Source organism: Sediminibacterium sp. FW305-C-49 (genome assembly GCF_058231085.1).
Window position 1 is genome coordinate 288358 of sequence record NZ_JBIQXS010000003.1, and the last position, 57671, is coordinate 346028.

The following is a 57671-nucleotide window of genomic DNA, read 5'->3' on the forward strand; positions in this document are numbered from 1 at the left end:
TATCCCAATACTGTTGCATGTGCATCACCTGATTGGGATCTTTCTTTTGCTGACTCCATGCATGAGCCACAACAACCAATAAAGCGCTTAACAGCAGTATTTTTTTCATAATAGAAAAATAAAACATTTGTTTTATTCCCACAAGCCTGTTTTGTTAAAACTTTATTAACCAATGGCTTTTGTAAAGCTTCTGTCTTACAGTACCTTTACCGTACAATGGACAATTATTTATTGCTTCAAAGTTTTTTTCAGCGGGTAATTGAGCAGGTACTGGAGTGGGATACATGGTTATTCCTGAAAATCAATACTGTATTTACGAATCCGTTACTTGATGCCATTTTCCCACTTTGGCGCGACTCGGAATTATGGGTGCCATTGTATCTTTTCCTGATTGTTTTGGCATTGATGAATTTTGGTAAACAGGCATGGGCATGGATATTATTTGCCATCATCAATGTAACCCTCACCGATCAGGCCAGCAGTTCGCTCATCAAAAAATGGTTTGAACGTATACGGCCCTGTAATGAAGAAGCACTGGTGGGAAAAATGCGGTTATTGCTGGAGCATTGTTCTGGTGGCTTTAGTTTTACTTCTTCTCATGCTACCAATCATTTTGGTTTTGCCATGTTTGTATTTTTGACCACCCGTCATTTTATGGGTAAATGGAGCAGGTGGTTATTTGTATGGGCAACTACCATCAGTTATGGTCAGGTTTATGTAGGTGTGCATTATCCCGTCGATATTTTTGTGGGAGCATTGCTGGGTATGGGTATTGGCGCACTGACAGCAAAATATTACAACACAAAAATAGGTCTGATCCGTATCGATCAGGCATCCATATCCACTCCTCATGAATAATCGTTTCTTTGCTGTCATCTTATCGGCCTGTGTGGTAGTGTATATCATTTCCATGTGGCAAATACCTGTTATTGATATTGATGCCGCACAATACGCATCCATGAGCAGGGAAATGATGGAGAATGGTTCATACCTCAAACTATACGATTTAGGGTTCGACTATCTCGACAAACCACCCATGCTTTTCTGGTTATCGTCCCTCAGTCTTCAATTGTTTGGTGTATTCGACTGGGCATACCGCATCCCTTCTGTGCTCATGTTATTACTGGGTATTTATTCAACCTATGGTCTTGCTTTACTGTTTTATCACAAAACCATTGCACAACTATCGGCCATTGTGTTAGCCTCTTCACAGGCTGTTTTTCTCATGGTACACGACGTGCGTTGCGATACCATGCTGATGGGATGGGTAATATTTAGTCTCTGGCAACTGGCAAGCTGGTACCAGAACCAGCAATGGAAACATTTTCTGCTTGGTTTTGCAGCCATTGCTGGGGGTATGATGACCAAGGGCCCCATCGCATTAATGATACCCGCATTTGCGTTTGTGCCTCATTTTATATTGCGGAGAGAATGGAAACAGTTTTTCCACTGGGAATACCTTATCGGGTTGTTACTTGTAGCCATATTGCTGATACCCATGAGCGTTGGTCTGTATCAGCAATACGATCTCGAACCCGGTAAAATATTCCATGGAAGGGCCATACAGTCGGGACTGCGTTTTTATTACTGGACACAAAGTTTTGGCAGGTATACCGGTGAAAACGTCTTCAACGAAATGAATCATTTCACGTTTCTGCTGGAGAATATGCTGTGGAGTTTTCTTCCCTGGATCTTTTTTTTCCTGCTGGGATTAGTTTTTACAATCGTCCGGCTGGTGCAGCAAAAATGCAGGATTGGAGCAACAGAAGAGTGGATCAGTACCGGTGGTTTTATCATCACTTATTGTATTCTTGCCAGAAGCCAGGCACAATTGCCACATTATATTTTTGTGGTACTTCCCCTGGCCGCCATTGTTACCGCCAGAACCATATACAGACTGTTATTTGAAGGACAAAAACCCGGATGGACAGGTGTGTTTTTCTGGATACATACCGTGATTTTCTTTTTATTATGGGTGGCGGCTATTATACTGATGGTATGGCCATTTCCTGCCATTCATTTGCTGGTTAAGCTGTTGAGTGTGGCTGGATTGTGTGCCTATATTTTCATATTGTTCAAACCCTTCAACAATATACACAGGCAAATACAAATGGCTTTGCTGACTGTAATCGGCGTAAATCTTTGTCTCTCTCTGGGTTTTTATCCGCACCTGTTGAAATACCAGTTTGGCAATACAGTAGCAAAAGTACTGGATGAAAAGAAGATCAATAAACAACAGGTTATCCTGTATAATATTGATGAAAGCAGGGCACTTCATTTTTATGGGAAACATATTTTTCAGCGTAAAACAGACAGTTTACAGCTTCAGTCAAACGACATACTGATCACCAGAAAAGAAAGTCTTTCTGCTCTTCAACAGCGCTTTCCCAACCTGAATACTATATTTGAGGGAGCGTATTATGGGGTGAGCATGTTAAGCCTGCCCTTTCTTAACCCTGAAACAAGAGCAAAAGAAACGGTGCCATATGTGCTGGTTGACCTTGATGGCCGGCCTTAGAAACTTTATTGATTATGACTGAAACACTCATCATACTGGGTCTGATAATACTGAACGGTTTTTTTTCCATGGCAGAAATAGCCCTGGTATCTGCCCGTAAAGCCAGGCTGGAAGCCCAGGCTGCCAAAGGTGATGTTGATGCCAAACGTGCATTGGATCTGGCCAATCATCCCGATACTTTTTTATCGACCATACAAATTGGTATTACACTGGTGGGTGTGTTAACCGGTATTTATTCGGGCGATACATTTAAAGAACCTTTGAAGGCATGGTTGGAAGGGTATCATGTAAACAGCGATTATGCAGGTACCGTAGCCACCATCATCATAGTGATCATTGTTACTTATTTGTCGCTGGTATTGGGTGAACTGGTACCCAAACGAATTGGTCTCAGTAATCCGGAAGGTATTGCCAAGTCTGTGGCGGGGCCCATGCGTTTTGTTTCATGGATCACTTATCCTTTTATATGGTTGCTGAGTAAATCGTCGCACCTCATTATTCGTTTGCTCAACATGAAGCCGAATGATAACCAGGTAACGGAAGAAGAAATCAAAGCCATCATCAGCGAAGGAACAGAACAGGGCACCATCGAAGAAGCAGAACAGGAAATCATTGAACGGGTGTTTCACCTGAGCGATCGTAATATCACATCATTAATGACACACCGCAGCGATACAGTATGGCTGGAAGTGGAAGATACGGTAGCCGCTGTTCGCAATGAGGTCATGGAAAACATGCATTCGGTATATCCTGTCTGTGAAAAAGATATTGACCATATTAAAGGGGTGGTTTCCTTAAAAGATTTGTTTGCCGCCGAACCGGGTAGTAAAATCAGTGAGCTGATGAAGGATGCCATGTATGTTCCCGAAAACAATACCGCCTACCAGGTGCTGGAAAAATTTAAACAGACCAAAATTCACCATTGTTTTATTGTGGATGAATATGGATCTGTACTGGGATTGATTACGCTGAATGATATCCTGGAAGCCATTGTGGGTGATATACCACAGGAAGAAGACGAGGCTTATGAAATTACTGAAAGAGCCGATGGTAGCTTCCTGGTAGATGCACAAATACCTTTTTACGACTTTCTCACCCATTTCGATAAAACAGAATGGATGATGGAAGGCGACCGCGATTTCGATACACTCGCCGGCTTTATCATTCATGAACTGGAAAAAATACCGGTAACAGGTGATACACTCGACTGGAAAATGTTCAAATTCGAAATCGTCGACATGGACCAGCATCGCATCGACAAAATACTTGTTTCCTTTAGCGAATAACTTAAACTAATCGTTGCCTTCCGTTCTTCCTTTCTCTTTGCTTAAAATGTTTTCACTTTGGAAGGTTAAGTATGCAAGGTTATTTAACAGGGAGAAGGGGAGTGTGATCGAGCTAAAAAGAAAATGAAATATCGCTCTTCGGGTAATCGAGCTTATAGGTTTTCTGTACCCCTTTCGATTTTACGTGTACGATGTTTACCTGTTTGGTTTCATAATCGTATAAGAGACTACAATCTATACTTACCTGGTTCACCACAGGTTGTTTTTCAATTTCAAAATAACACCAGGTGCTTTCCATCTGCTGTTCATAGCCTACAAGTGTAAAACCGGCTGCTTTGCCATTTACAGAAAGTTTCAGGTGTTCTGTCATATAGGCCAGCAATGTCTTTTCAATAAGAGCTTTGTTGGCCGGACTCAGGATATTGATCTTCTGTTTACTGTATTGTTGTAAGGTTTTTTCCAGGTCATCACTAAATACACGAACACTGATTTCCAGTGATGCTTCTTTGGGATTATGGTTGATATCGATTACCGACATAAAAAATGGGTGTGCTAGAGATAGCATACCGGTGAGCATCCATTGAATCAGTATATTTACCATTTTATAATCAGCTTGTTCGGACAACAAATGTCACAATAAATTCGCAATTCAGCTATGGATCAGTTTTTGACTTATTTCAAAGTAGGTTTTGGTCATATTGTAAGCAGGGACATGGGGGTAGATCATATATTATTTATCGTAGCCCTGGCCATCCGTTACCAGTTTGCCGACTGGAAAAAATTATTGATACTGGTTACGGCTTTTACCATCGGGCATTCTGTTACCCTGGCCCTCAGTGTATTTAATATAGTGAACTATTCCATTGCCTGGATAGAGTTTCTCATACCGGTAACCATTGTCATAACAGCACTGAGCAATTTTTTTGTCAAAAAATTTAGTTTCAATACCCGTTTTCCCCTGATTTATTTCTTCGCATTATTTTTCGGATTAATACATGGACTGGGGTTCAGTAATTACCTGAAAAGCATGCTGGGTAAGGATGCATCGGTTATCTGGGAATTACTGGCTTTTAATGTGGGATTGGAAGTAGGACAGCTGGTGATTGTACTGGCAATGTTGATCATTTCATTTATATTCGTCAATCTTTTAAAGTGCAACCGCAGAGAGTTCCTTTTGTATATCAGCGGAGGTGCGTTTGCAGTGGCACTTTTAATGGCATTAGAAAGAGTTCCTCAATAAACAAGAAACAATGAAAAAAATTGCTTTACTGGTCATGGGGTCGGTTTTACTGATAGCTGTTCAGGGACAGAATATCATGAACAATCCGACATCCAATCATGGCAACAAGTTTGAACAGTTGGGTACCATTTTACCCACCCCTAATGAGTATCGTACTGCCAGTGGCGCCCCCGGCCCCAAATATTGGCAGCAGCGCGCCGATTACAATATTAAATGTGAACTGGATGAAGTTAATCTGAAACTCAAAGGCAGTGAAACAGTAACTTACTACAATAACTCTCCCGATGTATTAACCTATATCTGGTTACAATTAGATGAGAACGAGCATAACTCATTAAAGAATTCCGGTTACGAAAATGCTTCATCTCTCCGCCAGGTGTCGGTAAATGCGCTGGATGGTATGGAAGAAAGAAAAACAGATAATGGCTATGGTCATATCATCAGTAAACTCACTGATGCAACCGGTAAAAGCCTGAAGTATACCATCAATCGCACCATGATGCGTATTGACCTGCCCACGGCTTTAAAACCGGGTCAGAAATTTGTATTCAACCTCGACTGGAGCTATAAAATTGCAGACCGTATGACCAAGGGCGGTCGTGGCGGATATGAACTCGTGGATGGTAATCACCTTTTCACCATGGCGCAGTGGTTTCCCCGTCTTTGTGTGTACAGTGATTTCCAGGGATGGCAGAACCAACAGTTTACCGGTACCGGTGAATTTGCATTAACATTTGGTAATTATACCGTGCAAATCACTGTTCCGTCTGATCATGTGGTATTGAGTACAGGAGAGTGCCAGAACTATGCACAGGTATTAACACCAGCACAGCTCAACCGCTGGAACAAAGCGCAAACAGCAACAGAACCCGTAGAAGTGGTTACACTCGAAGAAGCCAAAAAAGCCGAACAGGGAAAGAGTACACAAAAGAAAACCTGGATATACAAAGCAGATAATGTACGCGACTTTGCCTGGACTTCCAGCCGTAAATATGTATGGGATGCCATGCCTGCTTATGTAGAGGGTAAAAAAATCATGTGTATGAGTGGTTATGGTAAAGAAGCTTATGGTTTATACAGGAAATTCTCAACCAAAGCAGTGGCCCATACCATTAAATCGTATTCTAAATTTTCTATTCCATATCCATATCCGGTGGCGCAAAGTATTGAAGCAGCCAATGGAATGGAATACCCGATGATCTGTTTCAACTATGGTCGCACCAATGCTGACGGAACCTACAGCGAAGCCACTAAAAATGGAATGATTGGTGTCATCATTCATGAAGTGGGACATAATTTCTTCCCCATGATTGTGAACAGTGATGAGCGTCAGTGGACATGGATGGATGAGGGGCTGAATACTTTTGTACAATACCTGTCTGAAGAATTATGGGACAATAAATTCCCTTCACGCCGTGGGCCGGCCTGGGCCATCGTGGATTATATGAAATCGCCCAAAGAACAGTTGGAGCCTATCATGACCAATAGTGAAAACATCATTCAGTTTGGCCCAAATGCTTATGCAAAACCAGCCACCGGTTTAAATATCCTGCGTGAAACCATTATGGGAAGAGAACTGTTTGATTTTGCTTTCCGTGAATATTCACGCCGCTGGGCATTTAAGCACCCAACACCTGCCGATCTTTTCCGTACCATGGAAGATGCGAGTGCGGTTGATTTAGACTGGTTCTGGAGAGGATGGTTCTATAGTATTGAAGCCTGCGATATAGCCATTGATACCGTTCGATATGCTGTATTTGACGCTGATGCTGTTCCACAGGCAAGAACCGGTGGTGCACAGAGCTTCCCGATGGATAAGCCATTGGTGAATGCTTTTGAAGACATTTCTAAAATCCGTAACCGCGAAGACAAGAGTATTGTATTCCAGACTGATGCTGACACTTCCTTGCGCGATTTTTACTGGAGATATGCCCGCGGACTGGAGCCATATGATTCAGTTACCAAAGTCCCAATGCCCGCATTTGGTACACCGGAAGTATTATCAGCAGCTGAAAAAGCAAAATACAAAGACATGCATTTGTATGAAGTAACCTTCAGCAACAAAGGCGGTTTGGTGATGCCATTGATTGTTGAATTTACTTTTGAAGATGGTACCAAAGAAACACAGCGTTTGTCGGCGCAGATATGGAGAAAGAATGAAAACAAGGTAACACGTGTTTTCATGACAAAAAAGAAAGCGGTAAGCATTAAGCAGGACCCGATGCGTGAAACAGCTGATATCAATGAAAATAACAACAAATGGCCCTCAGTGGCAGAGCCCAGCAAGTTCCAGTTGTTTAAAATGGGAGGAGCCGCACGTGGACAGTCGCAGGGTGTGAACCCCATGCAGAACGCACAGCAGAAGAAAAATTAATACAAGTTGAAATGCTAAAAGCCGTCCCGACTCAGTCGGGACGGCTTTTTTTATTATTATTGTTACCATGAAAAAGCAATCCATCTTTCAGTTATTATTGACTACCCTGTTTTTCCTGGCTACGGCTGTTGTTTCGCTAGCAGCTTCTGTTGATACAGTAGATGTGCATAGTAAGAGCATGCAAAAAAATATCAAAGCTGTAGTCATTACTCCCCAGGGATATGATGCAAAAGCAGGTAAAAAATACCCGGTTGTGTATCTCCTGCATGGACATAGTGGAAATTATCGTTCATGGGTAAAAGATGTTCCTTCCATCAAAAAATCTGCAGATGAACTGGGACTGATTGTTGTTTGTCCGGATGGTGGCTTTAACAGTTGGTACATCAACAGTCCGGTAGATTCTTTGGTGAAATATGATACTTACATAACGCAGGAACTGGTACCATACATCGATGCGAATTATGCAACCATTACCGATAAAAAAGCAAGAGCTATTTCAGGTTATAGTATGGGTGGTCATGGAGCACTTTATCTCGGTATCAGGCATCCCGATCTGTTTGCCAATATCGGAAGTATTTGCGGAGGTGTTGATCTGCGACCATTTCCCAATAACTGGCAATTGAAAAATATACTGGGCGATATACAATTAAGTCCGGCCAACTGGGATGCTTATTCAGTCATCAATATGGTAGATGTATTGAGTAAAGGGCAACTGAACCTTATGATTGATTGCGGTGTAGATGATTTTTTTCTGGCAGTAAACCGTAAACTGCATGAAAAACTGGTGGCCATGAAAATACCACATGAATATATTGAGAGGGAAGGAGGACATAACCGAAACTACTGGGCCAATAGTGTGGATTATCATTTCTTCTACTTCAAAAGAATGTTTACCCAGGCGGGATATTAAAATCTCTGCGTAAACTTCGTGTCCTCGTTCTCTGCGGTTAATATTCGAGTAAGTTCACCGCAGAGAACGAGAGGACACGAAGTTTACGAAGGAGATAAAAAAAGCAACCCCTTGCCAAGGTTGCTTTAAACTGCATGAATGTTCTACAGTGAGCCCCGTTATCAGTCACTATATTTACCACCTGCAGCAACCCAGTTCGTAATTTTTTGTTTATCGCCGGCAGTGAGCTGACCTCCTTGTGGCATAAAGGAAGGATTGCCATCTACGGCCCTTGCTTTAATACGTGCGGCTGCATTTACAATATTACAATCAGTACCAAAATTTTGTCCGCCCTGTGCTCCTGCGCCTGTATGACAACTTGCACAATTGGCTATAATGATCGCTTTTACATCAGCAAATAATGGACCGCTTGGATTGTTTGCAACGGTTACACTGGCCGATTTTGTGCAACCCTCACCATCTTTGGCAATAACAGTATGGTCACCTGCACTTATATTACTAAAAGTGCCCGAGCTCTGAAAGGCACCTCCGTCAATATTATAAGTGAATCCGGTACTGCCAGCTGCTGAAGCGGTAACAGTACCTCCGGTACAACCTGCTGCATTGGTAGCACTGGCTGTAACAGTAATATTTTTTGTTGCACAGGGATTACCTGGTGTTGGATTGGGTGCGGGCGAGGGAGAGTCTCCTCCCTTGCTACAGGCCACAATAACCATACCTGCTAAGGCTATAGACAGCATTACAACTGCTGATTTGCGTATCTGCTTCATAGATTGATTTTAGAGTTTACAGAGATATACGCTATTTCTTTTTGGATGGTTGCTTTAACTGCAATGAAAAATTTAAACCAAAACTGCTGAGCCTGATACTGCCATATCCTACACCCCCCAATGGCAATGCTGCATAAGGTTCTACCAGTAAGCTGGTTCCGGAGCCAATCGCTTTGCTCCATCCACCCGATAACCTGAGAATGGAAAGTAAATGGGTATTCCCATCGGGATAGTTGTTATTGCGTGTAACTGGTTGTCCGTTCCAGTAATAGGAATAATTATAGTTTTCTCTGGTCATAAAATAGGAAGATATACCGGCACTTAAAAAGAAGTTTCGTTGCCGATTGTTGCCATTAAACTGGTATCGTGCCAGCAAAGGAACTTCCCACATATTACAATATCCATCCACCATACTGAGTTTATAATTTGCTAACCAGCTTCCTTTCGGGGCTGTAAAATCTTCTCCTGCAACTGTATAGTTTTTCTTTGTAAACAATACACCTGTGTGTATCGACCAATGCTCATTGAAATGGTAACCTCCCAGTATGCCAATATTAATACCTGCTTTGTCGCTGTATTTGTATTTAACCGTACTGGCATCCATACCCGCAACAAATGCAAGGCTGAATTTGCTGTTCGTTGTTTTTCCTGTCTTGGTCTTGTCGCTGTCGGTTTGCAAAGAATCGGTTATTACAGGTTGATGATGGGTAGCGGTATCTGTTTTTTCAATGATACTGTTAACAGTGTTGCTGCTGCCTGAATCAACCGTTGGCTGAATGGTATATGCGGGTATGCTGTTTGTTGTATTGTTTTTTGTAACGGGATCGGTTATTTTCTGTTCCTGTTCAGCGGTGGCAGCCAGGTCTTGTTGATTGGGTTGTTTAGTAACCTGTTGTTGGGTATTGCTGGTTACTTGCAGGGGCTGTTTGCGGGGTGATACAGCTACTGTTACCGGCTGAATACCGCTGCCTGTTTTAGAATGGCTGTTAACAGTTGGCTGAGCTTCCCCGTTTTGGATATGGTTGCCATTGGTGATAGTTTCCGGTGAATGCAAAGATTTTTCTGTTGTGGTTGATGGGGTCAGCGTTTCGGTTGTATTAGCAGCCGGGGCAGGAGCAACTGCACTAATGATAGATGAAGATGTGGCAGGTGGAACAGTATCAGGCCATACAAAATAAGCCAACCCTGCTCCAATCATGGTCAGGGGAAATAGCCACCAGAAAATGACACGCCGTTTTCTTTTTTCCTTCACCGGCATTACTTGATCCAAAGCTGCTTCCATTTTCTCCCAGGAAGCATTGCCCGGTGGCGTATATCCACTGGCGGCCTCGCGGCTCAGTTGTTCGAGCCTGTTATCGTTACCTGGATTAGACATATGTTTTTATTCCGCTTCGTTCTGCAATAATTTTTCTCAGGTTGTTTTTGGCTTTTGATAAATTCGATTTCGACGCACCCACACTGATCTGTAAGGCTTTTGAAATTTCATCATGACTTAATCCCTCAATGACAAACAGGTTGAATACTGTTCTGTACACCGGTGTCAATTGCCTGATGGCTTCTATAATTTCATCATAGGCCATTTTATCGAGCCCCGATTCCTGCTGATCTGCATAACCATCATGATCAGACTGGTTGTCCATACTAATGATCTTCAACTGTACTTTTCTCAACTGATCAATACAGGTATTCACAATAATCCGTTTGAACCATCCTTTTAAAAGGGCTTCTGTATCGCCCTCACGGTTCAGTTCAAAACGGCTGATGTTTTTAAAAAGTTTGATGAATGCCTCATGTACCATTTCCTCCGCTTCTTCCTGCTGATGAATATAGCGGTAACTGATTTTCAGGGCATAGTCGTACAATAACTGGTACAGCATACGCTGACAGTTACGGTCGTTATTACTACAACCGTTAATCAGGGTCACTATTTGATCGGTCTCACGGGGCAAAATGCAGCAGTATGTTAATGAAATCCTCTCTGTTAATCTACAATTATTAGGTAGTATACGCAAGATATTGTTGAAGGGTTGCCTGGCAGGGGAAAAAAGCTTTTAGCTTCTAGCTGCTAGCTTCAAGCCGCTAGGGGGAGGTCTTAACCATATATTTGTCTAAAAGCTAGAGGCTAGCAGCTAGAAGCTAAAAGCTAAAAGCCCAAGGTCATCCTCCTGTTCTCCCATCCCTCACCCTGGTCTTTTTCTTGCCTGAGTTCTTTTTCTCGAAGTCCATCACCTCTTTGGGCTTATTCTTTACCGATGCACTATCCTTTTTCACCGATGCGCTGTCCGCTTTTTTGGCCATTTTTTCGGGATTACCCGGTTCTTTTCCTGGTTCCACAAACTGATCGAGAAACCAGTTTTCAGTGCGGATAATCTGGCCGGTAACCGGGTCATAAAAACGCCAGCGACCATGTTTGAGGGCATTGCCACTCACTTTAACAATCACCTGTTCTACTTTGGTGGGGTCATTCACATCCTGTACATCTACGGTGTCAAATTGTTTGGCAGGATTCATCGCGCGCCAGCCTTCTTCCCGCTCTAAGCCTGTCATAGTAAAGTATCTGCTGGTTCCGTCTCTCAAACCCCAACGGTAATTTTCAACAGCAATCATATCGCCCATCAGGTTAAACCGGCGCCAGGTACCTTCTTTTTTTCCATTCACAAAACTGCCTTCTTCCTCATAACCACGTTCACCCCTGATAGGGGGAACATCCACTTTCCAGCGACCCTGTTTCAAACCATTTTTGTCGGTGCAATTGATGGTATCGCGCTTCGAAGTGAGCTTAAAACTCACACACTGGGCACCAGATGCCAGCGAAAAGAAAATGAACAATGGTATTGCTATCAAACGCATAATCGTTTAAATTGGCCATCCCAAATTACCAACTATTTACTTTAGTATGAGAAAATTAACAACTGCTTGCTTCCTGCTATGGTCCGTTATTGGCGTGGCACAGGTGAAGCCAACATCTGCCGATGTTCGTATGAAAGGCATTCAGCAACGAAAACTGCTGCAACAACAGTCGCCGGCCAACAGTACCAGCTTCCGTAATATCGGTCCAACCGTCATGAGCGGACGTGTGGTAGACATGGAAGTAAACCCCGATGACCCGACAGAATTTTATGTGGCTTATGCATCAGGTGGTCTATGGCATACCACCAATAATGGCCAGAGTTTTAATCCCATCTTCGATTCAGAAGATGTAATGACCATTGGCGATATAGCGATCGACTGGAAAACAAGAATCCTCTGGTTAGGCACCGGTGAAGTAAACAGCAGCCGTTCGAGCTATGCCGGTATCGGTGTATTCAAAACCAGCAATAATGGTAAAAGCTGGGAATACCTGGGTTTACCCGAGAGCCATCATATTGGTGAAATTAAACTGCACCCATCTGATCCCAATACTGCCTGGGTAGCTGTTTTAGGTCATCTCTATTCTGCTAACAAGGAGAGAGGTGTATACAAAACAACTGATGGCGGTAAAACATGGAAACTCACATTGGCCATTGATGCCAATACCGGTGCTGCCGATATCGATATCAATCCTAAAAATCCCAATGAATTATATGCAGCCATGTGGTACCGTACCCGTTCTGCTTCCAACTTTGAAGAGGGTGGTAAAACAAGCGGTATCTATAAAAGCACCGATGCTGGCGAAAACTGGCAACTGATGTCAAAAGAAGGATCGGGTTTCCCGGCTGGTGATGGTGTGGGCAGAATTGGTCTGGCCATCTACCCATCCAATCCCAATACCATTTTTGCCGTAGTGGATAATAATTTCCGTCAGCCAGCCAATGCACGCCAGGCTGCAGCCGATACCAGCCGTTATGCGCTGGCCGACTTTAAAGACCTGAGCAAAGAACAGTTTCTTGCATTGAACGATGCTAAACTGAATGCCTTTGTTCGTTCACCCAGAAATGGTATTCCCGCAAAATATACTGCTGCATCACTCAAAGAAGCTGTAAGCAATGGCACATTGGCACCCACAGCTATCTGGGACTTTTTATACGACGCCAACACCGCTTTATTTGAAACACCAATCTATGGAGCACAATTATACCGCAGTGATGATGGTGGTGCTACCTGGAAAATGACCCATAAAGATGGTATACCCAATCTGTACAGCAGTTACGGATACTATTTTGGTAAAGTATGGGTGAGTCCAACCGATGATAAGAAGATCGTACTAACCGGTGTAGGCTTATTGTTGAGCACCGATGGTGGTTCAACTTTCAAACAGATTGGTAAGGAGAATGTACACTCCGATCACCACTATGTATGGATCAACCCTAAACGCGACAGCCACATGATCAATGGTAATGATGGTGGTTGTAATATTACTTACGATAATGGCGACCATTGGTTCAAAGCCAATACGCCGGCAGTTGGTCAGTTCTACAATATTGCGGTAGATATGGCACGTCCATACAATGTATATGGAGGCTTACAGGATAACGGTACCTGGTTTGGTGCCAGCACCACACGCGAAAATTACGACTGGTACGATGGTGGACACAATCCATACACATCGATCGGTGGTGGTGATGGTATGCAGGTACAGGTTGACTGGAGAGACAACAAAACCGTGTACAGCGGTTCACAATTTGGAGCCTACAGCAGACAAACCATTGGTACAAGAGATAGAAGAGGTGTACGTCCGGCACGTGATCTGGGAGAAACGCCATTGCGTTATAACTGGCAAACACCTATTCTGTTAAGCCGTCATAACCAGGATGTATTTTATTATGGAAGTAACAAGTTCCACCGCAGCATGAACCGTGGCGATAGCCTGGTAACCATGAGTGCTGACCTTACTACCAATCCGCAACAGGGCGATGTGCCTTTTGGTACATTAACCACCATGAGTGAGAGCCCGCTGCGTTTCGGATTGATCTATGTGGGGTCTGATGATGGAAATATACAGGTATCAAAAGATGGTGGCTATAGCTGGACACTCATCAACAAAAAATTACCCAAAGGATTGTATGTAAGCCGTGTTACGGCAAGTGCTTTCAGTGAATCGCGCGTTTATGCCTCATTGAATGGTTACCGTAACGATCATTTTGAAGCTTATGTATATGTGAGTGATGATTATGGTACTACCTGGAGACAGATCATGAAAGACCTGCCTGCAGAGCCGGTGAATGTGGTAAAAGAAGATACTGAAAATGCTGATATCCTTTATGTAGGTACCGATGGTGGTTTATATGTAACCATCGATGCTGGTAATACTTCTATGATGTGGAACAAAGGCATGCCCAACAGTATTCCTGTTCATGATGTAGTGGTACACCCGAGAGATGGAGAAATTGTGGTAGGTACACATGGCCGCAGTTTATACATCGCTAAGCTTGATGAAATACGTAAGCTGGCGAAGAAAAAATAATTTTTTGATGTAGGATATAGGATGTCGGATGTCTGATATGTGGGGTTAACCTACATCAGGTATCCGACATTTCATTTTATACCTCCGTGCAACTCTGTGTTCAAACTCCGTGTAACTCTGTGGTTTAAAAACTTCTAAGTAATAAAAACCACAGAGTTACACAGAGTAAGGGGCTGAGTTGCACGGAGTTTTCTGAATAATACAGTAGCTCTTCTTGTCTATATCAGACATCAGACATCCTACATCAGATATTTCTCCTCACGATCCACAGATCCTGCCTTCCTACTTTCTCAGGATAGGTTGCTCCATCGAAATGGGCGATGAGTGTGAATTTATCTTCAAGTAATTTTTTGAATGCTTCGGGTTCATGATAGGTGGTCATCATTCTGTGTCCGGTTAACGGGTAATTAGTATTATAAATACCCTGTTGGCTTGTTTCTTGTTTTCTTATTCCAGATAGTTGTTGAATAAAATAATTGCCATGTGTGGTAAACCATACAACGCCGCCTGGTTGAAGGATGCGGTATAATTCGCTGAGCCAGTCTTGCTGGGCAGATGCGGGAATATGGGTGAGCACAGAGAAACCGATGATCAGGTTAAATTGTTCATTGTGGAAGGGTAGAGGCGCAGTATGTTTTTGTAATACGAAATCTATGCCCTCAATATGTGTATTGTTCCATGCAATAGTTCTGGCGTTGGTATCGGAGCCCGAAATAGTGGCGCCTGGACAAAGCTTTTTCAGGTGTCTGGTAATCCTGGCAGGACCGCAGCCCCAGTCTAAAATTTCTGGGGCAGCAGGTAAGTATTCATTTATACTGTCCAGTATTTCTGCTGCGGTGAGTTCACCATCTTCGATATACTTTTTGTAATTCAATTGGTAAGACTCGTATAATGTATAAGCATCCGGCACTGCTATCTCCGGATGTTGTTTCCTGAACCTTCGGTTAGTACCTGCATACTTAAGCTGCTGCCAGCGAAACAGTAGTTGGTTGAAGAGCTGAGGAAATAAAGATTTGATGGATGCAGTCATATCAGTACGGAAAGATAATACCAAATTCCTCCCGTTCTCCTTTCTCCCTGTTAATCGCTCCCGCAAAACAGGCACTCGAATACTACAGATATTTTAAACACAGAGAAAGTGATGTAGGAGCAAACCTAAAGTGCTAGACATATAAAAATGATAACATTATTGTAGGGTCGGAATGTCATACCTGTAAAATTTCACGTCTACCTGCATAACAGGAAACAGCGCTGGTAATTGTTCCTTTGCCATTTCAATAAACCCGTTTTTCTCATAAAATCTTTGAGCGGCTATAAATTGGGCAGTGGTGCCTAAAAATATTTCTTTGAACTGTCTGTTGGCGGCCCAGTGTAATAAAGTATCTAACAGGCTTTGACCAATATTGAATGATTTGCCACGATAATCTTTGTTGACAAACATTTTCCGCAATGCTGCTTGTTGGTTGCCAATATCAAGTAGGGCAATGGTACCTACCATGTTGTCATCGACAGAAGCTGTCCAGAAGTTTCCATTCTTCGATTGGTAGAAACGGGGGATATCGTTTAAATCGGGCTGGTCCTGTAAAGTAATGGGTATGCCGAATTCATTTTGTTGAATAGATATAACCAGATCGGCTACTTGCTGTTTGTTCTGATCAGTATAAGGTTGTATGACTGGCATAAGATGATGGGTAGACTCATTGCTGAGCAAAACTTCTCCATAAATTATTTTGAACGGTTAAAACCAATATACTTCACTTCACTGATTTGTATCACAGGCTGAATATTGGTATAGTTTTTAAAGTCGTTCACGATGGCATCTCTGTTTTCACCGATCGATTTATTGTAGTCAGCCACATTTTTTATATAAAAATAACCAATGGCCAGATAGGGTACTTTATCGGTGGGTGTTCTGCCGGCAATGCCTTTGTCGATTTCATAGAATTGTAAATTTTTACCTAAAAACCCGGCCACCATGGGCATGTGTTTGCGTTCATAATAATCCATGTCAAAAGTTTTGCCATCACCATTGGGGTATAGGATGGCTACTTTAAACAATTCATTGCCGGCCGATGAAGCGTGTATCAACTGGTTGGTTTTACAACCCAACAGAGTGGTGAGGGCAATGATCAACAGGAGTTTAATTTTCATGGTAATTACTTTACATGATGGTTATAATAGTTGAAGTAAGCATTATTCCTGCGCCCAGTAATCCAATACAGTTACTTTGTCTAATATATCTGGTAATAATGTGGTAAATGCTTTATGTGCCGGGTGTTCTAAATAATCATCCCGATCTTTTTCGCTGGAGAAACTCAGTAAGAAACAATGGGTAAGACCATTGTTCAGTTTTTCGGGGCTGTTATTGGTGCCCCATTCGAAGTTTTTAATGCTTTTTATCTGACCTGGTAATTTCCTGAATGCCTCCACTGCTTTGTTGATGGTGGCAGTATCGGCCTTGTCTTTCCAGCCGAATAAAACAACATGACGCAGTTCTTTTTTTACAGTTTGCGATAGCAGGGTAGTGGAGGTGAGAACAGTCAGTACAATACAAAACAGGATTTTTTTCATTGGTTATTTTTTCTTCTTTTAAATACGGAATAATATATAGCCCTAAGTGGTTTTAGTTTTCTTGGGCAATCTGTTCAATATCGAGTTCGTCAAAGTTTTTAATGCCTGATAGTTTAATGGATTGGTTAACAATAATATTCTTCCAGGTATCCTGATATACTTCTTTACCATCATTCGTTACTTTGATGACTTTTTTAACCAGTTTCTTTTTGCTTAAAAGATTAAAACTTTCTTCGTCAAAAGTTACATAATCAGATTCAAAGCTACTTTTATAACCTGCGTCGTAACCGATTAACGTGAAATCTGATGTTTGAAACCTGAACGTATATTTCCAGTATCCATACCTGCCATGCCCGTAGCTTACGCATAAATTTCCGTTCACGATATCTACAACCAGGTCTGGGGCATAATAAACACCGCCGTCTTCATTTTCGGAGGAAAAACAATCGTAGTTCTTAACAGCCAGTTCATAACGGTCATTTTTCCTGAACAGTACAATAATGCCTCTCCGGTTGCGGTCTAATTGTCCACGGAATTCGTCAGTAATGATGTTGTTTTTATTGGTTCCTTTTATAATCAGTACACAATCTTCAAGACCATCTTTATTAAGGTCACCTACGACTTTTTCAAAAACAACATATCCTTTTGGTAAAAACATAGCCGGATACAGCTTCGGTTTACTTTGCCCAAAAGCTATTGTTGTGATGCATGTCAGCAAGTATAGCAGTGCTGTTTTCATTGTTTGTTCGGTGTTTTAATCAGGTCTGTTGTTTCTACTGTTATAAACCTGTTTTGTATGAAGATATTTCAAATGATGCACTATTGCAATTTCAGGCAAGGAACTTTTAAAAGTAAAAGGAGCATGTAAATGGAATAAAATCTATTTCAATTCTGTCATTTTGCAGCCGCTTATGGAGGCAGCAGCCACAGTTGTTTCAGGATTCATGCCATCTGTCCTTTTTTCCAGTGAGCGCTTATAGTGAGACATTATTTTGCTGCTGATACTGTGTTTTATCTGCCGGAACATGCAGTTATGCAGTCACCTTAAACAAAACAAATCAATACCCATGTTCGATCTTTTGAACAAGCTGAAGCAGCAAATATTTTTACAGGTATTTACGGTTTACCTGCGTTACCTGATTGGTGCAGCTTTTATCATCGCGGCATTCGGTATGGGCAAGATGAATGGGGGTTCTAATCTCCTCCGGTCAATGGATAGTCCCATTGATCAATTACAACCTATACAGCAATTTTTCAGGGTAATGGCCGACTCTGGTCTGTATTGGCAATTTATTGGCTGGAGCCAGATTATTGCCGGCGCCTGCTTACTCACCCAAAGACTGGCACGTCTGGGTGCTTTAATTTTCTTTGGACTGATACTGAATATATTCATCATCACCCTTTCCTACCAGTTTAGCGGTACCCCTGTTATTACCGGGCTCATGCTGCTGGCCATTCTTTTTTTATTGATCTGGGATCTGCCTGCCTTTATGCCCATCATCAAAAATTCTTGTAACTATACACAAGTGGCGCTGAAATTAGCTGACCACCCATTCTGGATGATACTCGGATGGATTATGCTGGCTTCTATTATCATACTGGCATTTGTAAAGCAGCATGTACCATTTCAATTGGGGGTTGTATTTGCAGAAGGGCTGGCTGGATTTATTTTGTATATGGGTTGGATAAGAAAGAAAGGATAAAGTAACCTATTGATTAGTATAACCATAGATAAAGAAAAGTGCTGTAACTTTTCAAAATTTACTGTGTATATGCTGTTGAGTACTACTACGTTCATATTATTGGGTGTTTTCATCACGCAAAACTAGAACCTGCATACGAGCTTTAAGGGTGGCAGGGGTGGTGCCACCCCTGCTAACAGGTTGTAAATGAAAGAGTACTAATCAAAAAATAATTTATAGCCCGATTGTATGTTTCCAAAACAAAAGGGTTGCTAAAACCATCAGGGAAATCAATGTGCCAAAAGGTAAATACCACAGGGTACATATGCTTATGGTTAGACCAAGGGGATAAGTCCATACTTTGTTTGTTGATAAAGCATATACCCAAATAAGCCAGGCCAGTCCATATAAAATAAAAAGCCAGCCAAGTTTACATACATTAAGATTCATTTTGTAAAAGATGTCGGCCCAGGGTCCCGGTTTTGCGGGTCCGATGTATTTTCCTTTTACTGTTACAACAATACCGTCCAGTAGCATATAGCCACCGTTTAGAAGAGCGAGTAGGGTAATGATTGTTTTCATGGCAATGTATATTTCTACGTTTACCTAAGGCTTCAGAGGGGCATGTTTGGGTACTCTCAATAGCCGTAATTTTCTTTCAGCTTCCGCATCAGTATTCTTACGCCTTGCTGTGTATCGGGGTTATACGCATTGGTAAAAATAAGGTAAGCAGTATTTTTCTGTCGGTCTATATGCACAAGCGTGAAATAGGTAAAGGCACCGGTACCTGCATGTACGGAAAGATGTTTGCCATTTTCAAAAATATTAAACCAGCCTAATGCATAATTGGCTGTTCCGTTGTGAATGAAGTTATAGGTTGTTGCTTTCAGGTAATTGTTCTCACCTTTCAGCCCCTTTAAATTAAGTTGTATGAATTTGATGTAGTCTGTCAGTCGAATATTCAGGTCGCCGGCTGGTTCGGTATAATCGAGGTGATAATCAACAGTAGAGGGAACAGGTTTGAGTATGCCATTTGCTGTGCTATGTCCCCAGGTATCTTTTTGTTGCTGGTTTTCGGGCCATGATAATTTCACCTGTAAATGCAGGTCTTGGTTAAAGACCTTATCTATCAACTGTTCCCAGCTTTTGCCGGTAACTTTTTCAACCATTAATGTGGCGAGCGTATAACCTGCATTGGAGTAGATAAAGGGATTTTGCTGATCGGGTTTCACCGGCTCCAGTGTTAATACAAATTGACCAAACTGTGTTCTTTTTTGTTGTTTCGTTCCCTTAAAGTCGGGTATTACAGGATCGTCTTCTCCCTGAAAGGGTTGAATGCCTGCTTTGTGTGTAAGCAGGTCCTGTAAAGTCATATTCCAATAGGCCGTTTGGCTTTTGTTTTTCCACGCAGGAAATAGCGTAAAGAATTTTGTGGTCCATTGTAAGCTTCCCTGTTCTACATACCTGGCAATCATAAAGGCAGTCATGGCTTTGGTATTGGAACCAATATGGTACCTGTCCTTCAAAGTGGCGGTGTCGGGCAGGTCGATGGAATGTTTTCCCAAAGCGGCTATTTCGAGCGTAGTGTTGCTATTGATAACAGCGTAACTGATTGCAGGAATGTGGTATACTTTCCGGATGGAGTCGGCAAAGCCTGTTGTTTTTTGTGCATACATACCGATGGTCTGCATAAGCAGGCAGGCGATGGTGAGCAACCTGATCATAAAGTATCTTCTTTTCATGTACACGGAAAAAATAGGCCGACAGTGCTTACGCTATACGGGTGTTAGAGAAAGCCCGAAACAGTTGGCAGCCGGCATGATGGGTGTAAATGTATTTCAGTGCAAGACCGGATGATTTGACTTAGGTCAAATCTTTATTTTTTTTCGGATGCGGCTGAGTCTTTCCTGTGTAATACCCAGATAAGCTGCTACCTGCGATAATGGTATTTTATTGATGAGCTGTGGTTGTTTTACCAACAATTGCTGGTATCGCTCCTCTGCGGTTAAGGAAATGGCTTCAATAACCCTGTTTTCAAGAATCGATATATAGTTCGACAGGATGTTTTGGGTAATGGTATAATATTTTTTTTCGGGGCATACCTGCTGGAAATCTTTTAATTCACAAACCAGTATTTTACTATCCATTACCGCTTCAATCGCAAAATTATTGGCCAGACCTTTCCATAGTGAAGTAGGGCAGCAGTCAACATCGCCTTCAAATGTAAAGCCTAGAATATAGGCTTTGTCGTTTTTTTGAATAGAAGTTTTACAGGCGCCACTGATGATATAAAAAAAGAAAGAAGGGTGTGAGCCAAAGCGTATAATGGTTTCTCCTTTTTTAATCTCCTTCTCTTTACCTATCTTTTTAATGACCGAAAAAAAATAGGCCGACTGCTTTTGGGGTATATTACTAAACAGGAATTCCGGTGAAATCATAGCTGTTGTTTGAGAATAGGTAAGCTGATGACGAAGTAACGCAATTTGGCTTTATCTATCCACAAAATGGGTAAGCCTTGTACTATTGTAAGTTTATCCGCTCCGGTATAAGTTTTGGAAAGTTTTGGGTTTGCCTGTTAGTTGGTTGTCTTTCTTACCAGGATACCTCACTCACCACAATCTGGTCTGTACCGCTAACGGTGTTCCATTTACCATAGAAGCCGCCAAAGAGGCGTACAAAAAAATAGTAGATGCCCGTCAGTTTAAAACCCGTTTGTAAAAGCATCTGTTTGAAAATGATATCCGTTTCTTTTCTGCTTAAAGGTATATCTGCTTTAAACTGATAGAATACATCATGAAACATGGAGCTGTAATAGGTGATGGGTAATTCGGTGCGTACATCAAAACGACCATCGGGTGTACCCCAGGTAATATCAATAAAAACCCATTTGGGAGAGCAGCCATCCCATGCATAGCCGCGGTCGTGACTTCCTTTTACAATGATCCGGCCATTATCTTCGATGGTAAGCCAGTCATTGGAGAAATGTCTATTGCGAATATTGGTTTGAATAAAAGCATCTTGTTTGTGTACAAACTTGTACACTTTATCTGGAATGCTGGATGATTTGATCATCGTAGTGTATTGAATGTAAAACAATCACCACAGCAGGTTGGGGGAGCCCCTGTTTGGAGGTATGCAGGATTAAAATTAAAGAGCTTTTTCAATATCGGAAGGTTTTTATAATCCAATCCCGGGAATACATCAGCCTTATAAATAGTAAATCATCCACCTTTGGTGATAGAGGGAGATATCACGAAAACGCTGCGGAGGAAAAATGTGAGTAATTGCAGGTTTCAATTGCTCCGTCCATCCGCTGTGTATGAAAAAATCACCCGCAGTGAATATCTTAATTGACATCTGTTCTATCCAGTCATTTCTATTATTTTTCTTGACGACGGATTATCTGTCAATACCCATGTTGCTGGCTTTTTTGGTGACCATATTTACCGAGCGGACATTTATCCATGTAACATTTGGGTTGGGAACGCTAGCCTATTTTATTTCTATCATCCCGGCCAAGCCCAAACATCAGCTTGTATTTATGAACAGCATATCTACATTATACAAGAATATAATATATTTGACCAAATAGCACTGTCTGTAGTTATGAGTGGAGGCATGTCAAAAATCCTGATCCTGGTTTTCCTGATACCTAAAATTTCTGTTGGTCTTGTAAATCATCATCTAAATAAATCAGATACCAGTATCAGGTCCGTGTTTAGTAATCCGCCTTGCATAGATTCGTTGACAAGGTTCAATATTACTCATGCCGACTATAATCTCACTACTAATTTTATTACGGAAATAAGTGAGGGCAATTATTTATCTGCAGGATATACATCAACCAGAAATCCTCCTTTCCGGACCGGAGGTTTGTTAACGAAACTAACAGCCAAGGGAGACCCATTATGGACAAAGACATTTTTCAGAACCAGTAATGGTACGGTGAACTTTGTCAATACCCATGAATTACCCAATAAAGATATTATCATTGGAGGAAGCAGTTATATCAGCCGGCCCGTTAACGGAACTAATGATATGCTATTGATTAAGACGAATGCTGCCGGAGATATTGTATGGTATCGGACTTTTCAGTCTTCATTAAGGAGCGATACTACTACGGGTTCATTTGGGATAAAACAAATTTTGAGTGATCAGGACAATAATTTCTATGTACTGGGAGAACTTCGTCCTATGGGCACTTCAAGAAGCCTCATGGTTGTGAAATTCGACCAGCATGCGAATATTATATGGCAAAAAGCCATCAGCCTGAACGATCTGCCCACTATTACCGGGGCGTTTATTAAGAGGAATCAACTATGGATATTTGCACAACTCAGTACCTCGGTTTACAGCAATGTTCCTCTTATGTTACGTATGAACAAGGATAATGGGGATACCTTGTCTATGAAGTATCTGTATCCTGATTTTCCACCGCCAGCTTCTGCTTATGGGATGGCAGGATTACTTACCAATGTTACAGAATTAAGTAATGGAAATTTTTCTTTTCACGGTATTGCCGGTATTAATGGGGCTTACCTGGTAAATGGCAGAAGCACGATTGCTGTAAATTTTGAAGTAGACAGTAACTTTAATTTTATCAATGCTTATAGAATCACTTCTGGTTCTCTTAGCTCCGGTACACAAACAACAATGCGTGTAGCCACAAATGGTAGCGCCGTTATACATACAGGAATCAGGGTTACAAGCAATGATTTACGTGCATACTATGTTCATGTAGCAAATAACCAGCTAATCAGTGAAAGGTATCTTTCATTTTCAGACTATTCATTCGGATTTTCACCTCCACCCGTTTTTATGAAAGATGGGGCCAGACTTTTCTTTCAGACAGTGATTAATAGCAGTGGTAAAGGAGAATTGATGTTTTTCAAATCCCAATCATCTAACAGCGCTTCGGAATGTGCAGGAAAAGACACATCGCTGTTTAGGCTGGAACGGTTTACTTATAAACCCCTGCTGGTAAATCCCGACCCCATCGTCTATTCCGATCTTTTGCAAAGAACCTATTATACAGAATTAGCAGCAGCCGATCATATTTTTCCTTCCAAAGAAAGAGATTGTGCACAAATATCTTTTTGCGATACGCTCTCCATTAAAAGGGTTAATACCCCGGTTTGTATGTCTGCTCCTTTACAGCTTACCGTTGTGAAGAATAGTGAATGTGGGGCTGCCCCCATATGGTTTTATGATACCAGTATTGTTTCCGTACAAAAAATGAAGGATACGGTTTTTGAATTCAGCTTTAAAAAAGCATGGAAAGGTTATATCAGTGCGCAGATCCACAACAGATGTGGTATTTTACAGGATTCACTTTACCTGGATGTGGTGGCGTCTCCGCCATTGCCTGAACTGGGGCCAGACAGAACGATATGTCAGGGTAATACGGTCCAGTTAAAAGTGCCATCGGGTTATGCATCCTATGAGTGGCAGGATGGAAGTAAAGACAGTCTGTTTACAGTAAAGAATGCCGGAACCTATTTTGTAAAAGTGAAAGACTATTGCAACAATATTTTTTCTGATACCATCCGGATTTCACCCGTAGGGGTTATTCCTTTTGATGTGGGAGATGTGTTCACTACATGCGAACGTGAAGGAATAACAGTAAAAGCACCTGATGGTTTTACAGATTATGTATGGGGCTCAGACAATGGTAATCATACAGCCAGCGGACAATCTATTATCATTCATGCCGATACAGATACCAGGTACTTTATTTCAGCTCAAAAAACACCGGGCTGTTATGTATACGATACCATACAGGTAAAAGTAAACAGGTCCGATAAAATTAATTTGGGAAAGGATACAACCCTATGCGACGGCCAGCCGCTTTTACTGAATGCAGGTACAGGATTCAGTCAATACCAATGGAGTAATATGGCTGTTTCAAACAGCATCAGTGTGGTAAATGCAGGCATTTATTCTGTTCAGGCCACAGCAGCGAATGGATGTGTTAGTAAGGATACGATCAGGGTGAATTTTTCAAAAACACCCAGGTTCACTCTTGGGCAGGATACGGGTATTTGTTTACAAACCAATTACAGGCTACAGCCACAGACAGGCCCGGTATTTACCTGGCAGGATGGTAGTACCGAACCTGCATTTACGGTTAAAAGTGCAGGTGTATACTGGCTTGAAGTAAATGATAATGGTTGCAAATTCAGCGATACCATTGTGATATCGTTAAAGCCATCGCCCGTTCGCGGTTTACCAAAAGATACAGTATTGTGTGACCAGGCATCATTGCTGTTAAATCCATCTGCATTGAATGGAAACAGGGTAACCTACACATGGTCTGACGGTTTGATGGCAGGAAGCAGAACCGTAACCTCATCCGGTATTTATTCTTTGACAATGGATATGGATGGTTGTACCATGAATGATACGGCTAATGTGAGTTTTAAATTTTCACCACTGTTTAACCTCGGAAGGGATACGGTTATTTGTGAAAACAGCTCATTGCAGTTGAATGCATTTGTAGCCGGCGCCAGTTATGTGTGGAATGATTTCAATACAAACCCAGCGATTACCGTAAAAACACCCGGACTTTATTCAGTAACCGTAACCAATGAATGTGGGGTGCTTCGCGATGAAATTATGGTAAGTACAGAAGTATGTGAATGTAATGTAAAAACACCCAATGTTTTTACACCCAATGCAGATGGTATTAATGATGTATTTAAGCCCGATATAAATTGTGTACCCGCTACCTATCAATTATTGATTTTCAACAGGAATGGTGCTTTGCTGTTTGAAAGCAGGCGTACAGATGTACACTGGGATGGTACTTTTAAAGGTGCTCCGGTTCCGGTAGGGGCTTATTTTTTTCTGGTCAGGGTAAAAGGTAGTTCAGACAAAATAGCCAAAGAGAAATCCGGATCTGTTATCCTTATCAGGTGATAGTATGGTGGGGGCAAAAACTTTTTTAAATCTATTTAATATAAATTATTTATTATCTGTAAATGTATAATGAAATAAAAATCGGCTACCCTGCGTGCACTAACATCATTTTCAGGAAAATGATGTTAGTGGTGCTGGCTGTGGTTGGTACATTTGTTTGTAATGGCCAGGGCAGGATGCAAAAACAAAAATTATATATTAACCCTGGTGTTGGCTTTTACAGATTAACTGATGATCCCTATAGTATTAACAATACCCCATTATTGCTTGACCTTAAAATTGGCATGACTGTAGGAAAGCATGCAGGTCTTGGGTTTCAATTTTCTGCTGCATATCAATCTGAGCGGGTGTCGGGGCGTTCTTCGATACAGCAGGTGGGATCAGGAACAGTCTGGACAAGATCCGGAACACATACAGTAAAAGGTGCCTCCATGGGTATTTTCTACGAAAGATTTTTTCCAATGGGTAAACGCTTAACATTTTTCCCGAGTGTGTATGGTCAGTTTTTCTATTTTAAAAATATAGAACAGGGGGGCATTTTTACGGGTACTGAAACGGTGCCGGGAATAACCTATTCAAGAGAAATATTACACAATTACAAGGCAAGAATAGGAATGAATGTAAACATGCAATATGCTATTTCAAAATCAACGTCAGTCACTCTTCGGTTTGGGCAAATTGATGCAAGGTTCAGCTACAAATTTAACCCGCAGGTGTATTTCGAGTTGCCTGTATTGATGGGAGTTAAATATTCATTTCAATAAATCTGATTCCTTTTTCTTTTTTGAACAGCCTGTGTGTATGTTGGTGAGTGTTATGCAGGTGCACTTTGTAATGATTAGCCTGCTTCTGTATAGCCGCTGCAGAGAAAAAATGTTAACTTGTATGATGGAAGTAAGCAACAGGGCTTACAGCAAAGTTGCTGCTTCGCGCAAGCGCTTCCCAGACAATAAATAGCTGAAGTAAAAAAATAAAGCATATTGCAAAAAGCCGTATACCGCCCGTTGATTCAATACCTGAGCCTCTTGCTGATGACCCCTTTATTATTTTCCATGACCAGTTTGCGGGTCAACAAGGGAAATCCGGAACAGGAGAAACCGGTATCGATATTGTTTGTAGGGAATAGCCTCACTTATGTAAATGACCTCCCCGGCAAACTAAAACAAATCGCACATGAAAAAGGGAAGCGTGTAGTTACAGATATGCTGGCATTACCCGACTACGCATTGACAGACCATCTGGCAGAAGGAAAGCTTCAGCAAATGATAATGACCGGCCAATTTACTTACCTCGTTGTTCAGCAAGGGCCTTCAAGCCAGACAGAAGGCAGGGCTTTATTGCGTGAGGCAGCAACCGAATTGAAAAAGCTTTGTGAGGTCAATCGTACCAAGCTTGCATTTTATATGGTATGGCCGGCCTATCAAAACTATCAGCATTTTAATGCTGTGATCAAAAATTACACCGATGCTGCCAGCAGTGTGAATGCAATTCTTTGTCCTGTTGGTCTGAAATGGAAAGAGTATATCGACAAAACCGGCGATATATCCTATTATGGGTCCGATCAGTTTCATCCTTCACCAAAAGGAACGCAACTGGCGGCTGAAATCATTTACCATAGTTTGTTTCAGTAATAAGGGTCTGGAGTGGTGGCTGTTGTGTAATTGTTAGCCTGCTTCTGTGTACCCGCTGCCGCAACGTCCCCATTCTTTCACCTGCGGTGATAGAATGAGACGATGTGGGGAGCAGCCTGCGAAGAAGGAAACAAATGAACCCCACTCTGACAGGTATTCCGATTGCAGATCGTATTTGCGAGGAAGGGGCTATTAAGGTGGAATATGGGGAACACCCTTTGGAACCGGAAAAGAAAGACACTATTTCTCATACTTCGACAGCAAAATATCTCTTATTCTATTTCGTGTGTCATAGATTCTTATTGTTTCAATGTTGCTTAGAATTATTATTCCGATGTTTTTTTCAGGAATAAGTGTTAGCAGGCTTCTGTAACCATCGTCGCTTCCGCCATGTTCATAGTTTGTAATGCCTTTGTATAGATACATAAACCAACTTAACCCGATTGAAATATTTCTTTCTTTGTTAACGGTAAAAGTTGGGGTCATCATCATTGCATGTGTTTGAGGTGAAAGCACCTGTACATTTTTATATTTTCCATTATTCATATTGGCAATTGCCCAACGAGATAGTTCTGCAACATTTGTATTTAGTGTTGAACTTGGGGCATGCATTCGATTATATGGATATACCGGCAATACTTTAGGCGGATTTCCGGCATGTGGACTGGTTCGTAATGATTTTTTTATTCCCGGGTAATAAAAATTACTCTCTTTCATTCCAAGCGGGTTGAGAATGTTCTCTTTCACGTATTTTTCAAATGATATTCCAGATACTTTTGCTATTAAATCTGCCATAATATCAAAAGCAATATTGCTATAATGATATGCTGCTCCTGGTTGGCTAATCAATATACTATCGCTCAGGCTTCTTGTAAATCGTTCTGCTGCGCCATCGTCTGAAAGGCCTTTCGACCACTCGTAGTCATCTATATCTGGCATGCCAGATGTGTGATTGAGCATCTGTTTAATTGTGATCTCTTTATATCGTTCATCTTTTAACTTAAAATAGGGCAGGTAATTAATCAGCGGCTTGTTGATATCAATTTTACCTCTTTCATGAAGTTGCATTACTGCTGTTGCTGAAAATGTTTTGGATACGGAAGCAATATGAAAAATATGTTTGGGCTTTAACTGAACATTGCGTTCCGTATTTGTTACACCAAAACTGTTGATATACATAATATCTTCTCCCTTAGTGATGGCAACTGAAATGCCTGGAATACCGCTTGTGTCGATCAGCGATTGCAGATATGATTCAATTTCGGTGTAGTCTGCGATATGCTGCTTACCCAATTTTTGAGATGTATTACATCCGGCTAAAACTACAAGTAGTAAAGAAGCGATGAAAAACCCATGTTTTTTTAACATGATCATTATTTCTTTGTAGTAACGGTGTGGTGTCTGAAATGTTACATTGGTTAGAAGAATCTAATCTTAAACAAAACTGGTTGATTGCTTAGATGATGAGCATAGGTGTAGTGTTGCTCATCTTTCACCTGTGTTGATCGTATGAGATATAGCAATCCGGAGCATGAAACATTATTCAAGAGCCTGGATACACAATACTTCGGATGATATAGTTGTTTCTTTTAGTACAGCCTGTTTGTCTTTATTGTGTATTTTATTCGACGTTATGCTGGTATGTTAGTAATAATTAGCCCGCTTCTGTGTAACCTCTGCCGCAACGTCCCCATTCTTTCACCTGCGGTGATAGAGGGAGACATTGCGGGGAACAAATCATTTACCATAGTTTGTTTCAGTAATAAGGGTCTGGAGTGGTGGCTGTTGTGTAATTGTTTTGTTCTCCGCGACGTCTCCCTCTGAAGCCGAAGGCTTAAGAATGGGGACGTTGCGCTGCCGCATATCCAGGTTGTATCTATTCGTTATTAGCAGCGTATGTTGGGTAGTGATATGCCTGCGTGTTAAGTAATCATTAGCTGGCCTCTGTGTAGCCTCTGCCGCAACGTCCCCATTCTTTCACCTGCGGTGATAGAGGGAGACATTGCGGGGAACACTCTGCGAAGAAGGAAAGTGAGGGAAACCCTGCGGAAAAGGAAAACTTCGCCTCGTTTGTGCACAGTCATTCTGCACCGTATGGTAAGTTATCTAACATGGTTGATTTCCTAGAGCGATAGACCATTGCCGGATTGGTTCTTTGAACTGATTTTTCTCAGACGAGCACCCTACGACAGATCATAGTAAGAAGAAGGAACAATTAAATTTGACGATATATAAAATTAAATTATATTTAAGAAACAATTCTCTGGCGCACTTTTTTTAACTATTAACCAGATATTGATATGGGTATCTATTCAGACAGCACCCGGCAGTATAAAACCAATGTTCAGCAGGAAGATAAACGGGTGAATGCAATCCAGGTAAGATCTCCTTTTCAATCAGACAAGCCGGCATCGGATTCCCGGATGGGTTTGCAGGAAATGGCCGATAACAGTCCACAGGTAGCACAAATGAAGCGTTATCAAAACATGGTGAATCAGCCGATGGTAAAACCGGGTGGTATGAAGAGCAGTGCACAGGTGGCCCAACTGGAGAAGAAAAATAAAGATAAGCAGATATGGGATGACTATGAATCAGAGATGCAAGATGATCAGGATGCCGAACAGGATGTGGAAGATGAGCTGTGGAGTGATGAAAGTGATGTAATCGAATTTGCGTTTAAACAACTGCAGAAATATAATTATACCGGATGGGACGATACCGACTCATCACAGGGTGATTACTGCAGGTTTATCTGGTACTTTAAGTATAATGTAAAAGTAGGTGTGAATGTGCATTACCCGGCTGGTGGGGGGAAGGCTGCCGGAAACATGTATATCGAGGGTATACAGGGCTGGCAAAACCGAACACCACAGGCCATGGTAGATAATGCCCCGGCAAACAGACCCCCAACCACGGCCACCTGGCGATGACCGATACACGATCATGGTTATGCGGAAATAAAATTATGCCCTTACCCGACAGGGATTTTTTATGCAGATGCAGTTGGTCAATGAAACAGTAGTCAAAAAAATCAGTAAGGTTCCGCGCAAAGTGCCCGATCGCTCAGCTTCGGTGACAGAGGGAGATATCCAGATGAAATCCCAGTGTCGGAATAAGTTATCTTTTGATAAACTTCAATGTGCGTAATGCGGTTAATAGGTTCTTTTCATTTTCAGGCTTCAGGTTTTCTCCGTAAAGATTAAAACGATCAAACGATGGGCCAGATGGCCAAAGACTGTCTATATAAATGCCTGTGGAGCCAATACCGGATTTTCTCGGATAAACAATTTTCGACACATACCCACTGATGGTATCCCATGATACATTGTTTTTTCTGAATTTGTCGGGATCGGTAAGGTTTTTGTCTTTCACAAATATAATTGCATTGATATCGATCATGTTGGTATCTAATGAATGGATCAAGCTACTGTCCATAATCGTCACGTCTCTTTCGTAGAGTTCGTTTGAATACCAACCAAGGTCGAAGGTTAAAGTATCCTTATCGTCGAGGGCAATACGACCCACATAGCTATCAATACCTGTATCCTTTATTTTTTGCCATGATTGAGGTACTTCAATGGTAAAAGAGCCAAAGTCCAGAATTTTTGTATCAATCTTTTCTGAATAATTACATGCAGAAAGTATAATTAGTAGAGCTACGACGACAAGTTTACGCATACCTAAAAATAGGGTGGTAATAGTAAAATTGTATGCTTGTTTTTTTAAGCTATCTCCGATCTTTCACCTGCGTTGATAAGGGAGACGATGTGGGCAACACCAAACGAATAAGTAAGTAAGACCCTTTGTCGCAGTTTCCGACTGGTCGTCGGAATGCTCCTCAGGGTGACGGGCAAGGGGTAGGGGAACCTTCTGCAAAGATTGGCTCTGCCAATCTTTGCAGCTTTTTACTCTCCAGCATTGTCACCCTGAGGAGCATTCCGATCGCAGATCGGATTTGCGAGGAAGGGGCTTTTTCATTTTTTGCAGCCTGGTTGTTTGCTATGTATGTTGGTTATTGGTATGCAAGCGCGCTAAGTAATGATTAGCCAGCCTCAATGTAAACTCTGCCGCAACGTCCCCATTCTTTCACCTGCGGTGATAGAGGGAGACATCGCGGGAAACCCTGCGAAGAAGAAAACGTCCCCATTCTTTCACCTGCGGTGATAGAGGGAGACATTGCGGGAAACACTCTGCGGAAAAGGAAATCATCTTTAGCGAAAAACAGAGAGAAAAAATCATACAAATAGTCTTGATAGTCAAGTTCTATACAAATGTCTTTCAGAATCTCAAGTACTTTAACATTTTCGATTTCTCCGGCTAATGATTTGTTTATGAGATAGGTAGCATATTTTTTGATTGTTAGGTCTTTGTCAGAGTGGTCGAGATTTAATTCAAAAAGTACTTTGTTACTAAGTTCTTGTAGTCTAAACTGATTGTAAGGTTCGGTTTCTCCGGCAAGTATTATTAAGTGTTCAGTTTCGTAGCCAGCCATCAGCATTTCTATAGCCCAGTCAATCCAGGATCGCTCAATGTCACGATTGAGCACTTTGAATGCTAGTATCTCAGCTGTTGATTGTACCGGGTTCATTTAATTTGGTCTTCTTTGAAAAATACTTTTTCTAAGTCACTGGAAGGAAATGTATACATGTTTTGCATCATATTACATTCATTTGAATGCATATGCAGTTTGATTTTTCTTATTCTATTTTGTTCATCAAGGTACTCGAATTGATACAAATCGAAGGGCTTCTCAGAACGCCCTTTTATCCACCATATAAAGCCAGAGCCCTCTTCTGCGCCCGAGTCGTTTGAAATATCAAGCCCTATACTTCGTATACTTTTAATTTTAGTTATATGAATTGTTTGTATTTTTTTTAATAAACCGCCAAAGTATTCTCTTGAAATAGTCAGTTTTGAATTGCCAATCTCAATGCCTTTCGGACTTAAAAAAATTTCAATAAATATATACAGGATGAACAGGAGAATGGAGTAGTCGTGTTTGTTATTAACCAACGTGAGTAAGATGCTGATTAAATTAAGGAAGAACAGTGTCTTATAAAATGCAGATTTAAATCTAATATTTCGCTTATAAGGTGGGGGTGTAGTCATTTTGCAATAAGAGAGGATGTGTGATTTTTAGCAAATACTGTTATTTTTTAAATGTAGGGTTAAAAACAGAGTCGAATGAAGATGAGTCTAATTTATGCAGTGTCAGTTCATTACTCCGGTTTTTGATTAGCGCATTTGTTTCTTCCCATAAATGTTTATGATTATTCCAGAATGCGGATTCTACAGTGAGGATGTTTTTAAGCAAGTCTCCCGGATAGAAATCAGCTTCAATAAAAGGGTCTGGCTGTAATTGTTCTAATGCTAAAGGAATAAGATACTGTAAAGCAAATCCTTGTCCGATCATCAGTCTCAAATCTGAAGCTGTGAATTCTCCGATAGGTGTTTTGCATAAAGTAAGACAGCGTTTTACCATATCTGTCGGGGCTTCATTCGGATCCCCAAAGTTTCGTTCCTCTAACTGCTGAATACTCTGCTCTCGCCATTTTGTATTTGGCATACGTTAATACTTTTTAATCCATCAAATTACAATTTTTTCCTATTGCAGCAGCAAGGAGTCTTGAAAGAGGAGCATTCCGATCGTAGATCGGATTTGCGAGGAAGGGGCTTTTTCTTTTTAGTGTAGTCTGGTTGTCTGCTATATATGTTGGCTATTAGTATGCAAGCGTGCTAAGTAATGATTAGCCCGCCTCTGTGTAAGCTCTGCCGCAACGTCCCCATTCTTTCACCGCGGTGATAGAGGGAGAGGATACGGGAACCCTACTGAGAAGGGAAAGAAGATGCGATTAGGAGGGATGTAGAAAGTTTCAGAACTTTAATAACATTAACGTCTATTTACTAATGAGTAGTAAGAGTATGTTTCGTATAAAAATTAAAACAAAAATTCCATACCTCACAAATGGGGTACTTTATATCGCAATAACTGCATTTGTTATTTTCCTTATAATCGAATTGCCATTATATCCATTTAAAAGCGGTAGTATCAATCTTAGGCCTTATGTATTTAGTTGGCTCTATGGAGCTGAAGTGAAATATTTGTATTTTTCAACAGTACTAACTGGATGTTTAGCTTTTCTTTTTTACAATTTTTTATGGCAATACGTTTCAGCAGAAATGATTTTTGATGAAGGGTATGTTGAAATAATCAGTAATGATGGTGCTGTTCATAAGATAATAATGATAAAACATATCCGTAGCATATCTATTAATGATGTTACTTCATTTAATGGAAGGTCAAAACAAAAATTGAAATTGTCAATGTCATATATTAAGCGTAACAGTTTAGAGATTCAGTTGGTTAATTATGCGGAGAGTGAACAGCTTATTAATAAATTGAGTGATCATAAAGACCTTTTAATAAGGTTTCATGCATTTCCTTACTAATCTTAAAAGGCAGTTAGGCTCTGTGTAGCCTCTGCCGCAACGTCCCGATTCTTTCACCTGCGGTGATAGAGGGAGACGTCGCGGGGAACCCTAGGAAGAAGGAAGATAGAATGCGGAGAACACTCTGAGGAGAAGGAAAAGCCTAAGAACAGTTGAACTTCATTTAAAGTCAGTGGATATTTTCTGTCTACCAAATGGTTTAAACTTGGAACTTTTCTAATAAAATCAGCGTCAACAACACCCATGTTATGTTCAAAAACATGTCTTACTTGAAACATTTGTCTTAGAAAAGAATAGTTAGACAACTGTGTTTTAATGTCCAGACTAAAATTCTGTAACAACACTTTTTCTAATTCATCAATATTTTGGAATAAATTTTTAGGTTTGTCGGGGAATTGTCCAACTAACTTTTTTCTAAGTTCTTTTCCTAAACCATCAAAAGATGAAATGGCATTACTCAAAATGAATTTTAAATTAGCAAGTTCCACATCCTTATCATGTGGGAATTGGTTGAAAAGTTCAATTTGCTTTTTGCAAACTTCAATTGATTTTTGAAATATAGAAAAGGCGTTTAACTGACTGCAATCTGGACATCTTGAAAACACACCGTATATAGCAAATTCGAGTTTGCAATTATCGCAGGTTAAAAGTGTTTCAAGCTCAGATTCATTATAATATTTTATTGGAAAGAATGGTGTAGTTATAGTTGTGTTGACTTTTATTTGTAAAAAACTGCCTCTTGTTGAAGATTCTAACTTCTTGAAAGATTTTGTCAAGTCGTCTAATAACGGTGCTACCAATTTCTCGTAGGCTATTTGCTTGCCAACACTTTGTGCATAATCAATTTGGTCTTGAGTCCAAAAAGTATTTTGGTCACCCTCATATTCACAATATGGACAGTGACAATGTTGAGTTGGCAAGCCTGTTCCTGGCTTGATTTTGAAATACCTTTTGCATTCAAGACATTCTCTACCTACAAATCCGTCGTCGTCTTTAGGAATTGATATTTGAAATGTGTGTGTGCTCATGGTCTTTTAGCATTACACCTAACGGTTCACAGCTTTGCGGTCAGGGGCAATTTTTTACGCCGCCCCTAGCGACGATTGCTGAATTGTGTTACTAAAGATAAAATTTTATTCAAAAGCTTAATAGATAAATGTCAGCGGGTACAAAAGCTAAAAAGAATTACAGGTGATGACCAACGCTTTGCGTTGCCTGCTGGCTTTTGTTGTCAGTCAAGTTGTACTTCAATTTCTTTTTTTGATGTGTCTATCTTAAACCAACTTTTGAAATCTGTCTGCGGAATACATTCAACTATGCTCAAATGCCCTGCGTACTTGCTTAATGCTTTGTTTCCGAACTTTAATGTCAAACTATAAATGCCTTGTCCATCTTTGCCAACATACGCTTGCATTTGCACTTGCCTTTTATCATTGATGAACTTTTGTGAATAGTAATTATCTGGCTCTGTTACCAAAACTCCGTCACACCAAAAACCTATCACATTTTCGTCATCAATATTTTCAAGTACTTCAGAAATTTTGTACTCAAGCGTTTCACAAAAATTTTGGTCGAGCATTGTTAAAATAGTTTAAAATATTGCATTTTCGTCAAATTTTTCTTCCACATTAGCCAAGACTTCACAATCGCAATATCCACCGTTTTCACCGAGCCATTCAGTGATTTCTTCAATGTTGTCAAGTCTTAGAGATTGCAAAAAAACTACAGAGAGTTTAAGTGTATCGTCGCAAGGGCTGTCAGTAAGTCGTTCGTCCAAATAGTCAAACAAAGCTTTAAAATTTTCACGGCTTGTCGGCAAACTATTTTCAGATTCTTGTTGTGCCTTGAGCTTTAAATCTCTTGAGATTTGTTTGCGTCTTTCAATTTCGTTTTTGTCAGGCATAAATTATTGGAGGGTGTAAGTTTAAGCTTGCAGGTAACTTATAGATTGACGAAACTTTATTTCGTCAATCTATAATGCTCCGTAGTAAATTTACGAAACGTTCATTTCGGATAGAAATATCTCAAATATTTCATGTCTGAAAAAGGGTTCCCGTAATCTATTACACAAGCCTAAAAGAGTTTTAGTAAATTACCCATCCAAACTAAAACTTATGCTAAAACTCCAATCCATCCTCATCCTCCTTGTCGTGGCCCAACTGGTCCAGGCACAAGGCACCATGCTGCTGCGTCAGCCATCTGCCAGTAAAGACCATATCGTCTTTGTACATGCTGATGATATATGGGTCACCGACCGTAAAGGCGGTGATGCCCGCAGACTCACCAGTGCCGTGGGTTCGGAAACCAGCCCCAGGATTAGTCCCGATGGTAAATGGGTGGCATTTACGGGGCAGTACGATGGGAACTCGGATGTTTTTATGATACCCATTGATGGTGGCGAACCTAAGAGATTGACTTATCATCCGGGGGTAGATATTGTGCAGGGATGGATGCCGGATGGCAAGGCTGTTTATTTTACTTCAGGCAGGGAGGGTTATCCTACGGTGAATGCCAAATTCTTTACCGTGCCCGTAACAGGTGGTACACCTACTGCCATGGTTGTGCCTTTTGGTTTTGTGGGCAGTTTATCGCCCGATGGAAAAACCATGGCCTACCAGCCCTATAGTTTCTGGGACCCTGAATGGCGCAATTACCGGGGCGGTCAGGCACAACCCATCTGGTTATTCAATATGACCACACACGAAACCGTAAAAACGGTGCAGGGCGATCGCGAGCGTCATACAGCACCTGTATGGAACAATGGCATACTCTATTTTTTATCGGAGCAGGATTTCATCAACAATGTATGGTCCTACGATCCGAAAACCAAACAACAGAAACAACTTACGTTTCATAAAGACTTCGATGTAAAGAATCTTGCTTCGGGTGGTAATGGTCTGGTGTATGAGCAGGGAGGTTATCTGCATAATCTTGATCTTTCTTCCGCCAAAACAACACAGTTAGAAATACATGTAAAAGGCGATCTCAACTGGGGCCGCCCACGCTGGAACGATCTGGGTGCGGGTTCGCTCATCAATGCCAGTCTGTCGCCAACAGGTAAAAGGGCTTTGTTTGAAAGCAGGGGTGAAGTGTTTACCGTTCCCAAAGAAAATGGCGACTGGCGAAATATTACCAATACACCCGGCAGTGCAGACCGTGCGCCGGTATGGTCGCCCGATGGTCAGAAGATTGCCTGGTTCTCCGATGCCAGCGGAGAGTACCAGTTGATGATACGCGACCAGTTTGGTTTACAGCCGGCACAGGCTTTTGCCATTCCCAATAAAAAATTCTATTTCACACCGGCCTGGTCGCCCGACAGCAAATACATTGCGTTCAGCGATACTGATTATAATATCTGGTACATGGATGTAAAAACAGGTGCCGTTAAACTGGTGGATACTGACCGCTATGCGCATCCCAACAGAACCATGAAACCTGTGTGGTCGCCCGACAGTAAATGGATCGCTTATGCGCAATTGCAGAACAACCAGTTTAAAGCCATTAAAGTGTACAACCTCGAATCGGGCAGCAGCAAACAGATTACTGATGGTTTGTCTGATGCCATCGATCCGCAGTGGGATGAGAATGGAAAATATTTGTACTTCCTGGCCAGTACCGATTATGCGCTGGCAACAGGCTGGCTCGATATGAGCAGTTACAATTATCCCGTAAACCGTGCATTGTATATTGCCGTGCTGAGCAAAGAAGCCCCTTCGCCCTTTGAGCTGAAGAGTGATGATGAACCGGTGAAAGTATCTGATTCTGCCAGAACAGCCCGCCCCGCAGCCGCAGGTGCTGTGCAGGTGAAAATAGATTTTGATGGACTGGATCAGCGCATTGTAGCCACCAGTATTCCATTACGCGATTATACCAGCCTCGTGGCCGGACCGGAAGGCACTGTTTTCTATACAGAAACCGTACCCAATGAACAAGGCTTCATACTGCATCGCTATAGCATGAAGGATAGAAAATCTGTAGAATTTGTTCGATCGGTTGCTGCAGCCGTTACCAGCTTCGATCGTAAAAGTATATTGTACCGTGCGGGACCGGGCTGGTTCATCAACGGAACGGCAGCGGCACCACGCCCCGGTGAGGGCAGGCTGGCCACCGATGGTATGAAAGTATATGTTGACCCTTCGCAGGAAGCAGAACAGATTTTCAGGGAAGGATGGCGCTACCAGCGCGATTTTCTCTATGTAGATAATACACATGGCGCTCCATGGGATCAGATTTTTACCTGGTACAAACCCTGGGTAAAACATGTTAAACACAGAAGCGATCTCAACTATATCATCGATATTTTAGGTGGTGAAATTGCCGTGGGTCACTCTTACACCAGTGGCGGCGATTTTCCGAATGTGCCTTCCATACCGGGTGGTTTACTCGGTGCCGATTATAAAGTGGTGAACGGCTATTTCGTGATCAGTAAAATATACAATGGCGAAAACTGGAACCCCGAACTGCGTTCTCCCTTAAGTGGTCCGGGCATCAACGTACAGGAAGGTGATTATTTACTGGAAGTGAATGGTAAAGCACTCACAGCCGATATGAATCTCTTCAGTTTATTTGAAGGCACCGCTAACCGCCAGGTTAAAATTCGCGTGAACAATAAACCTTCACTCGAAGGTTCCCGACTCATCACGGTGGTGCCCATAGCCAATGAAGGCGGTTTGCGTTCCAGACATTGGGTAGAAAGCAATAGAAAAAGAGTAGACAATTTATCGGGTGGTAAACTGGCTTATGTATATGTGCCCAATACCGGAAATCCCGGTTACACTTATTTCAACCGTTACTATTTTTCGCAGCAGGATAAAAAAGGCGCCATCATCGATGAAAGAAACAATGGCGGCGGCTCTGCAGCAGATTATATGGTCGACATCATGAACCGCCAGCTCATGGGTTATTTCAACAACCGTGTAGAAGGACATAGACCATCTACTACACCCATGGCGGGCATCTGGGGTCCGAAAGTGATGATCATTAATGAGAATGCCGGCTCCGGCGGCGATCTGTTGCCGTACATGTTCAAGAAAGCCAATATTGGTCCGCTCGTAGGAACCCGTACCTGGGGTGGTCTTGTTGGTACATGGGATACACCTCCTTTCATCGATGGTGGTCGCATGGTTGCCCCACGTGGTGGTTTCTTTGATACCGATGGTAAATGGGCCATTGAAGCCGTTGGTGTTTCGCCCGATGTAGAAGTTTTTCATGACCCCAAAGCCATCATAGAAGGCCGCGACCCGCAACTGGAAAAAGCAGTACAGGAAGCGTTGAAACTCATGCCAAGTAAAGGTATTGAATTGAAGAAAGAACCGGCGCCGCCAGTGAGGTCATTCAGGCCGAAAGGGAGATGAAAAATATGAAATAAGAAATAAGGAATAAGAAAGGGGGAGGAGAAATAAGAAATAAGGAATATGAAATAAGGAATAAGAAAGTAAATGAAGAAGATAGAGAGTTGTAAATAAAAAAAATAGAAGGCAGCGTTATCATTCAGATACGCTGCCTTCTATTTTCTTATTTCTTATTCCTTATTTCTTATTTCTCTGTTTCTTATTTCTCTGTTTCATCCCGCTTCCACCAGCTCTCTCAAATACTGCTTGCTTTCTTCTTTAAACGCTTTCCTCGGCTGCAGCCCTAACAACTGGAACATCTGGTTGTCTTCATCGAAGGATGGGTTAGGGGTAGTGAGGAGTTTATCGCCGGCGAAGATGGAGTTGGCACCAGCCATGAAACACAATGCCTGATCGGAAATGCTCATGTCTGTTCTGCCCGCACTTAAACGAACCATGGTTTTAGGCATGAGAATACGTGCGGTAGCAATCATGCGAACCATATCCCACACATCTACCTTGGTATTGTTTTCCAATGGTGTTCCCTTAATAGCCACGAGCGAATTAATAGGCACACTTTCCGGATGTTCGGGCATGGTGGCCAGTGTATGCAACATACCGATACGGTCTTCATGTGTTTCACCCAGACCGATGATACCACCACAACAAACGGTAACACCTGCTTTGCGTACATTGTCGAGTGTATTCAAACGATCTTCATAAGTACGGGTGCTGATGATTTCGCTGTAATGTTCTTTACTGGTATCGAGGTTATGGTTGTAAGCGTATAGTCCGGCATCGGCTAATTTTTTGGCCTGGTCTTCGGTGAGCATGCCGAGGGTACAGCATACTTCCATGCCCATTTCATTGACACCTTTTACCATATCGAGTACACGATCGAAATCGCGGTTGTCTCTTACTTCTCTCCAGGCAGCACCCATACAGAAACGGGTAGAGCCGGCATCTTTGGCTTTCTGTGCATAGGCCAGCACTTCATCTTTCTTCATCAATGCCTGTACATCTACTCCCGTATTATAACGGGCTGCCTGCGGACAATACGCACAGTCTTCACTACAGCCGCCTGTTTTAATACTCAGCAGGGTACATACCTGTACTTCGGCAGTATCATTATACTTTCTGTGCAGTTCTGCTGCACGAAATACCAGCTCCAGCAAAGGCATATTGTAGATGTCGTGAATTTCTTCGGCGGTCCAGTTATGACGGATGTCAGGAGACATATGTTTTCAGTTTTATAATGCAAATATATAGAACAGAGAAATAAGGAATAGGAAATAAGAAATAAGAAACAAGAGTCAAGAGACAAGGGGTGAATTACTTAGTATTACTCCCTCTGTACAACTCCGTGCCGTACTCCGTGTAACGCTGTGGTTTAATTTATAGAACATTTTTTAACCACAGAGTTACACAGAGTGAAACACGGAGTTACACGGAGGGTGGTGTATGGAACGCAGATTTTCATGATTATGATGATTTTTCATGATCAATCATCATAATTATGAAAATCAGTGTTCTGTTTAATAATGCTTTATCATCACTTCTCAAACAATAAGCAACAATACACTTTCTCATTCCTTATTTCCTATTCCTTATTCCTCTGTTTTCTTATGCATGTATTTTCGCCACTTTTCAATCACCTGTTGCATATCCTCCGGCAAAGGCGATTCGAAGTGCATGGGTTGTTTGGTAACGGGGTGAATAAAGCCCAGTGTTTGTGCATGCAATGCGCAGCGGGGACACATGTCAAAACAGTTGTCTACAAATTGTTTGTACTTGGTATAGATGGTGCCTTTTAAAATTTTGTCGCCACCATATTCCCAGTCGTTGAATAATGTGTGGCCAATATGTTTCATGTGTACACGTATCTGGTGGGTGCGCCCTGTTTCGAGTACACATTCTACCAGTGTTACATAATTAAAACGTTCGAGCACTTTATAATGCGTGATGGCATGTTTACCAATTTCTCCTTCAGGATAAGCATCAAACATTTTTCGGTGCTGCCGGTGTCGTGCAATATGTGCTTCAATGGTGCCGCTGTCTTCCTGTACATCGCCCCAAACCAGTGCCTGGTATTTTCTGTTGACGGTATGATTGAAAAACTGTTTGGCCAGGTGTGCGGCGGCATCGCCGGTTTTGGCGAGTACAATTAATCCGGTGGTGTTTTTATCGATGCGGTGTACCAGTCCGAAACGGGGCAGACTTTCTTCATCGAGATTGGGATTCTGCTGCAGGAAATGATAAGCCACCCCATTGAGCATGGTACCCGTAAAATTGCCCACACCCGGGTGCACCACCATATTAGGTGGTTTATTCAATACCATGATGGCATCATCTTCATACACAATATTCAGCGGAATATTTTCGGGTTTGAGCTCTGTATGTTCGGGGTTGATGAGACTCATCATGAGAATTTCATCGCCCGGTTTTATCTTGTAATTGCTTTTGACCACCTGACCGTTCACGGTGAGGAAGCCGGCTTCTATGCCTTTCTGTACTTTGCTGCGGGTGGCGCCTTCAATACGTCCCTGTACCCATTTGTCGATACGCATGGGTTCCTGTCCTTTATCTACTTTAAAGGATTGGCGTTCGTATAGTTCTTCCGTAGCCTCTTCGTTTATTAAATCTAAATCATCCAGCATTTGGCAAAAATAACTCTTCGAAGGCATTTGTGGTAAGGTCTGTCTGGCAGTTCATGTAATCTAGTGCTACCTCCGTGCAACTCTGTGGTTTAATTGCTAAGATTTTTTAACCACAAAGTTACACAGAGTTGAACACGGAGTTGCACGGAGGTGTGTTAGCTGGAGAGGAGCGTAATAATGGCGGGGAAGCTGTAATTTTGTGGCATGCAGTTAGTATTTTTTGAGGATCTGGGGTATCGGTCGTACAAGTCGGTATGGGACAAGCAAGAAGAGATGTTGAAGGAGAAGGTTGAGATGAAAGCGAAGCACCGCGAAGAAGCGACTGTTGCATTGCCTGTACATCATCTTTTATTTGTAGAACATTCACCTGTTTATACCCTTGGCAAAAGCGGGAAGGAGGAACATATTTTAATTCCACCTGAAGAAATGGCCGCGAGGGGAATTGATTATTTCCATATTAACCGCGGCGGCGATATTACTTTTCATGGTCCGCAGCAGGTGGTGGGTTATCCGATTATTGACCTGGAACAGTTTAAAACCGATCTGGGCTGGTATTTGCGCAGCCTTGAAGAAGTGATTATTCTCACCATGGCCGATTATGGATTAAAAGGAGAGAGGAGCAAAGGCGAAACCGGTGTTTGGCTCGATCCTGATATACCCGGTAAGGAAAGAAAAATATGCGCCATGGGTATCAAATGCAGCCGCTGGATTACCATGCATGGTTTTGCCTTCAATATCAATACCGACCTCAGTTATTTCGATCATATAGTTCCCTGCGGTATTGTAGGGAAGCAGGTTACCTCTTTACAAAAAGAATTGGGAAGAGAAGTGGATTTCGAAGAAGTAAAAATTCGCCTGCGCAAACATTTTGAAAAAGTGTTTGATGTGAAATTGCAGTCAACTATCTTCTCCTGAAGTATAACGTTTCTGATCTTTTATTTTAGCCGCAACCCGATAATAGGTTGACCTCAGTGCCACTCTGTGCCATACTCCGTGTAACTCTGTGGTTTTAAAAATTCAGACATTAAACCACAGAGTTACACAGAGTTTAACACGGAGTTGCACAGAGGGAGGCAATGTAGGAACATAGGAGGTTTCAATTTGGACATTGAATATTTCTCTGTTTCTCTGTTCTTCTGTTCTCCTAGTCTTTTTGCAGGAAGAACTTGTTTTTCTCTACGAGGTCGTTGTTTTTATACAATTCAAAATCATACCAGCCACTGCGTTTGAAATTGGCTTTGTCGAGGATGAGTTCGGCTTCTTTTATTTTGTTGATGCGGAACATTTCTTTTCCTTCTGCATCAAAGAAAACAATACGGTAGGCTGTAAAATCCCGTGCGGGTAATTGGATATTCAGGTAGCCGTTGCTGTTGGTGTACACATAAACAGATGGCTTCCATACAGGCTTGGGTATAAACCTCGAAAGCTCGGCTCTGAAAGTGGTGATATTGGTAAGGGTGTCTTTGGTATAGGCTGCCACAGAATCTTTGAATTGTTTGTACAGCGGGTATTCAACCTGTATGAGCAAAGTGTCTTTTACAAATACACTTACATATTCTTTGGGTTTGGGAATAAAAGGTTTCCAGTTAATTTCTCCGGGTTTGAGGAGTGCCAGTGAATCTTGTGTAAACTGAATGATGGAATCTCTGAAGTTTTTATAAGTCTGTGTATTGATCTGGTATAAAAACTGTCCTCTTTTATAAAGACGGATCATTCTATCCGTTGTTTCTTTTGACGTACTGTCTTTATTAAATCCGTTGTCTTTTATAGGTTCTGTTGGTATGTAGATACGGCCAGACAGGTCCTCTTCTTTTTTTGCCTGCTCTTTATCACCTGAATCACCCGATTCGGTAGCTGTTTTAATGGTGGTGAAAAAATAATTACCACCTGCCAGTACATAAAATATACGGTAATACACTTTGGGTGCCGGCGGAACTTTGTTGTCTACATAACCGTTGCGTGGTAATTCGGGCGACTGTGCAGAAAAAATGGTCCTGAAATTGATGCCGTCAGTAGAACGTTGAACGGCTAACTGGTTACAGGTTGGGTAAGGATTGATCCAACTGATACTCACTTTTCCTTTGCCCAGATCCTGTATGGTAAAGCCGGGTAACGCCCTTTGCGCAGAAAGATGAATGATGCTACAGCAACAAAAAAGGATCAACAGGTTCCAGTGTTTCATTCTTACAAATATATAGAGTGAGTAGTGAGTAGTCAGGAGTGAGTGGACGATTTTTTTATTAACTTACTCACTCACTACTCACTACTGACTGCTCACTCAACTGATGATGAGTATATTTTATTGCCACAGAAAGCACAGAAGGCCACTAAAAACTTTCTGTGTATTTCTGTGTCTTCAGTGGCAAAAATTCATTTATTAAAAAGGCAGATTGCCGGGTGCTAAAGACCTGTTGCCCTGTAACCCGCCACTATGAATTAACAGCAACCTGCTGTTGGCAGGAAAGAATGATGTTGAAACCAGTTCTTTGACTGCATAACATAATTTGGCAGTGTACACAATATCGGTGGGCAATTGATCTGTTGCCCACAGATCACGCATAAAGGTTAACAGTGATGCAGGGTGTTTGGCATATCCGCCAAAATCATAGCCATGTATACACTCAAAATCAGTGCCAACTGACGCACCCATCAATGTTTTTATTTCATCAACAATGGATACATGATTTTTGAGTACACTGATGCCAATGATTTTTTGGTGAGGTTGAGCAGCCAGTATCAATCCACTCATCATGGTGCCGGTACCGGTAGCGCAGAGAATATGTGTGTAAGCACTACAATCGGCAACAGACAGTATATCGGCAGCGCCTTTAGTACCTAAAATACCATAACCACCTTCAGGAATCCAGTAATAATGCGGTTGATGGTATTGTTTAATGATGCCGGCTTTATCCCTGTATTCATTTCTGGCGATAAAAATCAATTCCATCCCATAGCTTTTGGCTTCCTGCAGGGTAGAAGACAGGGTTGTTTCTTCATCGCCCCTGATAAAACCCATACTGGCAAAACCATTGATCTGTGCTGCATAAGCCAGGGCCACAATATGGTTGGAATAAGCACCCCCAAAACTCGCCAGGCAATTTGAGTCTTGTCTTCTTGCTTCTTCTATATAATATTTCAGCTTGAACCATTTATTACCACTGATAACGGGGTGTACCAGGTCGAGCCGGAGTATATCGGTTTGAATACCATGGGCCGAGAGTCCGGGTAGTGACTGAATATGAATATTTTGAATATTTATCAACATCCTATCTTATGATAAGTTTGAAAGTTTTAGTTTCGTTCACTTAAATAATTTTATGCAACCAACTTTAGTGATCCTTGCAGCCGGTATGGCGAGTCGATATGGCAGTATGAAACAGATACAGTCATTCGGTCCCGACGGCGAAACTATCATGGATTATTCAATTTATGATGCCATTCGTGCAGGATTTGGAAAAGTAGTGTTTATTATCCGTGAAGAATTTGCAGAACAGTTCAAAGCCATATTCGAACCTAAGTTGAAAGGACGCATTGCTACCGATTATGTGTACCAGGCATTAAGTTCATTTACCAATGGCAGAAGCATTCCTGCCGACAGAACCAAACCCTGGGGAACAGGGCATGCAGTATTGTGTTGCAAAGGCAAAGTAAATGAGCCTTTTGCCGTCATCAATGCCGATGATTTTTATGGTAAGGATGCTTTTGTCAAAGCCTATACATTTTTAACCACACAATGCAATGAGCAGACTTATTGTATAGTTGGCTATCACCTGAAAAACACATTGAGTGAAAATGGTACAGTAAGCCGTGGTGTATGTGATGTAAGTGCCGATGGTAACCTCACCGATATCAATGAACGCACCAAAATATTTGCCCGTCCGGAAGGCGATATCGTATACGAAGAAAACGACAACCTTACGGTATTGCCTGAAAACAGTTTAGTGAGTATGAACTATCTCTGCTTTGCACCGGGCTTTATTGGTCTGGCAGAAGAGCTGTTTGAAAAATTCCTGGATGAACAGGGACAGGAACTGAAATCTGAATTTTATATACCTACGGTTACCAAACATTTTGTGCAGTCGGGTAAGGGTGTGGTGAAAGTAATTCCTACATCCGCACAATGGTTCGGAGTAACTTATAAGGAAGATGCACCGGGGGTACAGGAGAGCATCAATAAACTCGTAGCTGCAGGAGAATATCCGGCCAGCCTCTGGAAGTAATTGATGGATGGCAGATGGCTGATGTCAGATCGCTGATGTCGGATTTGATTAGAGGTAACTGCCTTAGAAAATACAAATCATATATCTGCGATCTGCCATCAGACATCCGACATCAGCCATCAAACAAATATTTCCCCTTTGGCAACCGTAACGGTTTGCCCGCCTATGGCTGTTTGATCATCATAATAATGAACAAGGATTTCACCGCCGCGTGCAGATGCCTGAAAGGCTTTTAATTGTTCCTTACCCAAACGTTCTTTCCAGAAGCCAGCCAGTACCGTGTGTACAGAACCAGTTACAGGGTCTTCATCAATACCTATCCATGGACAAAATGACCTGAGCAGAAAATCGTATGCTGGGGTATCAGCAATACTGGTTACCACGATTTCTTTGATAGAAGAATTGGCCTCTGTCATTTTTTTATAATTGGGTTGCAGTCCCCTTAATAAAACGGGGTTATCTGTTTCAATGAATAAAGTGTCCAGCTCCCTGCAAAATAGTGCTGAGGTGTAACCGGTCATGCCCAGACTTTCCATAAGTGCAGGAGAAGGAGTATATGGAATACCATTGTATTTGGGATAGGTAAGAAAGCTAAAGCCGTTTTCATGCCGGGCTTTCAGCAGGATGTTTTCTGTTGTGTTGAATGTTAGCTGCGTATCGCCTGTTAATTCAAAAAGAATGGAAGCTGTTGCCAGTGTTGCATGACCACAGGCGGCTATTTCACCAGTAACTGTGTAATACCTGATCTGATATAGATGATCCTGTTGGGGGAACAAACAAAATGCGGTAACAGGTAAATTCATTTCCGCAGCAATGGCATGCATCTGCTCACTATCCGGCATTTCCGAAACAAGAAAGACTGGGGTGGGGTTGCCCTTGAATTGCTGTGAAGTAAAACTGTCGATAATGTAATAAGGGATAGTCATGGTCAAAAATACAGGGATTTTTTTCGAATGGGGAGGGAGTCCGGGAGTCGGAAGTCTGCGGTCCGAAAGATGTGTTGTTTAGTGATTATCCCTCCGTGCAACTCCGTGGCGTACTCTGTGTGACTCTGTGGTTAAAAAACTCCTCCACATAAAAAGACCCCACAAAAGCAGGGTCTCTTCTATATTTAAACCAAACCAACTGTAGGGAGAATGTAGGATGTCTGATGTAGGATGTCTGATATAAGGAGATACTCTCAAATCCGACATCCTACATCTGACATCAGAAATTATTTTGCAAATGCTTTTACATAAAACACACAATCCTCCACTTCTGCTATCTGCTGTTTACGTTGTGCGCTTCTGATATTCGATTTAGTAGGGATCTTTATTTTTTCTGCGGCGGTATCTGTTTTTCTGAATGCATCTACCATACGGAAGATATTTTTCGATTTTACAGCAAATACCACACCTTCAGCAGAAGATTGTCTGGTACTGAGTACACCGATGATCTCACCATTGTTGTTCAGTACAGGTGCGCCGGAATTACCCGGATTGGCACTCATTTGTAACTGGTAGGAGAGTGAATCGCCATCGAAACCGCTGCGGGCACTCAGGTAACCCATACCATACACGATTTCACTGCGGGGATAACCGAGGGTATAAATTTCTTCACCCAGATCGGAACTGCTTTTACGGATACCGTAGGGCAGACTCTTGCGTGGGATAAATTCTTCGTCGGTTACTTTCAGGATGGCCAGATCTTTTTCCTGGTCAATATGAACGATATCGGCATTGAATTCCTGTCCTTTACTGTTTACCACAATGGCACCTGATCCTTTTAATACGTGTGCATTGGTAATGATAAATCCTTTCGGATCGATCAGGAAACCTGAACCACCACTAACAAAACGTACACCTTCGGGTAATTTGCTTTTTACTTCGTTGATCAGGTTGCCCTGTACCTGCTGTTTCTTTTTAATGGCGGCAATATCATTGCTCAGTTGCTGTAACTGGTTACCATTAACAGCGGGAGCAAAATACATGACCATACCACTGATGAATAAAGCGATGATGCCACCTACGCCGGCTGCAATGGCTGTAACACGTTTGTATTTGTGCCATAACTGAATTACACGGCCACGGGTGGTTATTTCAGCCCCTTCATTGATATCGCCTTTTTCCAGTAAACGCTGGTGAGCATCATGAATACCGTGACGCAGGTTGCGGTGTGCCGAATACATATCCATCTGGTGCAGGAACATATTATGCTCTACTACCATCTGGTCTATTTCAGGGGTATTCTTGCGCAGGTTCTCGAAATAGGTACGCTCCTCAACGCTCATGTCGTTGTTGAGGTATCTTTCGATGGCTTCTAATAATAAAATATCATCCATGGTACTTACTCTCCGATATTATATTGTGCGAAGAAGAGTTTCTTCAATCGCATGAGACATTTATACTTCTGGTTTTTGGCATTGTCGGCATTGGTATAACCAAATTCGGCTGCCAGTTCCTGCATCCCCAGTTTCTTGAGGTAATAACCTTCGAGTAAACTTTTACAGGGTTCACCCAGGCTATTCATCGCCCTGTCCATGATGGCGAAAGCTGCGTTGCGCTTTTCATGGTTGTCGAGATCTTCCTCCACCGGCACAGTCTCTTCCAGGCTGTCCACCTGGTTAGTATACCTTCCCAGTTGTTGTAATCTTTTAAGCCATAAACGCCTGCATATGGAATATACATAGGTTTTAATTTGACAGGTTAAGACAAATGATTCGCTTTGTGCTTTTTCGTACAGTGCAATCATCGCTTCCTGAAAAATATCCCTGGCGTCGTCATAAGAACCGTTGTTGTTTAGTATAAAAGCCTGTATGGTATTGAAATTCTCCTTGTAGATGGTTTCAATAGCCCTGGAATCGTTGTTAGCCAGTCCTTTCAGTAATGCTTGTTCGTTGCTATCGGCTTTCACTAATGCTCTTTTAATACTTTGAGGGGGGTAAAAGTAACCCAAAATACAGCGAAAACTTTTTTTGAAAAAAATCTTAGCGGGGCGGGTTACCTTTTATTATATGGCGGTATTAACCTTAAAATCACTCAAAAAAACCACACAATGAAAAAATTATTATTCGTTCTGATGCTGGGCGCATCATTTGTTGCTTGTAAATCAGGTGAAAACAAAGAAGCTGCTGCTGATACTGCAGCTGCTACTGTAACTACTGATACAACTGCTGCTCCAGCTGCTGACACTACAGCTACTGCTGATACTACAGCTGCTGCTAAGTAATTAAACAACGGAACCGCCGTGTTGAACTGAAAAGTGAAAGCCTGCTTGCCGGCAGAAGTGGTTCCCCAAGAATTTTTCATATGGCAAGCAATCGTTAGAGGCCGCTCCGTTTCCACGGAGGGGCTTTTTTTTCGTCATATCCCGATCGCAGATCGGGAACTTCTCAAAATGACGGACGTTTATTATTTGCGGGATGATCTTTTATTGAAGTGGTTTACATTTCATCAACGATCGTCATCCTGAGGAGGCTTCCGGCCATAGATCGGAACTGCCGACGAAGGAAACTAAGGTTTGTTAGTATAATTTTTTTTAATGGATTGATGGTTGGTATCTCAGACTGTTCTATATTTGATCCAATGAACGCATTTACAAACAATACCCGATTTTATTTTTTCTTTTATTACTTCTTTAATCAAAGAAGCCGGGTTGTATTTGCTAAAGCATAACACTGATAGAAAATACTAAACATACTGTCCCGGCCCAATTGGCCGGGATTTTTTTTGTTGATACGTGGAGGAGAAAAATAAGAAATAAGGAACAAGAAATAAGGAATAAGAAAATGAGTGGGAAAGAAAAAAATATGAAAGGAGTAAAGGAACAGGCAGACAAGGGTATTGCCGGAGGCATTGCCATTCAGGGCTATGAAGGCAGTTTTCACCAGGTAGCGGCAAGATCGTTTTTTGGGAAAGAGGTGGAAGTCATTCCCTGTGCCAATTTCCGCGACCTCATACAAATTGCAGGTGATGCCAAACAATCGGCAGGCGCCATCATGGCCATTGAAAATTCGATTGCAGGAAGCATCCTCCCTAATTATAATCTACTGCAAAAAAGCAGGTTGAAAGTAGTGGGAGAGGTATACCTCTCCATCAGCCAGAACCTGCTGGTTAACCCTGGCGTAAAACTGGAGGATATCAGGGAAGTGCATAGTCACCCTATGGCCATTCTTCAATGTCTTGATTATTTAGAACAACATCCCTGGAAACTGGTGGAAACAGAAGATACGGCACTCAGCGCCAAACTGCTTCACCAGCACAGAAGTAAACATACAGCAGCCATTGCCAGCAAACTGGCAGCAGAATTGTTTAAGCTCGATATTATTGGCCCCGATATTCATACCATGAAAAACAATGTAACGCGTTTCCTGGTACTCAAACGTGCGGCTGATGCAAAAGAAGATGCAAAAGCCAATAAGGCTTCTGTCTATTTTCAAACCAATCATGCCAGAGGAGCTTTGTCGCAGGTGCTTACCAAAATAGCACAGGGCGGTATTAACCTGAGTAAACTGCAAAGCATGCCCATACCCGGCAGTCATTTTAAATATGGCTTTTATGCCGATATGGAATTTGAACAAAGAAAACAATTAGATCAGGTGATGGCATCACTTGCCACACTCACCAACAACGTAAAAATATTTGGTATTTACCAGCGCGGAAAAATTGTAAAAGGATAAGTTATGCAGATCAAAACAGCATCAAGACTGGAAGGTATTGGAGAATACTATTTCTCGCAAAAACTGCGTGAAATAGATACGCTCAATAAGGAAGGAAAAGATATTCTCAACCTGGGTATAGGAAGTCCCGATCTGCCACCACATCCTGATGTCATCCGAGTATTACAGGAAACAGCGGCACAGCCCAATGTACATGCCTACCAGAGTTATAAAGGATCGCCTGTATTAAGAAAGGCGGTGAGTAACTGGTACAAACAATGGTATTCGGTTGAACTGGATCCTGATACAGAAATATTACCACTGATTGGCAGCAAAGAAGGTATCATGCATATCTGTATGACTTATCTCGATGCGGGTGATGAGGCATTGATTCCCAATCCGGGTTATCCCACCTACAGCAGTGCCGTAAAACTGGCCGGAGGCACACCTGTAACTTATGATTTATCTGCTGAACATAACTGGCAGCCAAATCTGCAGGCATTGGCTGCAACAGATCTTTCCAAAGTAAAGCTTATGTGGGTGAATTACCCGCATATGCCAACAGGACAATTACCATCCGTTACATTTTTTTCGGCGCTGATTGCATTCGCCAGAGAGCATAACATACTTATCTGTCACGATAACCCATACAGCTTTATTCTCAACGAAACACCGATGAGTTTATTAAGTGTACCGGGTGCAAAAGAAGTGGTGCTCGAATTGAATTCGCTGAGTAAAAGTTCGAACATGGCCGGGTGGAGAGTAGGTATGCTGGCTGCATCAAAAGAACGTATTGATGAAGTATTGCGTTTCAAAAGTAATATGGACAGTGGTATGTTCTTGCCCGTACAACTGGCCGCTGCCAAAGCATTGGAACTGGGGAAAGATTGGTACGATAGTGTAAACGCTGTATATGCTCGGCGCAGAGAAAAAGTATTTGAATTACTGACTTTATTACAATGCAGTTTCTCAAAGCAGCAGGTAGGCATGTTTGTATGGGCTACAATTCCGGACAGTTATGCGGATGGATTTGCACTGAGCGATGAAGTATTATATGGTGCATCTGTATTTATTACACCCGGCGGCATTTTTGGTGATGCTGGAAAAAGATATATCAGGGTGAGTCTTTGTGGTAGTGTAGAGAAATTTGAAGAAGCGATTCATCGAATCAAAACAAGATTAACAAAATGAGAATTACAATCATAGGAACCGGATTAATTGGTGGCTCATTATCGCTGACTTTGCGTGCGAAGGGGGTAGTGTCTCATGTAACAGGTGTAGAACAAAATGAGGCCCATGCAAAACGAGCACTGGAACTGGGTTTGGTAGATGAGATTACATCACTTGAAAAAGCGGTACAGCAATCGGATATCGTAGTACTCGCTATACCTATTGATGCAGCAGAAGCCATGTTACCTGTTATTCTCGATTTGACCGACAAACAGGTGATCATGGATGTGGGTTCCACCAAAAAAACCATCTGTGCATCTGTAGCCAGCCATCCAAAGCGTGGAAGATTTGTGGCCACGCACCCTATGTGGGGTACAGAATACAGTGGTCCGGAAGCTGCTGTTAAAACTGCTTTTGCCGACAAAGCCACCGTCATCTGCTCAAAAGAAGAAAGCGACGATGATGCGGTAGAACTGGTAGAACACATATATAAAACCCTGGGCATGCACCTGCTGTATATGCGGGCCGATGATCATGATGTACATGTGGCTTATGTGAGTCATATTTCGCATATTACCTCCTTTGCATTGGCCAATACGGTACTGGAGAAGGAAAGAGAGGAAGATGCCATTTTTGAGCTGGCCAGTGGTGGTTTTGAGAGCACTGTTAGGCTGGCCAAGAGTAACCCAGCTATGTGGGTGCCCATTTTCATGCAAAACAGGGATAATGTGCTTGATGTACTCAATGAACACATTGCCCAGCTTCGCAAGTTCAAAGCCTGTCTGGAGAAAGAGAATTACGAATACCTGCAGGAACTGATTGAACATGCGAACGGGATTAAGCGGATATTGAAATAGGGGGGTGAATGGTCAATGGTGAATGGTCAATGTTTTAGCGGGCCATTCATCATTCAGTATTCATGATTCACGGGCTTCACCCGCCCCAAATAAAACCCGCAAAGCCCCTGATAATGGGTAACTTTGCAAAAATTTTTATACATGACGACATTTGACGCGTTAGGAATTGATGCGAGACTGGTACAGGCAACCGATGAGTTGGGGTATGTGAACCCAACACAAATTCAGGAACAGGCAATACCCATTCTGTTGAGTGGTACAAAAGACTTTATTGGTCTGGCCCAAACTGGAACAGGGAAAACGGCTGCTTTTGGTTTACCACTCTTACATGTGATCGACGCAAAAGCAAAACATCCACAAGCATTGGTGGTATGTCCAACCCGTGAACTCTGTTTACAGATTGTAAAAGAGATAGAACTGTTTAAAAAATATATGACCGGCATTTCGGTAGTAGCAGTTTATGGAGGGGCATCTATCGGATTACAGATCCGTGACCTGAAAAGAGGTACCCAGATTGTAGTGGCTACACCCGGACGTTTAATTGACCTGATCGAAAGAAAGGCCATTAACCTGGAAGAAATTAAATATGTGGTACTTGATGAAGCAGATGAAATGCTGAACATGGGTTTCCAGGATGATATTGAATTCATCCTGAAGAACACACCACAGCGTGAGAGCACCTGGTTATTCAGTGCTACCATGCCACCTGAGATCAGGAAAGTGAGTAAACGTTACATGAAAGAACCTGCTGAAATAACAGTGGGTAAAGTGAACACGGCGAATAAAAGCATCGATCACCAGTATTATGTAACCAGTTCACAACACAGGTATGAAACCCTGAAAAGGATCATCGATTTCAATCCAGGTATCTATGGTATCATTTTTACCCGGACCAAAATTGATGCACAGGAAATTTCAGAGCGTCTTACACGTGAAGGATACGATATCGATGCGTTACATGGCGACCTTACACAGGGCCAGCGCGATAAGGTAATGGGGCAGTTCAGAGATAAGAGTCTGCAACTACTCATCGCCACTGATGTGGCTGCACGTGGTATCGATGTGCAGGGTATTACCCATGTCATCAACTACGAATTACCTGATGACGTGGAAGTGTACACACACAGAAGCGGCAGAACAGGAAGAGCAGGTAATGTAGGTATCTGTATCTCTATTGTACACAGTAAAGAAATGTACAAGTTTAAACAGATTGAAAGAATCAATAACTCGAAGTTTCATAAGCTCGATATCCCCAGTGGTAAAGACGTATGCCGCAAACAGTTTTTCCATTTCATGGATAAATTATTGTCGGCCGATATCAGTCATGGCGATTATGAAACCTATGTACCCATGCTGGCAGAGAAATTTGCTGACGTAAGTAAGGAAGATGTGTTGAAACGTGTGGCAGCGATGGAATTCGACCGTTTCCTCAAATATTATGAACATGCCGAGGACCTCAATTTCCGCGACAGAAACAGAAGAGAATCCAATGATTCACCAGACCAGGGACGTCGCAGAGATGCAGGTAAAGGTGATAACAGAAAAGATTACAAACGTGGTGGTGGATACAGTCGCCTGTTTGTAAACCTCGGTACCAAAGATGGTTTTTATAAAGCCAGCTTCCTTCAGTTTATATTAGACATGAGTGATCTGAAAAAAGATGTGTTGGGTAAAATCGACATGAAGGATATGAACAGCTGGGTTGAAATAGAAAAAGGCGCTGCCAACCAGATGATCCGTGCATTGGATGGAAAGAATTACAAGGGAAGAAGAATAAGAATGAACGATGCAGACAGTGGTGGAGGCAGGAAACCGAGGAAAGGAGAAGAGTAAAGGGAATGTCTGATGTAGGATGTCGGATGTCTGATTTTTTATTTATATCCGACATCTGACATCAGACATCCTACATCTGAAATCATACATTTTAATTTTATGGAGCAAGCAATCGAACAAAAAACAGGAGTGGAGGCTTTGTTGCAGAAACGTCCACTGATCATCTCAGGCCCGTGCAGTGCAGAGACTGAGGAACAGGTTATTCAAACTGCTACCAGACTGGCAGCAACCGGTAAAGTAGATATACTGCGTGCAGGTATCTGGAAACCACGTACACGTCCGGGAAGTTTTGAAGGCATCGGAACCAAAGGTTTACCCTGGTTGCAACAGGCCCGGAAAGCATCTGGTTTACCCGTAGCGGTGGAAGTAGCCACCGGAAAGCAGGTAGAAGATGCCTTGCATTTTGATGTAGATGTGTTGTGGATCGGTGCCCGTACAACGGTGAACCCATTCAGTGTGCAGGAAGTGGCCGATGCTTTGAAAGGGGTGAAAGTGCCTGTACTGATTAAAAACCCTATTAACCCCGATCTTGAATTGTGGATTGGTGCGGTTGAGCGTGTGGCAAAAGCCGGTATTGAAGATATCGGGTTAATTCACCGCGGTTTTAGCTCCTATGGTAATACCGAATACCGTAATGCACCGATGTGGCACCTGGCCATTGAAATGAAAAGACGTAATCCCGGTATGTTACTGATCAATGATCCTTCACATATCTGTGGCAGAAGAGATATATTAATGGATGTAGCACAAAAAGCGATTGACTTAGACTTTGATGGTCTCATCATTGAAAGTCATATTGATCCGGATAATGCCTGGAGCGATGCCAAACAGCAGGTAACACCTGAGCGCTTGGGGGAAATGATCGGCTCTATCATCTGGCGTAAAGAAGACATCAGCTCGGAAGAACTGCATGCAGCCATGGAAAAAATGCGTCAGCAGATCAACCAGTTGGATGATGAACTGTTGCAATTGCTCGGACAAAGAATGAAAGTGGCCGATAAAATTGGTCAGTACAAGAAAGACAATAATATCACTATCCTGCAAACCAATCGCTGGAATGCTATTCTCGACAGGGCATTTGCAAAAGGGGATAAACTGGGACTGAGCCGTGAGTTCATTACCAAGTATTTTGATGCAGTGCACATGGAAAGTATTAATCACCAGAATAAGATCATGAATTCCTGATTGGAATGAATCGTGTATGAAAAAAAGGAGCTTTCAGTTTTCATCGAAAACAGTACAGTATTATTTTGATGCCTCATTCGATCAGTTGGAAAAGATTGCAGGCAAAGAAAAAGCTGTGCTGGTAACAGATGAACATGTGTTTGCTGCACATAAAAAGAAATTCAAAGGCTGGAATACGATTGTATTAAAACCGGGAGAAGCCTATAAAGTGCAACAAACGGTAGATGTACTGGTTGACCAGTTGATTGAAATGGGTGCCGACAGAAAAACAGTACTGGTAGGTGTAGGAGGTGGTGTTATTACAGATATCACCGGATATGTGGCCGGTATTTATATGCGTGGTATTGATTTCGGTTTTGTTCCCACCAGCTTACTCGCTATGGTAGATGCTTCTATTGGAGGGAAGAATGGAATAGACGTAGGCGTATATAAAAACATGGTGGGTCTTATTCGTCAGCCTTCTTTTCTTTTGTATGACTATAGCCTGCTTTCATCACTTCCTTTGGTAGAATGGCAAAACGGGTTTGCAGAAATCATTAAACATGCCTGTATCAAAGATGCGGTGATGTTTACATCCTTACAGCAACATACGATCAAACAATACCAGAAAGACAAAAAACTGCTCGCGCAGCTGGTGGAGAGAAATGCCATGATCAAAACCAAAGTAGTGTTGCAGGATGAATTTGAAACAGGTGAACGCAAGCTGCTCAACTTTGGTCATACTCTCGGACATGCCATTGAAAACATGTATGAGCTAAGTCATGGTCAGGCCATCAGCATTGGTATGACCTATGCGGCTATCATTTCTCAGCAGCTCAAAGGGTTTAAAGAAGCAGATGCGGTAATGGCTTTGTTAAGTCGTTACGGCTTACCCACGCTGGCGGAGTTTGATAAAAAGAAAGCGTTCAAAGTATTACAGAAGGATAAGAAAAAAGACAATGTAAGTATTCAGTATATACTGCTGGAAAAAACAGGGAAAGGCGTTGTGCAACCCCTGTTATTTGTACAGCTCGAAGAAATTTTTAAACAGTTTTGACGAATCGTTAGCTGCACTTGCAGCCGTTCAGTTTATTATATTATGGAGGTAAGGATACAGCCATCAGCTATCAGTGGAAACATCAGGGCAGCAGCAGGTAAAAGCAGTATGCAAAGAGCCTGTGCGGGTGCTTTATTACGTAAAGGAGAAACGCATATCATTAATCCCGGTAAAAGCAATGATGACCTGGCGGCATTGGATGTGATTCAGAAACTGGGTGCCAGCATAAAGTATGAAGAGAACGGCGACCTGCTGATACAGTCAGGTGGTATCAAACCGGTAGATAAAGAAATTAATTGTGGTGAGAGCGGGTTGGGCATACGCATGTTTACACCCATCGTTGCATTGAGTCCTGAAGCGCTCACCATTAAAGGAACAGGCAGTCTTGTTACAAGGCCCATGGATTTTTTTGATGAGATACTGCCACAACTGGGTGTATCCATTCAATCGAACGGGGGCAAATTGCCTTTACAGATACAGGGTCCTTTACAACCCGCCCATATTGAAGTAGATGGTTCTTTGAGTTCCCAGTTTTTAACGGGCCTCCTCATGGCATTTGCGGCCGCAGGTGCTAATGGGGTGTCGATCAGGGTAAAAGACCTGAAAAGCAAACCCTATATAGACCTCACTTTAAAAGTGATGGAGGATTTTGGCTGGAAAGTATCCCACGAAGATTATGAGATATTTCATTTTCTCGGGAAATCAAAACAAGACAATGGCAGATTAACCTATGCGGTAGAAGGTGACTGGAGTGGAGCAGCATTTCTGCTGGTAGCAGGAGCGGTGGCAGGTGGAATTACGGTTACCGGGCTGGATGTATTTTCTACCCAGGCCGATAAAGCCATTTTACAGGCACTGATGGATTGCGGCTGCAGGTTATCGGTACAGGAAAAACAGATAGAGATAGCGCCTTTGCCTTTAAAGGCGTTTCATTTCAACGCCACAGATTGTCCTGATCTTTTTCCACCCCTGGTAGCACTGGCCTCATATTGTGAAGGCACTACTGTTATTGAA

The 57671-nt window shown here is 42.1% G+C and carries 54 protein-coding genes (2 of these 54 only partly in view); 24 read left to right on the top strand and 30 right to left on the bottom strand.

The window, feature by feature from the left end; genetic code table 11:
- Positions 1 to 109 carry the 5' end (the start) of a hypothetical protein gene (locus ACH3Z1_RS15365; RefSeq protein WP_490822876.1) on the bottom strand. The gene continues 272 nt to the left of window position 1, outside the view, so the window shows 109 of its 381 coding nt (coding positions 1-109); its start codon is at positions 107 to 109; the stop codon falls past the left edge of the window.
- Between the two features lie 107 nt (positions 110 to 216).
- Here ACH3Z1_RS15365 and ACH3Z1_RS15370 point away from each other — a divergent pair, with 107 nt between their 5' ends.
- The 3 genes from ACH3Z1_RS15370 to ACH3Z1_RS15380 are packed head-to-tail and all read left to right on the top strand — an operon-like array spanning position 217 to position 3804.
- Positions 217 to 858: a phosphatase PAP2 family protein gene (locus ACH3Z1_RS15370; protein WP_490822878.1), complete on the top strand. Its 642-nt coding sequence runs from the start codon at positions 217 to 219 to the stop codon at positions 856 to 858.
- A complete protein-coding gene (locus ACH3Z1_RS15375) occupies positions 851 to 2518 on the top strand; it encodes an ArnT family glycosyltransferase (protein WP_490822879.1) in 1668 nt (555 codons plus the stop codon). Before ACH3Z1_RS15370 ends, ACH3Z1_RS15375 begins: the two co-directional genes overlap by 8 nt.
- 14 nt (positions 2519 to 2532) lie before the next feature.
- A complete protein-coding gene (locus ACH3Z1_RS15380) occupies positions 2533 to 3804 on the top strand; it encodes a hemolysin family protein (RefSeq protein ID WP_490822881.1) in 1272 nt (423 codons plus the stop codon).
- A 112-nt stretch (positions 3805 to 3916) separates the two neighbouring features.
- Here ACH3Z1_RS15380 and ACH3Z1_RS15385 read toward each other — a convergent pair whose 3' ends face one another.
- Entirely contained in the window at positions 3917 to 4432 is a 516-nt protein-coding gene (locus ACH3Z1_RS15385; protein WP_490822883.1) for a DUF6702 family protein, read from the bottom strand.
- A gap of 27 nt (positions 4433 to 4459) precedes the next feature.
- Between ACH3Z1_RS15385 and ACH3Z1_RS15390 the strand changes: the two genes are divergently transcribed.
- From ACH3Z1_RS15390 to ACH3Z1_RS15400, 3 genes are all read left to right on the top strand, one after another.
- The gene (locus tag ACH3Z1_RS15390; protein WP_490822885.1) at positions 4460 to 5044 is read left to right on the top strand and encodes a HupE/UreJ family protein; all 585 of its coding nucleotides are present in this window, start codon (positions 4460 to 4462) and stop codon (positions 5042 to 5044) included.
- 10 nt (positions 5045 to 5054) lie between these two features.
- Entirely contained in the window at positions 5055 to 7418 is a 2364-nt protein-coding gene (locus ACH3Z1_RS15395; RefSeq protein ID WP_490822886.1) for a M1 family metallopeptidase, read from the top strand.
- Positions 7419 to 7485: 67 nt separating this feature from the next.
- Positions 7486 to 8328, top strand: a complete 843-nt coding sequence (locus ACH3Z1_RS15400) for an alpha/beta hydrolase (protein WP_490822887.1) — start codon at positions 7486 to 7488, stop codon at positions 8326 to 8328.
- Between the two features lie 161 nt (positions 8329 to 8489).
- Here the strand turns inward: ACH3Z1_RS15400 and ACH3Z1_RS15405 are convergent, their stop codons facing one another.
- The 4 genes from ACH3Z1_RS15405 to ACH3Z1_RS15420 all read right to left on the bottom strand — a co-directional run bounded on the left by ACH3Z1_RS15405 (position 8490) and on the right by ACH3Z1_RS15420 (position 11948).
- On the bottom strand, positions 8490 to 9098 hold the full coding sequence (locus ACH3Z1_RS15405; RefSeq protein WP_490822888.1) for a c-type cytochrome: 609 nt from the start codon (positions 9096 to 9098) through the stop codon (positions 8490 to 8492).
- 31 nt (positions 9099 to 9129) lie between these two features.
- Positions 9130 to 10473: an outer membrane beta-barrel protein gene (locus ACH3Z1_RS15410; RefSeq protein WP_490822889.1), complete on the bottom strand. Its 1344-nt coding sequence runs from the start codon at positions 10471 to 10473 to the stop codon at positions 9130 to 9132.
- Positions 10466 to 11023, bottom strand: coding sequence for an RNA polymerase sigma factor (locus tag ACH3Z1_RS15415; protein ID WP_490822891.1), 558 nt, complete (start codon positions 11021 to 11023; stop codon positions 10466 to 10468). Before ACH3Z1_RS15415 ends, ACH3Z1_RS15410 begins: the two co-directional genes overlap by 8 nt.
- Before the next feature lie 232 nt (positions 11024 to 11255).
- A complete protein-coding gene (locus ACH3Z1_RS15420) occupies positions 11256 to 11948 on the bottom strand; it encodes a toxin-antitoxin system YwqK family antitoxin (protein ID WP_490822892.1) in 693 nt (230 codons plus the stop codon).
- Positions 11949 to 11994: 46 nt separating this feature from the next.
- Between ACH3Z1_RS15420 and ACH3Z1_RS15425 the strand changes: the two genes are divergently transcribed.
- On the top strand, positions 11995 to 14481 hold the full coding sequence (locus ACH3Z1_RS15425; RefSeq protein WP_490822893.1) for a WD40/YVTN/BNR-like repeat-containing protein: 2487 nt from the start codon (positions 11995 to 11997) through the stop codon (positions 14479 to 14481).
- A gap of 244 nt (positions 14482 to 14725) precedes the next feature.
- Here the strand turns inward: ACH3Z1_RS15425 and ACH3Z1_RS15430 are convergent, their stop codons facing one another.
- From ACH3Z1_RS15430 to ACH3Z1_RS15450, 5 genes are all read right to left on the bottom strand, one after another.
- On the bottom strand, positions 14726 to 15511 hold the full coding sequence (locus tag ACH3Z1_RS15430; RefSeq protein WP_490822894.1) for a class I SAM-dependent methyltransferase: 786 nt from the start codon (positions 15509 to 15511) through the stop codon (positions 14726 to 14728).
- Between the two features lie 156 nt (positions 15512 to 15667).
- Positions 15668 to 16162: a GNAT family N-acetyltransferase gene (locus tag ACH3Z1_RS15435; protein WP_490822896.1), complete on the bottom strand. Its 495-nt coding sequence runs from the start codon at positions 16160 to 16162 to the stop codon at positions 15668 to 15670.
- 44 nt (positions 16163 to 16206) lie between these two features.
- Positions 16207 to 16632, bottom strand: a complete 426-nt coding sequence (locus ACH3Z1_RS15440; protein ID WP_490822897.1) for an EthD family reductase — start codon at positions 16630 to 16632, stop codon at positions 16207 to 16209.
- A 42-nt stretch (positions 16633 to 16674) separates the two neighbouring features.
- Positions 16675 to 17052 carry a Dabb family protein gene (locus ACH3Z1_RS15445; protein ID WP_490822899.1) on the bottom strand — a complete coding sequence of 126 codons (378 nt, stop codon included), beginning with the start codon at positions 17050 to 17052 and terminating at the stop codon, positions 16675 to 16677.
- A 52-nt stretch (positions 17053 to 17104) separates the two neighbouring features.
- Positions 17105 to 17710, bottom strand: a complete 606-nt coding sequence (locus tag ACH3Z1_RS15450) for a hypothetical protein (RefSeq protein WP_490822900.1) — start codon at positions 17708 to 17710, stop codon at positions 17105 to 17107.
- 409 nt (positions 17711 to 18119) lie between these two features.
- Between ACH3Z1_RS15450 and ACH3Z1_RS15455 the strand changes: the two genes are divergently transcribed.
- Positions 18120 to 18755, top strand: a complete 636-nt coding sequence (locus tag ACH3Z1_RS15455) for a hypothetical protein (protein WP_490822901.1) — start codon at positions 18120 to 18122, stop codon at positions 18753 to 18755.
- A 213-nt stretch (positions 18756 to 18968) separates the two neighbouring features.
- On the opposite strand, the gene ACH3Z1_RS15460 is transcribed toward ACH3Z1_RS15455, so the two are convergent.
- The 4 genes from ACH3Z1_RS15460 to ACH3Z1_RS15475 all read right to left on the bottom strand — a co-directional run bounded on the left by ACH3Z1_RS15460 (position 18969) and on the right by ACH3Z1_RS15475 (position 21806).
- Positions 18969 to 19316 (bottom strand): hypothetical protein, encoded by a 348-nt coding sequence (locus ACH3Z1_RS15460; protein WP_490822903.1) that lies wholly within the window; start codon positions 19314 to 19316, stop codon positions 18969 to 18971.
- Positions 19317 to 19372: 56 nt separating this feature from the next.
- Complete coding sequence (locus ACH3Z1_RS15465; RefSeq protein ID WP_490822904.1) at positions 19373 to 20476, bottom strand: serine hydrolase domain-containing protein; 1104 nt, start codon at positions 20474 to 20476, stop codon at positions 19373 to 19375.
- A 126-nt stretch (positions 20477 to 20602) separates the two neighbouring features.
- Positions 20603 to 21172 (bottom strand): Crp/Fnr family transcriptional regulator, encoded by a 570-nt coding sequence (locus ACH3Z1_RS15470; protein WP_490822905.1) that lies wholly within the window; start codon positions 21170 to 21172, stop codon positions 20603 to 20605.
- Positions 21173 to 21326: 154 nt separating this feature from the next.
- Positions 21327 to 21806, bottom strand: a complete 480-nt coding sequence (locus ACH3Z1_RS15475) for a hypothetical protein (RefSeq protein WP_490822907.1) — start codon at positions 21804 to 21806, stop codon at positions 21327 to 21329.
- A 546-nt stretch (positions 21807 to 22352) separates the two neighbouring features.
- Between ACH3Z1_RS15475 and ACH3Z1_RS15480 the strand changes: the two genes are divergently transcribed.
- The 3 genes from ACH3Z1_RS15480 to ACH3Z1_RS15490 all read left to right on the top strand — a co-directional run bounded on the left by ACH3Z1_RS15480 (position 22353) and on the right by ACH3Z1_RS15490 (position 27283).
- Positions 22353 to 25652, top strand: a complete 3300-nt coding sequence (locus ACH3Z1_RS15480) for a T9SS type B sorting domain-containing protein (protein ID WP_490822908.1) — start codon at positions 22353 to 22355, stop codon at positions 25650 to 25652.
- A gap of 62 nt (positions 25653 to 25714) precedes the next feature.
- Complete coding sequence (locus ACH3Z1_RS15485) at positions 25715 to 26416, top strand: hypothetical protein (RefSeq protein ID WP_490822909.1); 702 nt, start codon at positions 25715 to 25717, stop codon at positions 26414 to 26416.
- A gap of 216 nt (positions 26417 to 26632) precedes the next feature.
- A complete protein-coding gene (locus ACH3Z1_RS15490) occupies positions 26633 to 27283 on the top strand; it encodes an SGNH/GDSL hydrolase family protein (RefSeq protein WP_490822910.1) in 651 nt (216 codons plus the stop codon).
- A 240-nt stretch (positions 27284 to 27523) separates the two neighbouring features.
- Here ACH3Z1_RS15490 and ACH3Z1_RS15495 read toward each other — a convergent pair whose 3' ends face one another.
- Entirely contained in the window at positions 27524 to 28651 is a 1128-nt protein-coding gene (locus ACH3Z1_RS15495) for a serine hydrolase domain-containing protein (protein WP_490822911.1), read from the bottom strand.
- Positions 28652 to 29583: 932 nt separating this feature from the next.
- Between ACH3Z1_RS15495 and ACH3Z1_RS15500 the strand changes: the two genes are divergently transcribed.
- Complete coding sequence (locus ACH3Z1_RS15500; RefSeq protein ID WP_490822912.1) at positions 29584 to 30213, top strand: hypothetical protein; 630 nt, start codon at positions 29584 to 29586, stop codon at positions 30211 to 30213.
- A gap of 187 nt (positions 30214 to 30400) precedes the next feature.
- Here ACH3Z1_RS15500 and ACH3Z1_RS15505 read toward each other — a convergent pair whose 3' ends face one another.
- From ACH3Z1_RS15505 to ACH3Z1_RS15520, 4 genes are all read right to left on the bottom strand, one after another.
- Complete coding sequence (locus tag ACH3Z1_RS15505) at positions 30401 to 30961, bottom strand: hypothetical protein (protein ID WP_490822913.1); 561 nt, start codon at positions 30959 to 30961, stop codon at positions 30401 to 30403.
- Positions 30962 to 31325: 364 nt separating this feature from the next.
- The gene (locus tag ACH3Z1_RS15510; protein WP_490822914.1) at positions 31326 to 31871 is read right to left on the bottom strand and encodes a hypothetical protein; all 546 of its coding nucleotides are present in this window, start codon (positions 31869 to 31871) and stop codon (positions 31326 to 31328) included.
- Positions 31868 to 32296 (bottom strand): hypothetical protein, encoded by a 429-nt coding sequence (locus tag ACH3Z1_RS15515; protein WP_490822915.1) that lies wholly within the window; start codon positions 32294 to 32296, stop codon positions 31868 to 31870. The genes ACH3Z1_RS15510 and ACH3Z1_RS15515 overlap by 4 nt, the downstream gene beginning before the upstream one ends.
- Before the next feature lie 136 nt (positions 32297 to 32432).
- A complete protein-coding gene (locus tag ACH3Z1_RS15520) occupies positions 32433 to 32849 on the bottom strand; it encodes a contact-dependent growth inhibition system immunity protein (RefSeq protein ID WP_490822916.1) in 417 nt (138 codons plus the stop codon).
- 356 nt (positions 32850 to 33205) lie between these two features.
- On the opposite strand from ACH3Z1_RS15520, the gene ACH3Z1_RS15525 reads away from it, so the two are divergent.
- Positions 33206 to 33733: a hypothetical protein gene (locus ACH3Z1_RS15525; RefSeq protein WP_490822918.1), complete on the top strand. Its 528-nt coding sequence runs from the start codon at positions 33206 to 33208 to the stop codon at positions 33731 to 33733.
- Between the two features lie 53 nt (positions 33734 to 33786).
- Here ACH3Z1_RS15525 and ACH3Z1_RS15530 read toward each other — a convergent pair whose 3' ends face one another.
- The 3 genes from ACH3Z1_RS15530 to ACH3Z1_RS15540 all read right to left on the bottom strand — a co-directional run bounded on the left by ACH3Z1_RS15530 (position 33787) and on the right by ACH3Z1_RS15540 (position 35636).
- Entirely contained in the window at positions 33787 to 34761 is a 975-nt protein-coding gene (locus tag ACH3Z1_RS15530) for a hypothetical protein (protein WP_490822919.1), read from the bottom strand.
- Between the two features lie 203 nt (positions 34762 to 34964).
- Positions 34965 to 35312 carry a hypothetical protein gene (locus ACH3Z1_RS15535; RefSeq protein WP_490822921.1) on the bottom strand — a complete coding sequence of 116 codons (348 nt, stop codon included), beginning with the start codon at positions 35310 to 35312 and terminating at the stop codon, positions 34965 to 34967.
- Positions 35313 to 35324: 12 nt separating this feature from the next.
- On the bottom strand, positions 35325 to 35636 hold the full coding sequence (locus tag ACH3Z1_RS15540) for a DUF2695 domain-containing protein (protein WP_490822922.1): 312 nt from the start codon (positions 35634 to 35636) through the stop codon (positions 35325 to 35327).
- Between the two features lie 211 nt (positions 35637 to 35847).
- On the opposite strand from ACH3Z1_RS15540, the gene ACH3Z1_RS15545 reads away from it, so the two are divergent.
- A complete protein-coding gene (locus ACH3Z1_RS15545; protein WP_490822923.1) occupies positions 35848 to 39087 on the top strand; it encodes a S41 family peptidase in 3240 nt (1079 codons plus the stop codon).
- 209 nt (positions 39088 to 39296) lie between these two features.
- Here ACH3Z1_RS15545 and bioB read toward each other — a convergent pair whose 3' ends face one another.
- Complete coding sequence (gene bioB / locus ACH3Z1_RS15550) at positions 39297 to 40301, bottom strand: biotin synthase BioB (protein ID WP_490822924.1); 1005 nt, start codon at positions 40299 to 40301, stop codon at positions 39297 to 39299.
- A gap of 369 nt (positions 40302 to 40670) precedes the next feature.
- Positions 40671 to 41720 (bottom strand): RluA family pseudouridine synthase, encoded by a 1050-nt coding sequence (locus tag ACH3Z1_RS15555; RefSeq protein ID WP_490822925.1) that lies wholly within the window; start codon positions 41718 to 41720, stop codon positions 40671 to 40673.
- 204 nt (positions 41721 to 41924) lie between these two features.
- On the opposite strand from ACH3Z1_RS15555, the gene lipB reads away from it, so the two are divergent.
- Positions 41925 to 42635 carry a lipoyl(octanoyl) transferase LipB gene (lipB, locus tag ACH3Z1_RS15560; RefSeq protein ID WP_490822926.1) on the top strand — a complete coding sequence of 237 codons (711 nt, stop codon included), beginning with the start codon at positions 41925 to 41927 and terminating at the stop codon, positions 42633 to 42635.
- Between the two features lie 229 nt (positions 42636 to 42864).
- Here the strand turns inward: lipB and ACH3Z1_RS15565 are convergent, their stop codons facing one another.
- Positions 42865 to 43902 (bottom strand): hypothetical protein, encoded by a 1038-nt coding sequence (locus ACH3Z1_RS15565; protein WP_490822927.1) that lies wholly within the window; start codon positions 43900 to 43902, stop codon positions 42865 to 42867.
- Positions 43903 to 44097: 195 nt separating this feature from the next.
- Positions 44098 to 44985: a 1-aminocyclopropane-1-carboxylate deaminase/D-cysteine desulfhydrase gene (locus tag ACH3Z1_RS15570; protein WP_490822929.1), complete on the bottom strand. Its 888-nt coding sequence runs from the start codon at positions 44983 to 44985 to the stop codon at positions 44098 to 44100.
- Between the two features lie 52 nt (positions 44986 to 45037).
- Here ACH3Z1_RS15570 and ACH3Z1_RS15575 point away from each other — a divergent pair, with 52 nt between their 5' ends.
- Positions 45038 to 45940: a glycosyltransferase family protein gene (locus ACH3Z1_RS15575; protein ID WP_490822930.1), complete on the top strand. Its 903-nt coding sequence runs from the start codon at positions 45038 to 45040 to the stop codon at positions 45938 to 45940.
- Between the two features lie 119 nt (positions 45941 to 46059).
- Here the strand turns inward: ACH3Z1_RS15575 and ACH3Z1_RS15580 are convergent, their stop codons facing one another.
- The 3 genes from ACH3Z1_RS15580 to ACH3Z1_RS15590 form a co-directional block, all read right to left on the bottom strand.
- Positions 46060 to 46866 (bottom strand): PhzF family phenazine biosynthesis protein, encoded by an 807-nt coding sequence (locus tag ACH3Z1_RS15580; protein ID WP_490822931.1) that lies wholly within the window; start codon positions 46864 to 46866, stop codon positions 46060 to 46062.
- A gap of 287 nt (positions 46867 to 47153) precedes the next feature.
- Complete coding sequence (locus ACH3Z1_RS15585; RefSeq protein WP_490822932.1) at positions 47154 to 48260, bottom strand: S1C family serine protease; 1107 nt, start codon at positions 48258 to 48260, stop codon at positions 47154 to 47156.
- 5 nt (positions 48261 to 48265) lie between these two features.
- Complete coding sequence (locus tag ACH3Z1_RS15590) at positions 48266 to 48832, bottom strand: RNA polymerase sigma factor (RefSeq protein ID WP_490822933.1); 567 nt, start codon at positions 48830 to 48832, stop codon at positions 48266 to 48268.
- A gap of 141 nt (positions 48833 to 48973) precedes the next feature.
- Here ACH3Z1_RS15590 and ACH3Z1_RS15595 point away from each other — a divergent pair, with 141 nt between their 5' ends.
- The 8 genes from ACH3Z1_RS15595 to aroA all read left to right on the top strand — a co-directional run.
- On the top strand, positions 48974 to 49147 hold the full coding sequence (locus ACH3Z1_RS15595; protein ID WP_490822935.1) for a hypothetical protein: 174 nt from the start codon (positions 48974 to 48976) through the stop codon (positions 49145 to 49147).
- 580 nt (positions 49148 to 49727) lie between these two features.
- Positions 49728 to 50597 carry a prephenate dehydratase gene (locus tag ACH3Z1_RS15600; RefSeq protein WP_490822936.1) on the top strand — a complete coding sequence of 290 codons (870 nt, stop codon included), beginning with the start codon at positions 49728 to 49730 and terminating at the stop codon, positions 50595 to 50597.
- Positions 50598 to 50600: 3 nt separating this feature from the next.
- Positions 50601 to 51767 (top strand): pyridoxal phosphate-dependent aminotransferase, encoded by a 1167-nt coding sequence (locus ACH3Z1_RS15605; RefSeq protein WP_490822937.1) that lies wholly within the window; start codon positions 50601 to 50603, stop codon positions 51765 to 51767.
- Positions 51764 to 52603 carry a prephenate dehydrogenase gene (locus ACH3Z1_RS15610; protein WP_490822938.1) on the top strand — a complete coding sequence of 280 codons (840 nt, stop codon included), beginning with the start codon at positions 51764 to 51766 and terminating at the stop codon, positions 52601 to 52603. Before ACH3Z1_RS15605 ends, ACH3Z1_RS15610 begins: the two co-directional genes overlap by 4 nt.
- Positions 52604 to 52744: 141 nt before the next feature.
- Positions 52745 to 54436, top strand: a complete 1692-nt coding sequence (locus tag ACH3Z1_RS15615; RefSeq protein WP_490822939.1) for a DEAD/DEAH box helicase — start codon at positions 52745 to 52747, stop codon at positions 54434 to 54436.
- A 99-nt stretch (positions 54437 to 54535) separates the two neighbouring features.
- The gene (locus tag ACH3Z1_RS15620) at positions 54536 to 55621 is read left to right on the top strand and encodes a chorismate mutase (protein ID WP_490822941.1); all 1086 of its coding nucleotides are present in this window, start codon (positions 54536 to 54538) and stop codon (positions 55619 to 55621) included.
- 16 nt (positions 55622 to 55637) lie between these two features.
- Complete coding sequence (gene aroB / locus ACH3Z1_RS15625; protein WP_490822942.1) at positions 55638 to 56657, top strand: 3-dehydroquinate synthase; 1020 nt, start codon at positions 55638 to 55640, stop codon at positions 56655 to 56657.
- A 42-nt stretch (positions 56658 to 56699) separates the two neighbouring features.
- Positions 56700 to 57671 carry the 5' portion of a 3-phosphoshikimate 1-carboxyvinyltransferase gene (gene aroA / locus ACH3Z1_RS15630; protein ID WP_490822943.1) on the top strand. Its footprint extends 315 nt past the window's final position, so 972 of the gene's 1287 nt are visible here — the first part of the coding sequence; the start codon lies at positions 56700 to 56702; its stop codon lies off the right edge, out of view.

Bases quoted from the DNA above. Each gene is read 5' to 3' on its own strand.
- ACH3Z1_RS15370 (WP_490822878.1), top strand. From the start codon at position 217: ATGGACAATTATTTATTGCTTCAAAGTTTTTTTCAGCGGGTAATTGAG.
- ACH3Z1_RS15375 (WP_490822879.1), top strand. From the start codon at position 851: ATGAATAATCGTTTCTTTGCTGTCATCTTATCGGCCTGTGTGGTAGTG.
- ACH3Z1_RS15380 (WP_490822881.1), top strand. From the start codon at position 2,533: ATGACTGAAACACTCATCATACTGGGTCTGATAATACTGAACGGTTTT.
- ACH3Z1_RS15390 (WP_490822885.1), top strand. From the start codon at position 4,460: ATGGATCAGTTTTTGACTTATTTCAAAGTAGGTTTTGGTCATATTGTA.
- ACH3Z1_RS15395 (WP_490822886.1), top strand. From the start codon at position 5,055: ATGAAAAAAATTGCTTTACTGGTCATGGGGTCGGTTTTACTGATAGCT.
- ACH3Z1_RS15400 (WP_490822887.1), top strand. From the start codon at position 7,486: ATGAAAAAGCAATCCATCTTTCAGTTATTATTGACTACCCTGTTTTTC.
- ACH3Z1_RS15405 (WP_490822888.1), bottom strand. From the start codon at position 9,098: ATGAAGCAGATACGCAAATCAGCAGTTGTAATGCTGTCTATAGCCTTA.
- ACH3Z1_RS15410 (WP_490822889.1), bottom strand. From the start codon at position 10,473: ATGTCTAATCCAGGTAACGATAACAGGCTCGAACAACTGAGCCGCGAG.
- ACH3Z1_RS15420 (WP_490822892.1), bottom strand. From the start codon at position 11,948: ATGCGTTTGATAGCAATACCATTGTTCATTTTCTTTTCGCTGGCATCT.
- ACH3Z1_RS15425 (WP_490822893.1), top strand. From the start codon at position 11,995: ATGAGAAAATTAACAACTGCTTGCTTCCTGCTATGGTCCGTTATTGGC.
- ACH3Z1_RS15430 (WP_490822894.1), bottom strand. From the start codon at position 15,511: ATGACTGCATCCATCAAATCTTTATTTCCTCAGCTCTTCAACCAACTA.
- ACH3Z1_RS15435 (WP_490822896.1), bottom strand. From the start codon at position 16,162: ATGCCAGTCATACAACCTTATACTGATCAGAACAAACAGCAAGTAGCC.
- ACH3Z1_RS15440 (WP_490822897.1), bottom strand. From the start codon at position 16,632: ATGAAAATTAAACTCCTGTTGATCATTGCCCTCACCACTCTGTTGGGT.
- ACH3Z1_RS15445 (WP_490822899.1), bottom strand. From the start codon at position 17,052: ATGAAAAAAATCCTGTTTTGTATTGTACTGACTGTTCTCACCTCCACT.
- ACH3Z1_RS15450 (WP_490822900.1), bottom strand. From the start codon at position 17,710: ATGTTTTTACCAAAAGGATATGTTGTTTTTGAAAAAGTCGTAGGTGAC.
- ACH3Z1_RS15455 (WP_490822901.1), top strand. From the start codon at position 18,120: ATGTTCGATCTTTTGAACAAGCTGAAGCAGCAAATATTTTTACAGGTA.
- ACH3Z1_RS15460 (WP_490822903.1), bottom strand. From the start codon at position 19,316: ATGAAAACAATCATTACCCTACTCGCTCTTCTAAACGGTGGCTATATG.
- ACH3Z1_RS15465 (WP_490822904.1), bottom strand. From the start codon at position 20,476: ATGAAAAGAAGATACTTTATGATCAGGTTGCTCACCATCGCCTGCCTG.
- ACH3Z1_RS15470 (WP_490822905.1), bottom strand. From the start codon at position 21,172: ATGATTTCACCGGAATTCCTGTTTAGTAATATACCCCAAAAGCAGTCG.
- ACH3Z1_RS15475 (WP_490822907.1), bottom strand. From the start codon at position 21,806: ATGATCAAATCATCCAGCATTCCAGATAAAGTGTACAAGTTTGTACAC.
- ACH3Z1_RS15480 (WP_490822908.1), top strand. From the start codon at position 22,353: ATGTCAAAAATCCTGATCCTGGTTTTCCTGATACCTAAAATTTCTGTT.
- ACH3Z1_RS15485 (WP_490822909.1), top strand. From the start codon at position 25,715: ATGTATAATGAAATAAAAATCGGCTACCCTGCGTGCACTAACATCATT.
- ACH3Z1_RS15495 (WP_490822911.1), bottom strand. From the start codon at position 28,651: ATGTTAAAAAAACATGGGTTTTTCATCGCTTCTTTACTACTTGTAGTT.
- ACH3Z1_RS15500 (WP_490822912.1), top strand. From the start codon at position 29,584: ATGGGTATCTATTCAGACAGCACCCGGCAGTATAAAACCAATGTTCAG.
- ACH3Z1_RS15505 (WP_490822913.1), bottom strand. From the start codon at position 30,961: ATGCGTAAACTTGTCGTCGTAGCTCTACTAATTATACTTTCTGCATGT.
- ACH3Z1_RS15510 (WP_490822914.1), bottom strand. From the start codon at position 31,871: ATGAACCCGGTACAATCAACAGCTGAGATACTAGCATTCAAAGTGCTC.
- ACH3Z1_RS15520 (WP_490822916.1), bottom strand. From the start codon at position 32,849: ATGCCAAATACAAAATGGCGAGAGCAGAGTATTCAGCAGTTAGAGGAA.
- ACH3Z1_RS15525 (WP_490822918.1), top strand. From the start codon at position 33,206: ATGTTTCGTATAAAAATTAAAACAAAAATTCCATACCTCACAAATGGG.
- ACH3Z1_RS15530 (WP_490822919.1), bottom strand. From the start codon at position 34,761: ATGAGCACACACACATTTCAAATATCAATTCCTAAAGACGACGACGGA.
- ACH3Z1_RS15535 (WP_490822921.1), bottom strand. From the start codon at position 35,312: ATGCTCGACCAAAATTTTTGTGAAACGCTTGAGTACAAAATTTCTGAA.
- ACH3Z1_RS15540 (WP_490822922.1), bottom strand. From the start codon at position 35,636: ATGCCTGACAAAAACGAAATTGAAAGACGCAAACAAATCTCAAGAGAT.
- ACH3Z1_RS15545 (WP_490822923.1), top strand. From the start codon at position 35,848: ATGCTAAAACTCCAATCCATCCTCATCCTCCTTGTCGTGGCCCAACTG.
- bioB (WP_490822924.1), bottom strand. From the start codon at position 40,301: ATGTCTCCTGACATCCGTCATAACTGGACCGCCGAAGAAATTCACGAC.
- ACH3Z1_RS15555 (WP_490822925.1), bottom strand. From the start codon at position 41,720: ATGCTGGATGATTTAGATTTAATAAACGAAGAGGCTACGGAAGAACTA.
- lipB (WP_490822926.1), top strand. From the start codon at position 41,925: ATGCAGTTAGTATTTTTTGAGGATCTGGGGTATCGGTCGTACAAGTCG.
- ACH3Z1_RS15565 (WP_490822927.1), bottom strand. From the start codon at position 43,902: ATGAAACACTGGAACCTGTTGATCCTTTTTTGTTGCTGTAGCATCATT.
- ACH3Z1_RS15570 (WP_490822929.1), bottom strand. From the start codon at position 44,985: ATGTTGATAAATATTCAAAATATTCATATTCAGTCACTACCCGGACTC.
- ACH3Z1_RS15575 (WP_490822930.1), top strand. From the start codon at position 45,038: ATGCAACCAACTTTAGTGATCCTTGCAGCCGGTATGGCGAGTCGATAT.
- ACH3Z1_RS15580 (WP_490822931.1), bottom strand. From the start codon at position 46,866: ATGACTATCCCTTATTACATTATCGACAGTTTTACTTCACAGCAATTC.
- ACH3Z1_RS15585 (WP_490822932.1), bottom strand. From the start codon at position 48,260: ATGGATGATATTTTATTATTAGAAGCCATCGAAAGATACCTCAACAAC.
- ACH3Z1_RS15595 (WP_490822935.1), top strand. From the start codon at position 48,974: ATGAAAAAATTATTATTCGTTCTGATGCTGGGCGCATCATTTGTTGCT.
- ACH3Z1_RS15600 (WP_490822936.1), top strand. From the start codon at position 49,728: ATGAAAGGAGTAAAGGAACAGGCAGACAAGGGTATTGCCGGAGGCATT.
- ACH3Z1_RS15605 (WP_490822937.1), top strand. From the start codon at position 50,601: ATGCAGATCAAAACAGCATCAAGACTGGAAGGTATTGGAGAATACTAT.
- ACH3Z1_RS15610 (WP_490822938.1), top strand. From the start codon at position 51,764: ATGAGAATTACAATCATAGGAACCGGATTAATTGGTGGCTCATTATCG.
- ACH3Z1_RS15615 (WP_490822939.1), top strand. From the start codon at position 52,745: ATGACGACATTTGACGCGTTAGGAATTGATGCGAGACTGGTACAGGCA.
- ACH3Z1_RS15620 (WP_490822941.1), top strand. From the start codon at position 54,536: ATGGAGCAAGCAATCGAACAAAAAACAGGAGTGGAGGCTTTGTTGCAG.
- aroB (WP_490822942.1), top strand. From the start codon at position 55,638: ATGAAAAAAAGGAGCTTTCAGTTTTCATCGAAAACAGTACAGTATTAT.